We start from the raw sequence: 57,671 nt of genomic DNA, 5'->3' as shown, positions 1-57,671 counted from the left end.
GAGCGCAAGATCGGTGACGACGCGCTGATCCGCCAGCGCGCACGAATCCGACCGATCGCAAGCCCGGAAGGCGCTTGTTGCGTAGAGCGACTGATGGAGCCTTATCCGTCGATGCTCGAGCGGCAACTGGCGCGGATGCATGAGCGTCGGGCGTAAGCCTTAGAAGCTACAACCAAGCCCGCAGATGATCACTCGTCTGCGGGCTTTTTTGTTGCCTGTCCCGACGCCTTCGCGAGCAGGCTCGCTCCCACAGGTAGTCTCGGCTACCCACACATCCACTGTGGGAGCGAGCCTGCTCGCGAAGAGGCCAGGAAAAGCACTAGAGAACTTCAACTGCAGAAACAACAAAGCCCGCATCAATGCGGGCTTTGCTCTTGGATCAATCCAGGCTTAGAACCTGAATACTTCCATATCGGTCCGGATTGGCGAAGCCATCGGGATCTTCGGTTGCTTATCCTGCTCTGCCGCTGGTGCCGCCGGCTTGGCAGCTGGTTTTTTTGGCGCTTCGGCGATCGGTGGCTGGTTAGCCAGCGGCTTGAGCGCCGTCGACAGTTGCTCGGCCAGACGCTGCAGCAATACACCCTGAGCCTGAACCTGAGCCGCCGTGCCACCGGCATGCTGTTCCTGCAGGTGAATGATGCGGTTATCACGAACCTGGCCACGACGGTCGATCAGACGCCATTGCGCATCAAGGATCGCCGGTTGCCCCTCACCCGAGTCCAGGCGAGTAATCGTCAGCAGAACCTGCACATCCGGCGTGAAGCCCAGTGTCGCTGGCGCCAGCACCACGCGCTGGCTGTCCAGATGACCGGCGACCTGACGCAGCAGCAGCTGATCAATATCAGACGACAGGCTACCCGCCCAACGACCATCAGCCGAAGCTTGCAGGCTGCCATCCGGCTGTCGCTGCAACAACGTTTCGCGTTGCAGGTAATCGGCTACCGTTACCGGACCCAGCAATACAGCCATGCCCGCGCTTTGCGCAGGCTGAGCCGGACTTCCGCTGTCCAGCTGATACAGCGACACCGGTTGGTGAACGCTGCAACCCGCCAGGCCAAAAACGCCAGCGAGCATCAAAATAAAAGGAAGGCGCAGAGCAGTCATCGTCCCATCCAGGTGGCTGCCACAAGGCTAACCACAGTGAAAATACTCAATAAATATGAAGAACGCTCGGCCACGCCGGCGCTTGAAAGGCCATATCATCCGTGAATATGCGTTCCGACTCCAGCGCCAAAGCGTCGATCTACGCGTTAAATCGTAGATCGAGCGCTCTAGGACGCTTAATTGAGGTTTTCGACGAGCAGCGCATCTACCCTCTGAAAGCCACGTGGAAGTTTGTTACCACGACGTCCACGCTCACCTTTGTAGTGTTCGAGGTCGTCCGCTTTCAGTGACAAGGTACGTTTTCCGGCCTGCAGCACCAATGTGGCGCCATCCGGCAGAACGGCGATGTCCGTAACATATTCTTCGCGGCTGGCAACACGCTCACCAGAAATCCCGATGATCTTATTACCTTTACCTTTACCTAATTGTGGCAGATCGCTGATCTTGAAGATCAGCAGGCGACCTTCGGTGGTCACCGAGGCCAGCCAGTTCTGCTCACGATCGGCCACCGGACGCGGCAGAATCACCTTGGCGTTGTTCGGCAGGCTCAACAGCGCCTTGCCCGCCTTGTTCTTGGCTTGCAGGTCTTCACCTTTTACCACGAAACCGTAACCGGCGTCGGACGCGATCACGTACAGCGAGTCGTCTTCCGGCATCAGCACGCATTCGAAGCTCGCCCCTGGCGGCGGCGTCAGACGGCCGGTCAGCGGTTCGCCCTGGCCACGGGCCGATGGCAGCGTGTGCGCGGCCACCGAATAGCTGCGACCGGTGGAGTCGATAAACACCGCAAACTGGTTGGAGCGCCCGGGCGCCAAGGCCTTGAAACCATCCCCGGCCTTGTAGGAAAGCCCGGTGGCGTCGATTTCGTGACCCTTGGCAGAACGAACCCAGCCTTTTTCCGACAGAACGACGGTCACTTTCTCGTTTGGCAGCAGATCGTGCTCGGTCAGGGCCTTGGCTTCGGCGCGCTCGACGATTGGCGAGCGACGGTCGTCGCCGTAAGTTTCGGCGTCCTTGATCAGTTCGGTACGCACCAGCTTTTTCAGCTTGGCTTCGCTGCCCAGCAGGGCTTGCAGCTTGGCCTGTTCCTTGAGCAGTTCATCCTGCTCGGCACGCAGCTTCATTTCCTCCAGTCGCGCCAACTGACGCAAACGGGTGTCGAGGATGTAGTCGGCCTGGATTTCGCTCAGGGCGAAACGCGCGATCAGCGCCGCTTTCGGGTGCTCCTCGGTACGAATGATGTGAATCACTTCATCCAGGTTGAGGTAGGCGATCAACAAACCGTCCAACAGGTGCAGGCGACGCTCGACCTTGTCCAGGCGGAATTGCAGGCGACGACGCACAGTCTGGACCCGGAATTCCAGCCACTCGACCAACAACGCGCGCAGATTTTTCAGCTGCGGCTTGCCGTCCAGACCGATGATGTTGATGTTGACCCGGTAGCTCGACTCCAGCTCGGTGCTGGCGAACAGGTGGGTCATCAATGCATCGTGGTCAAAGTTTTTGCGTGCGCCCGGAATAATCACGATCCGGCACGGGTTTTCGTGGTCGGATTCGTCTCGCAAGTCAGCGATCTGTGGGGCTTTCGACGGCTTGGCCTGCATCATGGCCGCGATCTGTTCCAGCACCTTCGCGCCGGATACCTGATGCGGCAGCGCGGTGACGATGATGTCGCCGTCTTCAATGTGGTAAACAGCGCGCATGCGCACCGAGCCCTTGCCGGTTTCGTACATTTTCAGCAGGTCGGCGCGCGGCGTGATGATTTCCGCTTCGGTCGGATAATCCGGGCCCTGGATGTGTTCGCAGAGCTGTTCGACCGTGGCTTTGGGCTCATCAAGCAAACGCACGCACGCCGTGGCGACTTCGCGCAGGTTGTGCGGCGGTACGTCGGTGGCCATGCCCACGGCGATGCCGGTGGTGCCGTTGAGCAGGATGTTCGGCAAACGCGCCGGCAACACCAGCGGTTCGTCGAGGGTGCCGTCGAAGTTCGGGCCCCAGTCCGCAGTGCCCTGGCCCAGTTCGCTGAGCAGCACTTCGGAATAACGCGACAGCCGCGCCTCGGTGTAACGCATGGCGGCGAAGGACTTGGGATCATCCGGCGCCCCCCAGTTACCCTGGCCGTCGACTAGCGTGTAGCGGTAGCTGAACGGCTGGGCCATCAGGACCATGGCTTCGTAGCAGGCCGAATCGCCGTGCGGGTGGAACTTGCCGAGCACGTCACCGACGGTACGCGCCGATTTCTTGTGCTTGGAATCAGCGTCCAGCCCCAACTCGCTCATCGCATAGATAATGCGCCGCTGTACCGGTTTCAGGCCGTCGCCGATATGCGGCAAGGCACGGTCCATGATCACGTACATGGAGTAGTTGAGGTAGGCATTTTCGGTGAAGTCAGCCAGTGACCGGCGTTCTACACCGTCCAGGCTGAGATCAAGGGAGTCGCTCATGCGGGCCTCATCGGTTCGTTGTCTGGCGCAGCAGCATGGTGCCACCGCGCTGGGTAAATTCAAGTTTGTTCAGCGCGCTCATACCGAGCAGCACTTGCTTGCCATCCAGGCCTGGCACGACGAGGGCGCGCACATCACGCAGCACAATGTCGCCCAGTTGCAGCCGGTCGATGCGGGTTCGGTAACCCTGGGTGCGGCCGTTGGCCGTGCTCAGGGTCACCCCAAAGCCTTTTTCCAGTTTTAGCCGTTCGGCCATTTCCGCCGGGATCGACACGTCCGTCGCCCCGGTATCTAGCATGAAATCCACCGGCTGACTGTTGATCTGGCCGCTGGCGACGAAGTGACCCTGTGTGTTGCTGGCCAGTTTCACTTCGATAAAACCTTCGCCCTGCTCAGAGCTGACGACGGTGTTGGGGTTCTGCTGACGCGATTCCCACTGACCGAAAAACCGCGTGGCCAGAAACAGCGCCGCGCACCAGGCCAGCACCATAAATACCCGACCGGCGCGTTTTCCCGGCGTTTGCTGGCTCACGGCTTGGCGCTCCAGCCGCCTTCAGGCGCGGCAAAGCGCCAGACGATCGGACGTTCCTCGCCATCGGCGCGGGCATCGTTGTTGTTGTCGGTGCCAATCCACGCGCCCTCGGCGTCAACAATCAACGCTTCGGTCAGGCCGTAAGGATTTGAATAGCGGCGATGCGGCTGCAGGGCTTCATCGGCAAACGACCAGCAGCGCTCGACCTTGGCCGTCACCGGATCACGGCGGCAGATCTGGTATGCGTTGCGCTCAAGGGTAAACAGCTTGCCGTTGAACAGCGACAGGTCGGCAAAGTCTCGGGACACTGCTTTGGCTCGGGGAAACTGCGCCGGCTGCATTTCTTTCCCGGCTTCGCTCAGCAACACACAGCCACCATCGCAATCCCATACCGTTTGTTTGCGCTTGATCAGCAACAATCCACGGCTTTGACGCTCGGCGGCGAGCCACAATTGATCACCCGCCGGATTGATCGCCAAGCCTTCAAACAACGCATTGAAGTGCAGCAGCATGCCGCTGGCCCGGGCTTCGCGAATCAAAATCGGTGAGATCTTCAGCCAGGACGATGGCCCAACGGGCGGCACTTGTAGAATCGCGGCATGGGATTCGCTGACGATATAGCGATTACCGGCGCTGTCGCAGGTGATGCCTTCAAAATCCAGATCCCCGCCCCGGACAAACGACGCCAGCCAGGTCCGCGAACGCAGGCCCCAGGGCAACCCGCTGTCTGGCACCGGTGGTACGCCGATGCCCACGGTTTCGGCTTGCCATACCCGGTCGCGGGTATCGAGCCGGTAAATCTGATCGTCGTCGCGATCCGATACCGTCCACAGATCCTTGCCGCACTGGGCCAACCCTGACAGGTTGCCGCCGCGCATACCGTCAACGGGATGCTCGGACAACAGGCGCAGTTTCGGCAGCGGTTCGGCAAACACCGAAACCGAGGTCAGAAGTAACGCACACGCCAGGGCAAAGCCAACCCGCATCAGCCAAGAACCTCGGCCAGGTTGCCTTTGGATTCCAGCCAGGATTTGCGGTCACCGGCGCGTTTCTTCGCCAGCAGCATGTCCATCATTTCCGAGGTCGCTTCGAAATCGTCCAGCGTCAGCTGCACCAGACGCCGAGTGTTCGGGTCCATGGTGGTTTCGCGCAGCTGCGGCGGGTTCATTTCACCCAGACCTTTGAATCGGGTGACCTGCGGCTTGCCGCGTTTCTTCTCGGCCACCAGACGATCGAGGATGCCATCGCGTTCGGCTTCGTCCAGGGCGTAGTAAATCTCTTTGCCCAGGTCGATACGGTACAACGGCGGCATCGCGACGTAGACATGACCGGCATCCACCAACGGGCGGAAATGCTGGACGAACAACGCGCACAGCAACGTGGCGATGTGCAGACCGTCGGAGTCGGCGTCGGCGAGGATGCAGATCTTGCCGTAACGCAGCTGAGCGATGTCCGCCGAGCCCGGATCGACGCCGATGGCGACGGCGATGTTGTGCACTTCCTGGCTGGCCAGCACTTCGCTGCCGTCGACTTCCCAGGTGTTCAGAATCTTGCCGCGCAACGGCAGGATCGCTTGAAATTCTTTGTCTCGCGCCTGCTTGGCCGAACCACCGGCGGAATCACCTTCCACCAGGAACAGCTCGGAGCGCATCGGGTCCTGCCCGGCGCAGTCGGCGAGTTTGCCCGGCAGTGCCGGCCCCGCCGTGATGCGCTTGCGCTCGACCTTCTTGCTGGCCTTCAGGCGACGGCCGGCGTTGTTGATCGCCAGTTCCGCCAGCAGCATGCCGGTTTCGGGGTTGGCGTTAAGCCACAGGCTGAAGGCATCTTTGACCACACCGGAAACGAACGCGGCCGCTTCACGGGACGACAGACGTTCTTTGGTCTGGCCGGAGAATTGCGGCTCTTGCATCTTCATCGACAGCACGAAAGCGATGCGTTCCCAGACGTCTTCCGGCGCCAGCTTCACGCCGCGTGGCAGCAGGCTGCGGAATTCGCAGAATTCGCGCATCGCATCGAGCAAGCCCTGACGCAGACCGTTGACGTGGGTACCGCCCTGCGCCGTCGGGATCAGGTTGACGTAGCTTTCCTGAACGCTGTCGCCACCTTCCGGTAACCACAGCAGCGCCCAATCGACCGCTTCTTTGTTACCGGCCAGGCTGCCGCAGAACGGTTCGTCCGGCAGACGCTCGAATCCGTTGACCGCGTCCACCAGATAGGAGCGCAGGCCGTCTTCGTAATGCCATTCGACTTTCTCGCCGGTGGCCTTGTCTTCAAAACTGACCAGCAGCCCCGGGCACAGAACGGCCTTGGCCTTGAGTACGTGCTTGAGGCGGCTGATGGAGAATTTCGGCGAATCGAAGTATTTCGGGTCCGGGGCGAAGAATACGCTGGTACCGGTGTTGCGCTTGCCGACGGTACCAATGATTTCCAGCTCGGTTTTCTTGTAACCGCCGGCGAAGGTCATCTGGTATTCGTTGCCGTCACGCTTTACGCGCACCCGGACTTCGTTCGACAAGGCGTTGACCACGGAAATACCCACCCCGTGCAGACCGCCGGAGAACTGGTAGTTCTTGTTGGAAAACTTGCCGCCCGCGTGGAGCTTGGTGAGGATCAGCTCAACGCCCGACACGCCTTCTTCGGCGTGGATATCCACCGGCATGCCGCGGCCGTCATCGCTGACTTCCAGGGAGTGATCGGCGTGCAGGATGACCTGCACCGAGGTCGCGTGCCCGGCCAAGGCTTCGTCGACGCTGTTGTCGATGACTTCCTGGGCAAGGTGGTTCGGCCGACTGGTGTCGGTGTACATGCCGGGGCGTTTGCGCACCGGGTCGAGGCCCGAGAGGACTTCGATGGCGTCTGCGTTATAAGAGCTAGCGCTGGGAGTGGCCATGGGGTCTCGTCGTCAGTGTTCATTGAAAATAGGGGCGAGGGTTCACAGTGCTGTGAAATCGATCGCCTGATACAAATCTGCGCCAATACCGGCAAAACTCAGCATTGCCGGAAGTTGCGTGGCAAAACCCTGGAAACTATGGTCGCCGCCGGCCTGAATGCGCAAGGCACAGGCCCGGTAGTACTGCTGGGCGAGGCGATAGTCCAGCGTTTCATCGCCGGTCTGCAACCACACCTGATACCGCTGCGGGTCCTGGGGTGCCGGCACTTCCAGCTCGGCCAAGGCCGTCACGTGGTCGCGGGTCAACTCCCAGGCCTCATCGGTATACAGGTTTTTCTGCGTTCCCAGATACCCGTCGAACATCCGGTGCGGACTGACGGCAGGGTTGATCAACAGGGCCTTGAGGCCATGGTGCTCGGCCAAGTGAGTCGCATAGTAGCCGCCGAGTGAGCTGCCGACCAGCAGTGGCCGCCCAAGCTCCTCAATCGCCTTGCTTAGCTGACCGATGGCCTCACGCGGATGGTGATGCAAGGCCGGGACGCGCAACTGATCGCTCAAACCCAGACGTTCCATTACTTGTACCAACTGCGTGGCCTTTTTAGACGAAGGTGCGCTGTTGAAACCGTGGATATAAAGGATCGAACCGGACATTTGAGCTCCCTGTGCGTCGGGTAAAGAGGCGCAGTTTACAGGGAGATGGGGAGATCGGGGATATCCGTGGGAATCAGGTCTTGGCGGACGCCATCGCGAGCAGGCTCGCTCCCACAGGGGTATGCATTCCAATGTGGGAGCGAGCCTGTTCGCGATGGCCGCGCCGCGGTCTTTCTGAGAGTTCAGTAACCGTTGGAGCCGTAATCGATCTGGAAGTCGAACCCGGTGACACGTTCCACGCCGGTTTCCAGCTGGCCATCCGGCAAAAGTCGCAACCAGCGATACCCCGGCGCCTGGTCACTGACCTTGAAATCATCACTGCCCGGTTCGAACTGAATACACGTGGAAGGCGAGGCAATCAGCCGCACACCCTTGCGATCCTGGTCGATCTCTTGATGCACATGCCCCCACAAAACAGCGCGCACCTGCGGAAACCGATCCAGCACGGCAAACAACGCGTCTGGATTGCGCAATCCAATGGGCTCCATCCACGCACACCCGATCGACACCGGATGATGGTGAAAGCACACCAGATGATGGCGCTCCGGCGCCTCACTCAACGAACGGGCCAGCAACTGTAGCTGCTCATCTTGCAAATACCCTGGCACCGAACCCGGCACAGCTGAATCAAGCAACGTGACACGCCAGTTACCGACATCCACCACCGGCTCCAGCAACGCACTCTGCACGGCGGCCTCCGCCATGATCTGCGGCTCATCATGATTACCGGGAATCCAGCGCGCCGGCGCATCGAGCTGTCGCGTCAGGTCGCGAAACTGCTGATAGGACTCCAGCGTCCCGTCCTGAGAAAGATCGCCACTGGCAATAATCAGGTCGATCTGCGGCTGCTGAAGCCGCACCAGTTCGATGACTTTTTGCAGGCTGTCACGGGTATTCATGCCCAACAACGTTCCGTCCGTCTCGGCAAACAGATGACTGTCGGAAAGTTGCACCAGCAACGCCGAATCGGCGGTGGTCAAAATGGATACGCTCGGCAAGGCGTTCTCCCAGGGCTGAATCACGGGATGGATGAGTGCCGCAATTATGCTGGGGGACGATCAAAAGGGGAAACCTGCGAAGCTGACGCAGTTCACATCTATCGAACGACGGCGTACTCGTGTCCGCAGGCCAGGCAATGGCTCAGCCATTCGCCCAGAAACATGTTCAGCTGGGCCTTTTCGTCCGGCTGATGCATTGAGGCATTCGGGTAAGGATAGATGCCGCGAAAGCGTCGCGCATGTTCGGCGCTGACGACTTCGGCCATGCACGCGTCGTGATAGACCTGAACTTCCAGTTGCGGCACCGGCAGCCACGGCAGGCTGTGTTCCTGGCGCACTTGCAAGGTTGTGGTGTACGGACAGACCTGCAGCACTTCGAGGGCCAGTACGCCGAGCATCTGGTCGCCGTGGGTCACGGCAATGCGCCGCGCCTCCGGCTCGTTGCGCATGTCCGGTAGCAGTCGCATCAGGCGCGCGTAGTTGGCCTCGCAGGAGGCTTGCAGCCCCACAAGGTCGACCCGATAGCGATCGCGCAGTTTGTTTACGACCATAACCCCCTCACTTCAGCGCGGTTCAAAGCTAGCCATTGCAAGGCAATGATGCTGGCCGCGTTGGCAATTCGTCCGTCGCGTACGGCCTGCAGGGCATCTTCGAACGCCCAGACCGTGACGCGGATATCTTCTGCTTCTTCCTCCAGCCCATGCAGGCCGCCGACGCCGGTGCTGTCGCAACGCCCCAGGTACAAATGCACGAATTCATTGCTGCCGCCCGGCGATGGAAAATATTTGGTCATCGGCCAGAGCGCCCCGAACACAAGCCCAGCTTCCTCCTGCGCTTCGCGGTGAGCAACTTCTTCCGGCACTTCATCCTTGTCGATCAGACCGGCGACCAGCTCGATCAGCCATGGATTGTCGATCTTGCCCATGGCGCCGACGCGAAACTGCTCGATCAACACCACTTCATCGCGTTGCGGATCGTAAGGCAGCACGCACACTGCATCGTGGCGAACAAACACTTCACGATTGATCTCGCGACTCATGCCACCGGCGAACAATTCGTGACGCAAGTGCACACGATCGAGCTTATAGAAGCCCACGTAGCACTTTTCGCGCCGGACGATATCAACGGCGGTCGGAATGGCGTTGGCAAAATCAGTCATGACAATCCTCTTTACTGCAAATCCGTTACGAGGCTCCTTTTTGTTACTTGCAACCTCGACTTCGCGCCATCCTAACGCGCCCGCGACCTTTGATGCAGCCCCTTTACAGTCAGCGGGATAGACGGTGAGGGCGAAACCAACTCTAATTAGCTTAGTGGCGAACTGACTGCTTCGTTGAGAGTCGAAGCGGATAACTTTTTGCCTTTCCCTGTTTTATGAAGGACGCCCATGTCGCTTTTTAAAATCGCCTCCGTGGCCGCAATCGCCCTGACCCTGGGCGCCTGCCAGAGTTTGTTCCAACCCAACTACCGGACGCCGCTGGAAACTACCCGCGATGCCTCCGAGCAGCTGAAACCGGGTTGCACAACACCTGACTGCCCGCTGGTGAACATCGATACGCTGCGCTTCCCTGCCGAACCGCAGTTGGACGGCATTATCGAAAAACGCCTGCTGCAAATGACCCGCACCTCGCCCGACGCCCAGGTAGCGCCGACGCTGGCAGCGTATCGCGAGCAATTTTTGAGCAGTGCCGGCCCGCGTAACAGCAGCTACCTGCAAGCCAAGGTACGTGAACAGCATGACGGCTTGGTGATCGTCGAATTTTCCAGCTACCTGGACACCGGGGGCGCCCATGGCACGCCGGGCCGCAGCTTCATCAACTATTCGCGCCAGCAACACAAAGTGCTGACACTGTCGGACATGTTGGTGCCGGGGCAGGAAGAGGCGTTCTGGAAAGCCGCGCAGGTGGCACACAACAGTTGGTTGATCAGCACCAAGCTCGATCAGGAGCCAGAATTCGTGAAGAGCTGGCCCTTCGTCAAAACCCAAAACGTTGCGCTGACGTACGGCGGGGTGATCCTCAAGTACGAGGTGAGCACCATCGCGCCTTACGCGCTAGGTCACGTCGAACTGAAGATCCCTTACCCACGCCTGAACGGCATTCTCAAGCCCGAGCTGTTTCCTGGCCGTAACTGAAGGCCCGACCCAGCACGAGTTGCAGCAGCCCTGCCAGAATCAGTGACGGCAGGGTTGCGCCGATGTCCGGATACAGATTAGCCAGCAAATGATAGGTGCTTACCCCGCCCAACCAGGCGAGCAACGCCGGCCAGCGCAATGCGGCTGACGCCACGCGAGCACCGCGTTTGCGCAGGATGAAGTGATCCACCAGCACCACGCCGAACAGCGGCGCAAACACCGAACCGATCAACAGCAGGAAGTTCTGGTACTGGGCCAATGGCGCCAGGCACGCGATCAGTGTGCAGATCACGCCAATCGCCAGCGCAAGATGCTCAACTTTCAAGCGCAGTAAAATCCCGCTGGAAACGGCTGCCGAGTGAATGTCGGCGAAGGCATTTTCCGACTCGTCCAACAGGATCAGCAGCAGCGGAATCCCGAGGCCAGCACCCGCCAATGCCAACAGCAAGGCATTCACTTCACCGCTCGGCGCAAACGCCAGGGTGTAGGCCACGCCCAGGCTCATCAGCCAGAAGTTACCGATAAAGAAGCCCAGTGCCGTGCCGCTGAACACGTTTTTGGCACGCTTGCCGAAACGCGAGTAGTCGGCAATCAGTGGCAGCCAGGACAGCGGCATGGCGATGGCAATGTCGAAGCCCACGGCGAACGGCATCGAACCATCACCGGCCTGCGCCCACAACGCCGCCAGATCGGCTTTGGCGAACAGGTTCCAGGTCAGCCAGATGCACGCGGCCAACAGCAACCAGATGCCCCACTTGCGCAAGATCTGTCGCACGAATGTCAGCGGACCACTGACGGCCAGCAAGGTCGCCAAACCACCAAAGAACACAGTCCAGAGCAATGGATTGGACAACAGACTGCCTTCGCTGAACGCACGCACGCCGAGCAGGCTGGCGGCATCGCGCATGACGATGATTTCGAACGAGCCCCAACCGATCAGTTGCAGCAGGTTCAATACGGCAGGCAGGCTCGCGCCTTTTGCACCGAGGCTGAGTTTGAGCGCGGCCATCGATGACAGGCCGGTGTCGCTGCCGATCACGCCGACGGCGGCCAGCAGCAGAACACCGACCAGCGTACCGAGGAAGATGGCCAGCAACGAGCCGGACAGACCCAGACCTGGCGCGAGCAATGCGCCGGTCTGCAGGACCATCAGGCCGATGCCGAGGGAGAACCACAGGGAAAACAGATCGCGGCCGCCGAAGACACGTTTGTCTTTGGGCACCGCGATATCAGGGGAATAAGTGCTGGGTTGAATGCTCAAGGGTGTTATCTCAGAGGGACATTTGTTGTTCTTTTGATCGCCATCGCGAGCAAGCTCGCTCCCACAGGGGACTTGCAGCGCTCACAAATCCCTTGTGGGAGCGAGCTTGCTCGCGAAAGCGGCGGTGCAAGCACCGCCGACCTCAGGTCAGATCAAACCTTCTTGTACAGCTGACTGCCTTCCTGTTTGAACCGCTCCGCCTGTTCCGCCAGTCCCTTGGCGACTTCGGCGTCGACGGTTTCGATGCGCTGGTTGGCCGCGTATTCACGGACTTCCTGGGTGATCTTCATCGAACAGAATTTCGGCCCGCACATGGAGCAGAAGTGCGCGACCTTGGCCGAATCCTTCGGCAGGGTCTCATCGTGATACGAACGAGCAGTGTCCGGATCAAGGCCCAGGTTGAACTGGTCTTCCCAACGGAATTCGAAACGCGCCTTGCTCAACGCATTGTCGCGGATCTGCGCCCCCGGATGCCCTTTTGCCAGATCGGCGGCATGCGCGGCGATCTTGTAGGTGATGATCCCGGTCTTCACGTCATCCTTGTTCGGCAGACCCAAGTGTTCCTTCGGCGTCACGTAGCAGAGCATGGCGCAACCGAACCAGCCGATCATCGCCGCACCGATCCCCGAGGTGATGTGGTCGTAGCCTGGCGCGATGTCCGTGGTCAGCGGGCCGAGGGTGTAGAACGGCGCCTCGTCGCAGCACTCAAGCTGCTTGTCCATGTTCTCTTTGATCAACTGCATCGGCACGTGGCCCGGGCCTTCGATCATGCATTGCACGTCGTGTTTCCAGGCGATTTTGGTCAGCTCGCCCAGCGTTTCCAGCTCACCGAATTGTGCGGCGTCGTTGGCGTCGGCAATCGAGCCCGGACGCAGGCCATCGCCCAGCGAGAAGCTGACGTCGTAGGCCTTCATGATTTCGCAGATGTCTTCGAAATGGGTGTAGAGGAAGTTCTCTTTGTGGTGCGCCAGGCACCACTTGGCCATGATCGAACCACCACGGGAAACGATGCCGGTGACGCGCTTGGCGGTCAGTGGCACGTAGCGCAGCAATACGCCGGCGTGGATGGTGAAGTAGTCGACGCCCTGCTCGGCCTGTTCGATCAGCGTGTCGCGGAACAGCTCCCAGGTCAGGTCTTCGGCAGCGCCGCCGACTTTTTCCAGGGCCTGATAAATCGGCACCGTACCGATCGGCACCGGCGAGTTACGGATGATCCACTCGCGGGTTTCGTGAATGTGTTTGCCGGTGGACAAGTCCATGACCGTGTCCGAACCCCAGCGAATGCCCCAGGTCAGTTTCGCCACTTCTTCTTCGATGGACGAACCCAGTGCGCTGTTGCCGATGTTGCCGTTGATCTTCACCAGGAAGTTACGGCCGATGATCATCGGTTCCAGTTCGGTGTGGTTGATGTTGGCCGGAATGATCGCGCGACCGCGGGCGATCTCTTCACGGACGAATTCGGGGGTGATGATTTTCGGCACGCTGGCACCGAAGCTGTGACCGGCGTGTTGCTGGTCCAGCAGGCCAGCGGCGCGAGCCACTTCAAGCTTCATGTTTTCGCGGATGGCGACGTATTCCATCTCCGCGGTAATGATGCCTTGGCGGGCGTAGTGCATCTGGCTGACGTTGGCCCCGGCCTTGGCCCGGCGCGGATTGTTCACGTGAGCGAAACGCAGCTTGGTCAGCTCGGCATCGGCGAGGCGTTCCTGGCCGAAGTTGGAACTCAGACCTGGCAGGCGCTCGGTGTCGCCACGGGACTCGATCCACGGCGAACGCACATCGGCCAGGCCTTTGCGCACATCGATGATGACGTTGGGGTCGGTGTAAGGGCCCGAGGTGTCGTACACAACGACAGGCGCGTTGATCTCACCGCCGAAGTCGGTCGGGGTCACATCAAGGCTGATTTCGCGCATCGGCACGAGGATGTCCGGGCGAGAGCCCTGAACATAGATTTTTTGCGAGCGGGTAAACGGCTGAACCGATTGTTGATCGACCTTGGCCGAGTCACTCAGGTTGGTTGCGATTTTTGATTTTGTAGTCATCACGGGCTCTCCAGACACACATCCAGGCAGTGGATTTTTGTCGGAGCGAACCTGTAAACGAATGGACGCACATGCGCTGGGGAAACCAGCTGTGCTGTGCTCAGTGCTCGAGGGGTGTTCGATTGTCGAACAACATCCCGGACGAAGCACAAGAGGACTCGCCGGGTGACGAGAAATCTTGTTCCCTACGCAGGCGCTAACCTGATCAGGTTCAACGGGATCCGAAATTATTCGATCTCAGCCTCATAGCAAGGCACCCCGACAAGAACCCGGCCAGTCTAGACACAACTGCCAAAGAACGCCAACACCGCAGTAAACACCATGATGAATGGCGCAATTGCAGGATTGTTGCGGTCGTTGCGCACAACTACACTCGCTACGCCATACCGCGCCTTGACGCTGTATGAGCCGCGCCGTAGCCTTGGCGCTCAAATTATCAGCGTAATTTTTAGGGATGGCCTCATGCTGCGCAAACTCTCACTGGCCCTTGCCGTGTCTTGTGCGTCCAATGGAATGGCCTGGGCAGCAGAAGCGCCCTTATCGACCAAAAACGATCTGGTCAGCGTGTACCAGGAAGCGAAGGACAACAACGCCGACCTCGCCGCCGCCGTTGCCCAATATGGTGCGCAGAAAGAAGTCGTGCCTCAGGCCCGCGCTGGGCTGCTACCCAATCTCTCGGGCGGCGCCGAAATGGCCAGCGTGCGCACTGCGCTCGATCAGCCTTCGGCCACCGCTAACCGTAACGCGCATTCCTATCAGGCGACCCTGGCTCAACCACTGTTCCGTGCCGATCGCTGGTTTCAGTTCCAGGCCGCCAAGGACGTCAACGAACAAGCCGCGCTGCAACTCTCGGCGACCGAGCAAAACCTGATTCTGCAAACAGCCGTCAGCTACTTCAATGTCTTGCGAACCCAGGACAACCTGGCGTCAACCAAGGCCGAAGAAGCCGCGTTCAAACGCCAGCTCGATCAGTCCAACGAGCGCTTTGATGTCGGCCTGTCGGACAAGACCGACGTGCTGCAATCCCAGGCCAGTTACGACACCGCGCGGGCCAACCGGATCGTCGCGCAGCGCCAGGTAGATGATGCGTTCGAAGCCCTGATCACCCTGACCAACCGTCAGTACAACTCGATCTGGGGCATTTCCCATACCTTGCCGATCCTGCCGCCAGCACCGAACGACGCCAGGGCCTGGGTCGATACGGCAGCCAAACAGAACCTCAATCTGCTCGCGAGCAACTACGCCGTCAGCGCCGCCGAAGAAACCCTCAAGCAGCGCAAGGCCGGCCATGCGCCGACCCTCGACGCCGTGGCGAAGTACGAGAAAGGTGACAACGACGCTTTGGGCTTCAGCAACCCGAATGGCTTCCCCCAACCGTACGGTGGCAACGTCGAGCAAACGACGGTTGGCCTGCAACTGAACATCCCGATCTATAGCGGCGGCCTGATCAATTCCCAGGTGCGTCAATCGTATGCACAGCTGGATCAGTCCGAGCAGCAACGTGAATCCCTGCGCCGGCAAGTGGTGGAAAGCACCCGCAATCTGCACCGCGCGGTGAACACCGACGTCGAGCAGGTGCAGGCGCGCAAGCAGTCGATCATCTCCAACCAAAGCGCCGTGGAAGCGACCGAAATCGGTTATCAGGTGGGCACACGAAACATCGTCGACGTACTGGATGCCCAGCGTCAGCTGTACACCTCGGTGCGCGACTACAACAATACTCGCTACGACTACATCCTCGACAACCTGCGTTTGAAACAGGCCGCGGGCACTTTGAACCCGGGGGACTTGCAGGATCTGGCGCGTTATCTGAAGGCCGATTACAACCCGGACAAGGACTTCCTGCCGCCGGATCTGGCGAAGGCTGCGATCTTTTTATGTCAAGCGACTCGGTCTAACGCTCGATCAACCGCCCCAACCCATCCAGCAACCGCTGCAACGCGCCCTGATTGGTGCGCATGACTTTCAACCCCGCCTCCGCCATCCGCTGCGCATCGCTCGGCAACTCGAACAGCCGCTGCACCGCCAGCGCCAGACCTTCGGCATCCTCCACTTCCTGCAACGCCCCGGCGCTGCGCAACTGCGCGGCAATTTCGAGGAAGTTGAACAGGTGCGGCCCGCTCAACACCGGTTTGGCCAGAGCCGCCGGCTCCAGCAGGTTGTGCCCGCCGTTCGGCACCAGACTGCCGCCAACAAAAGCGCTGTCAGCCAAGGCATACAGAAACAGCAACTCGCCCATGGTATCGCCCAGCAGCACCGAAGTTTGCGCGGTGACCGGGTCGCCAGTGGACCGACGCACGGTGGCGAAACCCTGCTGCCGACACAACTCGAACACCGAATTAAAACGCTCCGGATGACGCGGCACCAGAATCAGCAAGGCATCGGGATGATTGGCGAGCAACTGACGATGAGCCGCCAGCACCACTTCGTCTTCACCTTCGTGAGTACTCGCGGCGATCCACACCGGACGCTCCTGCGCCTGCCATTGCGCACGCAACTGGGCGGCACGCTGAAGCAGTGCCGGGTCGATAGTCAGATCAAACTTGATAGAGCCGGTCACTTCCACGGTTTGCGAACGCGCACCCAAATCGCGGAAGCGCTGGGCCTCGGCCTCGGTTTGCACCGCGAACAGGCTCATCTCGGCGAGCATCGGCTGGGTCAGTTTGCCGAAGCGGCCATAGCCCTTGGCCGAACGCTCGGAGAGTCGCGCATTGGCGAGCGCCACTGGAATCCCACGTTTGGCGCATTGGTGAATGTGGTTCGGCCAGAGCTCGGTTTCCATGATAACCGCCAGTTTCGGCTGGACCCGATCAAGGAATCGCTCCGCTGCGCAAGGCAAGTCATAAGGCAAATAACAGTGCTGGATGCGCGGTTCATTGGCGAACAGCGCCTGGATGCGCTCCGAACCGGTCGGGGTCATACAGGTCACGGTAATGGGCAACTGTGGATAACGTTGCAGCAAGGCGCGAATCATCGGCGCCGCGGCAATGCTTTCGCCCACCGACACCGCATGCACCCAGATGCCGCCCGTTTTCATCATCGGCAGCCCGAGGGAGAAACGTTCGCCAATGCGCTTGGCGTACGCCGGCGCCTTGCGCGCCCGCAGCCAAAGCCGAATCGCTACCAATGGCAGCCCCAGGTAAAACAGCGCGGTGTAGAGAGTTCTATTCATGGCGGCGGAGTTTATCGGCTTTTGTCACCGATCGCCTGCAAGTGCACGGCAAAACGTTCCGCCAGCCAACGAGCCGCCGGCCCCAGAGGTTCATCGCGGCGCCAGACCAGCTCCACCACCAGCGCTGGCGGAGTCCATTCGCTGACCAGTTCGACCATCAGATCCTGATACGCCGGGTACTGCACCACGTGGCGCGGCAGCCAGGCCCAACCGAGGCCGCGCACCAGCCATTCAGCCATCACGTAAAAACTGTCGGCCCGCCAGACTTGCGGGCTGGCGGGTTCGCTGCCGGGATAGACGCTGGACTGTGTGGACATCAGCAACTGACGATGCTGCGCCAGTTGCTGACAATCGACCTGAGCCTGCTTCGCCAATGGATGCCCGACGCCGCACACCGTGACCATTTCGACACTGCCCAACACCCGCCGCTCGAGCGCTTCAGGAATCTGGTCGTGATAAAACAGCAACCCCAGATCGGCCCGACGCTCCACCAGTTTGCGCGCGACATCGCCTTGGGCGGCGCTGGTCAGCTGCACTTCAAGGCTGGGAAATTGTTGAGCCAGGGCTTCGAAGCTTTCGATGATCGGCTGATAGGGCATCGCCTCATCCTGGGCCACACGCAAACGCGCCTCCTGGCCGCGCATCATTGCTAGCGCCCGTCCATTAAGGCGTTCGCATTGGCGCAGCACTTCCCGCGCCTCGTCCAGCAATGCGTTACCGGCCTCGGTGAGTTTCGGCTGGCGGCCGCTGCTGCGGTCGAACAGGCTGACGCCCAGGTCCTCTTCCAGCAACGCAATCGAACTGCTGACCGCCGACTGCGCCTTGCGCTGATCCCGCGCCACCGCAGAAAACGAACGCTGCTCCGCTACGCTGACAAACAGCCGCAGCTGCTCCAGATTCCATTGCGTGTTCATGGCTCAACCCATCTTCATAACAGATAGGTAATGACTTTACCGCATCTGGAGAATCTCTAAAATGCCGACCTCAGACAGCAACACTTCACACGAGGATGCACCTATGACCGCTTACTACTACCTGGCCATTGCCATCTGCGCCGAAGTGATCGCCACCGTTTCGATGAAAGCGGTCAAAGGCTTCAGCACGCCACTGCCTCTGATTCTGGTGATTGTCGGCTATGGCATCGCCTTCTGGATGCTCACGCTGGTGGTGCGTAGCGTTCCGGTGGGAGTGGCTTACGCGGTGTGGGCCGGCATGGGGATCGTGATGGTTAGCGTTGCGGCGCTGTTTATCTACGGGCAGAAGCTGGATGTGCCGGCAATGCTGGGGATGGCGCTCATCGTACTGGGCGTCGTTGTCATCCAGCTCTTCTCCAAAACCGCGGGGCATTGACGAAAAAGATCGCAGCCTTCGGCAGCTCCTACACGGGTGTACACATAACCCTGTAGGAGCTGCCGAAGGCTGCGATCTTTTTTCACGCCTTAGCTCCGATCCATGAGTCTGTATACTGCGCCCTCGTCTTGAACACTGAGGTCGCTGCATGCCATCCGTTATTTCCACCGACGTTCTGATTGTCGGCGCTGGTGTCGCCGGCCTCTGGCTGAATGCGCGCCTGCGCCGCCAGGGTTTTTCGACCGTGCTGGTGGAAAGCGCCAGCCTCGGTGGCGGGCAAAGCGTGAAGTCCCAAGGCATCATCCATGGCGGCGCCAAGTACGCATTGCATGGCGCCTTGACCGGTGCCTCGGAAGCCATCTCTGACATGCCTCGGCGCTGGCGCGAAGCCCTGGCCGGTGACGGCGAACTGGACCTGACCGGCGTGCGCCTGCTGTCCGAAGCTCATTACCTCTGGTCCCCCGGCACGATCGCCGGCAATCTCACCAGTTTCTTCGCCAGCAAAGCGGTGCGCGGCCGTGTCGACCAGGTCAAGGGTGATCAACTGCCGCCTGCCCTGCAAGACAAGCGCTTCAAGGGCAAGGTCTATCGCCTGGCGGAACTGGTGATCGACGTGCCGAGCCTGATCCAGCGCCTGGCCGATCTGGCGGGTGATGGCCTGCTCGCCGGTCAGAACATCGAACCGTTGCTGGAGGGTGGAAAACTGGTCGGCCTGAAGGTCGACGAGCGCGAGATTCGCGCCCAGCGCATCGTCTTGAGCGCCGGTGCCGGTACGGCAGCGTTGCTCGATGCCCTGGGATTGAGTCAGCCCGCCATGCAACGCCGGCCGTTGCACATGATCATCGCCAAAGGTCCGGGTCTCAAACCACTGTATGCCCACTGCCTGGGCGGCGGCACCAAGCCGCGCATTACCGTGACCACCCATCCGGCCGCCGATGGTCAATGGGTCTGGTATCTGGGCGGCGATATCGCTGAAGCCGAAGGTGTCGCCCGCGAACCCGCCGAGCAAATTGCCACCGCGCAGAAAGAACTCGGCCAGTTGCTGCCATGGATCGACTTGAGCACAGCGCAATGGGCCACCCTCCGAGTGGATCGCGCCGAGCCGTTGCAATCGGGACTGACCCGTCCTGACAATGCATTCCTTGCCGAAGAAGGCCGGCTACTGGTCGGCTGGCCAACCAAACTGGCGCTGGCTCCGGACTTTGCTGATCGCGTCATCGCGTCCTTGCAGCGCGACGGCATCCAGCCAAGCCATCCGACGCCGCTGCCCGACCTGCCAAAACCGCCGATGGGCGTCCCTGCCTGGGAGCAACTGCTGCCATGAGCCAACCAACCTTGCACGATCTGCATCGCCCGTTGGGCAGCACCGGCCTGCTGGTTTCGCCACTGGGCTTGGGCACGGTAAAACTCGGCCGTGACCAAGGCGTGAAGTACCCCAACGGTTTTCAGATTCCCGATGATGACGAAGCGCGCATGCTGCTCAAACTCGCGCGCGACCTGGGCATCAACCTGATCGACACCGCCCCGGCCTATGGCCGCAGCGAAGAACGCCTCGGGCCATTGCTGCGTGGGCAGCGCCAGGATTGGGTGATCGTCAGCAAGGTCGGCGAAGAGTTTGCCGACGGCCAGTCGAGCCACGATTTCAGCGCCGCCCACACCCGGCTGTCGGTGGAACGTAGTCTGCAACGGCTGGAAACGGACTTCATCGATCTGGTGCTGGTGCACTCCGACGGCAACGACCTGACCATCCTCAACGACAGTGAAGTCTATGCAACCCTCGCCGAGCTGAAGAGCGAAGGCAAGATTCGCGGCTTCGGTTTTTCCGGCAAAACCGTCGAAGGCGGTTTGAAGGCTCTGGAACAAGGTGATTGCGCGATGGTCACCTACAATCTGAACGAGCAGAACGAGAAGCCGGTCATTGACTATGCTGCTGCTCACGGCAAAGCCATTCTGGTCAAAAAAGCCCTCGCCAGCGGTCATGTTTGCCTGAGCCCGGGCGTGGACCCCGTTCGCGCCAGCTTCGAGTTGTTGTTTGAACATCCGGGCGTTGCCAGTGCTATTGTCGGGACCATTAATCCGCTGCACCTCGCCCATAACGTCGCGACCGTTGCCCAGGTCCTACGTAGAAACTGATGCCGCCCACGCGGCCTTAAGCAGGAGCCGACATGCCGCGTACGCTCATAAGAAAGAACCCGAGCAACTTCAAGACCCTGCCGTTATTTGTCGAAGCGACTCCCGAAGGCCTGAGTTATCAAAGCGTCGGGATGCCGCTCAATTTCTCCCAGACGCTGCAACGTCGCCGCCCGGTGACGGTCGCCGACACTCAGCGGTTTTCGCTTGAGCTGGCCAACCTCGGGGTCTCGGTGCGCCTGACCCTGCATTGGCAGAACCGCGATTACTGGGTGTTGGTGCGTCAGCGTCGGCAAGACCGCGGCGACGTGGTGCTCAAACTGATCTCCGGCTACGTGCCCGCCCATGAGCTGAACCTGCCACTGCACACCGCGATTCAGGAAATTGCCGAAGAGTGTCTGCTGGAAACCCCGGAGGGCTGGCTCGGCGGGCGTTTCAACGACACGTGGCTGCCGGCGCCCTACTCGTCCGCGCTGCATTATCGCGAAGCCCTGCCGTTTCGCCTGACGCCGTTGTCCGGTTCGGCACGGCCGGTGCGTTGCGCCAAGATGCAGTTGATCGAACGCCCGCGGGCTTACGTGCATTTGCCGACGGCCTCGCTGCAATTGATCTATGACTTGCGCCTGGAGGTGCCCAAGGAAGCCAAATCCCTGAGCCTGTTCCATGTCGACGAACGACTGGAAGGCGATCAACTGGTGGCCCGGCTCGATCGAAAACGTCCCGATTTGTATCTGATGCCGCTGCAGGATGGCCAACCGATGGCCGAGCTCTATACCTTGAAAAAGGATCAGCTGTACCCGGCGAGCACTCGCGGGTTGTACCTGGCAGAGAGTTTTGCCCAGCAGGAAGGCTGGCTGGTGAGAGATGAGCGAATTCGCTGGAAGGATTGGGTGCGGCAACAGGGTTTGAGCCCGCCGGGGAAAGATTCCGGTTTGGCGCGGTTGCGTGGGAAGGCGAAGCAATTGCTGAAGAGAATCGTACCGCGTAAAAAAGTCAGCTCTTAAAGCAAAAGATCAAAAGATCGCAGCCTCGTTTCACTCGACAGCTCCTACATTGAAATGAGATTCCCTGTAGGAGCTGTCGAGTGAAACGAGGCTGCGATCTTTTAGGCTTCACTCGGATTTGCGGATCTTCTCGACAATCGCGGTAGTGGAGCTGTTTTCCACCAGCCCCAGCACTTTCACCGTCCCGCCGTAAGCGGTCACGATGTCCGCGCCGACAACTTGCTCGATCCCGTAGTCCCCACCCTTGACCAGCACATCCGGCTTGACCTCGCGCAGCAGGTTTTCCGGAGTGCCTTCAGCGAAGCTGATCACCCAATCCACGGCGCCCAGACCTGCCAGTACGGCCATGCGACGGTCGACGCTGTTGATCGGACGACCCGGCCCTTTCAGACGGCTGACCGACGCATCGTCGTTGACCGCCACGATCAAGCGATCGCCCTGAGCTCGCGCCTGCTCGAGGTAGGTCACGTGGCCGGCGTGCAAAATGTCGAAGCAGCCGTTGGTGAAGACGATCTTCTCTTTATGCGCACGCGCATCATCGACCGCCAGCAACAGCTGCTCAAGGCCGAGCACACCGCGCTCCGAACCTTCTTCACGCTGGATGGCGCGACGCAGTTCCGGCGCGCTGATGGCTGCCGTACCGAGTTTGCCGACCACGATGCCCGCCGCCAGGTTGGCCAGGGCCACCGCGTGAGGCAGTTCTTCGCCAGCGGCAATGGCGGCCGCCAGGGTAGAAATCACCGTGTCGCCGGCACCCGTCACATCGAACACTTCACGGGCACGGGCCGGCAGGTGCAGCGCCGGATGATCCGGACGCAACAGGGTCATGCCGTGTTCGCCGCGGGTCACCAGCAATGCGCCGAGGTCGAGGTCGTGCATCAGCTGCGCGCCCTTGCTCACCAGCTCGTGCTCATCGGCGCAACCGCCGACGATGGTTTCGAATTCGCTGAGGTTCGGGGTGATCAGGCTCGCACCACGGTAGATCGAGAAATCCTTGCCCTTGGGATCGGCCAGCACCGGAATGCCACGGGCACGGGCGGCCTGGATCAGCACCTGATGGTTTTTCAGCGCGCCTTTGCCGTAGTCGGACAGCACCAGCACCTTGATGCCTTCGAGCAATTCGTCGACCTGTTCGCCCAACGCCAATGCGTCGGTGGCGAACGGTTCTTCGAAGTCGATACGCAGCAGTTGCTGGTGACGGCTCATGACCCGCAGCTTGACGATGGTCGGCTGGTGCGCGATGCGCTGGAACAACGCCCGTACGCCAGCGCCTTTGAGGCTATTGGCCAGGCTGTCGGCGGCTTCATCGTCGCCGGTCACGCCGACCAGCGAGGCCGGTGCGCCGAGGGCGGCAATGTTCAACGCAACGTTGGCGGCACCGCCCGGGCGGTCCTCGATTTGCTCGACCTTGACTACCGGTACCGGCGCCTCAGGGGAAATCCGTGAGGTACCACCATGCCAGTAACGGTCGAGCATGACATCGCCGACCACCAAGACAGGGGCTTGATCGAATCGCGGCATGGACAACTTCATGGAGCAACCCACATACAAAATGAACAGGGGCGCGATATTAACACAGGGTTGGCGTGGGCTTGTGTGACGGCTGCAATGGGATGATTCAGAGGAGTTTTCTGCTCATTTATTGATCAGAAAAACCGACAATCGACAGGCTTGGTCAAAAAGGGTAAAGGTCTGGATACCAATCACCGGACGCGTTGCACGCCTGGTGTGCAAAAGGGGTGAGCGCCAGCTCACCCCTTTCATCGGATCAAGCGATTCCGGCAGTGACCGGCTCGTCCAGGCCCATCGCATGCAGGCGCGAGTAGTAGCCGTTTTGCGCCAGCAGTTGTGCGTGGGTACCACGCTCGACGATTTCACCATGATCCATGACCAGGATCAGGTCGGCTTTCTCGATGGTCGACAACCGGTGAGCAATCACCAGTGTGGTGCGACCTTTCATGACCTGATCCAGTGCCGCCTGAATGTGCCGTTCGGACTCGGTATCGAGCGCCGACGTTGCCTCGTCGAGAATCAGCAACGGTGCGTTCTTCAACAAGGCCCGGGCAATCGCCAGGCGCTGACGCTGGCCACCGGACAGCAACACGCCGTTTTCCCCGACCTGGGTGTCCAGGCCCTGCGGCATCTCCGAGATGAAGTCCATCGCGTAAGCATCCGTCGCGGCCTTTTCAATGTCGGCACGTGGTGCGCCGGCCAGGTCACCGTAAGCGATGTTATTGGCAATGGTGTCGTTGAACAGGGTCACATGCTGCGTCACCTGCGCCACATGGCGACGCAGATTGCGCAGACGATAGTCTTCGATTTCCACGTCATCGAGCATGATTTCGCCGGTTTCGTGGTGATAGAAACGCGGAATCAGGCTGGCCAGGGTCGACTTGCCGCTACCGGAGCGTCCGACCAGGGCGATCATTTGCCCCGGTGCCGCTGTGAAGCTGATGTTCTTCAGCACTTCACGCTCGGTCCCTGGATAGGTGAAGCTCAGGTTGCGCACTTCCAGGTGGCCGCTGACGCGATCGCGCTCGACGGTACCCTGGTCAATCTCTGGCTCGACGTCCAGTTGCTCGAAAATGCTCTCGGCACCGGCAACGCCTTTCTGGATTGTCGAGCTGACTTCCGACAGCTGCCGAATCGGCTTGGGCAACAGACCCGCCGCGGTGATGTAGGCCACCAGGTCACCGGCGGTGGCATCGCCGCGCAGGAACAGCACCAGGAACATCAGCACTGCCATGGCGGTGTAGATCACCAATTGCAGCATGGGCGTGTAAACCGCACCGGTCTTGGTCATGCGCAGTTGCTTGTCAGTATTGCCTTGACTGGCTTCGGCGAAACGACGCTCTTCATAGCTCTCGCCGCCGAAGCTGCGCACCACGCGATAACCCTGGATGGTTTCGGAGGCCACGTGAGTCACGTCGCCCATCGCCACCTGGATTTTCTTGCTCTGCTTGCGGAATTTTTTGCTGGTGCTGCTCACCATGATCGCGATGATTGGCAGGATCGCCAGCATCACCAGGGTCAGTTGCCAGTTCATCCACAACAGGTAAGCAAACAGGAACACCACGGTCAGGCCTTCACGAATGACCACTTTGATGGCGTCCGTGGCCGCACCGGTGACCATGGTCACGTTGAAGGTGATACGCGAAATCAGGTGTCCGGAGTTATGGGTGTCGAAATAACGGTTGGGCAATACCAGCAACTTGTTGAACAGCTCAACACGCAAGTCGTGGACCAGCCCCAACGATACTTTGGCCAGGTAGTAGTTGCCCAGGAAAGACCCCAGGCCTTGCCAGGCGGCGATCAGGATAATCAGCAGCGGCACGGCCATCAGCAACTGCAAGTCTTTCAGGTAGGGAACAGTCGGGAAGAGCACCGCTTCAGGGTTGCTCAGGCCATCGACGAAATATTTGAGAATCCCTGCGAGCATGGGCTGCGTCGAGGCAAAAATCACAAAGCCGACGATACTGATGGCAAACATGCCCCAGTACGGGCGCACATACGACAGCAGGCGCAGGTAAATCTTCAAGCTCGACGGCGCAGGCGAATCAGGGCTGGTCATGAGAACCCGTTGTATGAGAAAAGAGCCCGCGAGTGTAACACAGGCCATTTTAGTCGCTGAGCTGCGGTAACATGGCCGGCTATTCATGCCTCACGGCGCCCAACCCGGAGTATTGATGCAAGCGCTTGATCACACCCGATATCTCGCCCTGCGCGAGGGAGCACAAGTCCTTGAAGCGGATGGTTCGGGGGACAAGGTTCTGCGGTTGACGGACGGTTCAATACTCAAACTGTTTCGCCGCAAACGCCTGCTGACGTCGGCCGCGTGGTACCCGTACGCCAAACGCTTTGCCGACAACTGCGATGCGTTGCGTGAACGGCACATCCCCTGCCCGTCGATTCGTCAGGTTTACCGTATTGCGAGTATCGAGCGCGATGCGGTGCACTACGATCCACTGCCGGGCCAGACCCTGCGTCAGCTGCTGGACATTGAGGGCGATGCCGATCCGTTGCGCGGCCAATTGGGGGTCTTCATGGCCACTTTGCATGAGCGGGGGATTTATTTTCGCTCGGCGCACCTGGGCAACATCGTGCTCACACCCGAGCATCAGTTGGGCCTGATCGATATCGCCGACATGCGGGTGTATCGCCGTCCGCTGCGCAAGACTTTGCGGCTGCGCAACTTCAAGCATATGGTGCGTTACCCACAAGATCGGCAATGGTTGCTCGACGGTCGCGGCGAAGTTTTCATGCAGAATTATGGCCAGACCCAGAGCATCTGCTCCCCGGAGGAGCTGAGCGTCGCCCTGCAAAAATAATCTGATGGCCTTCGCCTCCGGGGAGGAGACGAAGGCCAGGCACTACGCCAGCGCGGGTTGCCGCGCCTTCAGTACGCGAGACAGGATCATCGCTGCGGGCAGCAGCACCAGTGGCCACAACTCGTCAGGGTTGCCAATCAGCAAACTGCCATCAAAGTTCAGCATCACCAGCGCACACGCCAGGTACACACCCCACACGTCTCGCAGACGCCAGGCCTGCCAAAGGGATGCGGCCATCAGCGCAACGAACAACACCAGTGCGACCCCGCCGCTGTACAGCCCCAGCGCTACGAAAATGTTGTGCGGATGCTGAATCGGCATCCAGCCATCGAGTACCTGGGCGGTGTGAAAGCTGATGCCACAGCCCAGTACCCAGCCGCAGTTGCGCCACTCGCCGACCATGATATGGAAAATCTCGATGCGGTACGAATCACCTCGGTTCCAGAGGGACTGGTACCAGGCTTCGTTGTGCACCACCAGGAACAGCAGGCCTAAAACAATTGCGCAAATTGCCACCGCACCACCTACCAGCCGCGGCCTGTGGTAAATGCCGTAAAGCACCCAGATACCAAACAGGAACACAGCCCCCACAAACGCAGTACGCGTCTGCAGGACGAAGGCTACCGCGAACACTGACAAAACGATGGCCAGGCCAGCTTCGATGTAGTTTCGCGTCCTGAGCCAGACTGGCAGCGCCAGCGCCAACGAACAGAACAGCCAAATGCTGGCGTAGATGACGTTCTCCAGGCGTGCCGGAAGCAGCGCCACCCGGCTGCCAACGGCGAATTCACCGGTTGCCCAACCGTAGAGCGAGCTGCTGAAGATGTACAACGTCAGAATCCAGAACTGAGCGCGGACAAACGCCGCACTGCGGAAGAACTGCGGATCGGTAAAGGCGCCGACCACCATGACGAACATCAGTACATAGAAAACGTGTTTGTAGAACTGCATCTGCCCTGCAATCGTCGCAGGTACCAGAAACCAAAGAATGAACGCCAGCCAACCCCAAGCCAGCGGTTCCTTGAGCAAGCCCGCACCGCGCTCCTTGATCAGGAACACCAGGCCCGGCAATGCCATCAGGGCGTAGAACAGGTTGTTGGTCCACTTCGACGACCAACCCACCACAAAGCTCAAAAGAAACAGACAGAGCACCGTTCCGAAATACGCCATGGTGTTTTTTCCTGACCGCATGCCGCTAAATTCCATGTAACACCCAACCTATTGCAAGACCCGAGATAAGAGCGGCCATCAGCTTCAGCCGTTCAAGACGTTTACGCCGTAGTTTGTTCACCCGCTCCTTGGGAACTACCACATGCTCACCGAAACCGGTGTGCAATACCGCGTCGTTTTCCAGAATCAACGCATAGCGGTTTTCGCCAGCATACCGACGCGACAACTCTTTTTCGCCGGAGAATGCGGAATACGGTGCATGCGTCAAGTAATCCGCGCGACGGCGCAGCCCTGGATTAAAGGAAAAACCTTGCCACTCGGCTTTTTGCGAGCCCAGTACGTAGAAAGGAATGCCATGGCTGACTTTGCGCTCGTTCAGGAACACGTAAGGACTGTGAACCATCAAGTCATGATTGAAGCTGCGCAGCCACACCTGCAGTGCCTGCGGATCTTCCTCCAGCAGGCATTGGGACTCTTCGATGAACCCTTCGCGGTAGAAGTCCCAATCGTCTTCACAGTGAAAAATCCACGATGTCTGCACCTGAGCATAAGCGGCATCGATGGATTGCAACTGCCCCAGGCGCGGCTTGTTGATGAAGAACTGGGTATGCGCCCTCCAGTGTTCAGGAATACAGGCCTCTACGGCGCTGTCGCCGGAGTCCTCTGTAATGAACACTTTACGGATGGGAGCTGTGTTGAACCGGTCGAACGTCTCGAGGGTACGCTTCAACAGATCGAAGCGACCGCAACTAGTGATTACTACCGAAATGTCGCTAGTCTCGCTGAACACCATTTATTTACACCGCACCATTGGTTGTTTAATCACCCGGCCTCAAAGCCCCAGCGACATGCGTAATTTTTCTTTCCAGCCCAGCGGGACATGCTCGCGCAGCGGCGCACGCAGGGCCTCGACAATCGCATGTCCGACAGCTTGGAACGTGTAACGCTGCTCTACCAACGCCTGACCGGCCAATGAAATGGTCTCGGTCAGCTGTGGGGACTCGCGCAACACCGCCAGTTTTCCCCTGAGTTCGTCGCGGGTTCGATAGAGCACGATGTTGTGCATATCGACAAACCCCAGCGCGCGATTCTCTGCTTCCCCTTGATCGTAAGCAAACAGCACACAACCACAGGCCATGGCCTCGAAATTCTTGATCATGTATTCGCCCATGCCAACGTCGGCACTCACGAAGTAACGGATCCGGCTCAACGTCTCGCAGTATTCCTCACCCGACTTGGTGCGGGTGATCAGCAGGTTTTCCACGTCGGCCACGGACTCGAGCATAGCCTTGCGTCCGGCATACGCCACGCTATTGAGACTGCCGACGAAACCCAGCTCGATATCACGTTCACGCTGGCAGTTTTGCAACAGCGCCTGATCGTAGCCCTTGGGCACGAAATGCGCGTCAAACCCTTCCTCACGCAAGCGCTGGCTGACCATGAAGCCCGAGCTGATCACCCGCGCCCAAGGCAGCTTGCGGTAATGGGCGCTGAACTTGCCGGTGTACTTGCACGGGATGTAGTTCTGGTACGCATCGTGTTCCAGAATAACCAGATTGGGCAGGGTTTGTATGAACCTCACCTGTCTGATTTCTTTTTTGAAGCGCAGGAAAAAAACAATGCGGTCGTAGCGGGTCACATCGACATGCTTGCGAAAGTATCCACGCAAGTCGTCCTGCTCCGCGCTGGTCAGCTCGCGCTTGTCGCAGTCGCAGTGCTCGGCGATACCGTCATACAGTCGATCGAGGATCGCTCGCTGCTCTTTCTGTACCAGAAACAGAACTTTCAATTGGTCTCTCTCTTTCCAGACAGCTCTTGGACCCAGAATAATTCGTGGCGTCGCACTGCTTTACGGAAGAACTCGTTTTCGCCGAAAGCCGGCCAGTGTCGGGCCGCCAGGCAACGTTGTATCGCCCGGCGAAGTAGACGCTTGAGGGGAAGTCGGGGCTGAAGGTCGTGCATCATGCCCAACGACATAGCCTTGTGCCACTGTTTTTCGGCCGACAGACAAAGCGCCCAAGGACGCAACGGTTCATGATTATTGATCTGTGGCGGCAGTGTTACACCGGTACCGGCATCACCCATTGGCCAGCGATCGTTGTCGTGTAGATGATTGGCGTAATGCAATAAGGTTTCGGGCTGCCAGGCTGTACCGTTGAGTGCCTGCATCACCGCCTGCTGTGAGCATAGATGGTCTGGGTGCGGGTCGAAACGCGGATGTGGCAAAACGATGACCTGAGGCTGGATGCGCTCGATCAACTCACTCAGGTCGGCCAGCAGATTGTTCCAGGACGGTATGCCATCGACGTCACTGCCCAGGGTAAACGGATTGAACCGTCGAAAATATCGGGTATCACCCAGTTGTGCCTCATGGGACACCACGGCCTCGGTCGGTGTGCTTTGCATAGCGGGCAATTGCAGGCAGAAATAGCCCAACTGAATGCAGCGTTCCTGAGGTACGCCGCCCCACAACGGCACGCTGAGACTGTCCCAGGCACGAAGTGAGCCTTTCAGCCGAGACGCTTCGACACCATTGAGCCCCATTTGCTGATAGTGCCCGGCCTCTATTTCACCGGCGGTCAGGGTCACGATCCAGCTTTGACTGGCGCTGCTGTACAAACCGAATGCGGCCAACTCGGCATCGTCGGCGTGGGGCGCGATCACCATCACCCGTTGACGGCTGTAATCCGGATGCTCGAACACCCTGAGCACCGGCTCACCCAGCAGTCGGCAGAAACGCCCGCGCAGTCGTAACTCACCTTGCGACAGAACGTGCGCCTGACCACTGAGGTTGAGGTAACGCAGGCCGTTCACACCACGCTCGAAAGTTTGTCGGTCCGGGTTATCCCCCCCCGACAACTCGACCACGGGATCGATAAAGCGTCCCAGCCAAGTGCTTTTTATCCGCAGCGCCAAGACCAGAGTGGCGTCGTCGACCAGCATGACACCGTCGTCCAGGCGCAAACGCTCACCGTCAAGGTGAACCTTGGGCTGCTGGGTGTACGGTGGAAAGCTGTACTGATAATCGTCTTTGGGCGAGTAAAACAAATGGTCGGCAAACCATGCCTCGTGAGCAATCCAGCCCAGAACCGCGAGCACCAGCGGCAGCCACCAGGTCACCAGCACACCCATGGCAATCAATAGCACCAGCGCGATGAGCAGACCGATGCGTTTGTTGCGCCGATGGCGCTTGAGCAATTGCTGTTTGCGGTTCATGGGCTGGCTCATACGGTGAACACCGGCACAGGATTGCACCAGCGATCCTTGTATTCACGGTCGGCGCGGCCGAAAGAAAAGCGCAAGGGTTTGTCCAACGCCCGGGCATGCTCCCAGGCGCTTTGCGTATTGAGAAAGCTCAGCACGCTGCCCGGGCTGAATTCGCGGGTTTCGGGATCGACGCCGCCATTGATGTACTCGACGCTGATCCACTGCGGTGTCTCGACACGGTAGACCAGTTGAATCGCTATTGGCGCATCGTTGAGGAAAATCACCGAGCCGATCAGCAAATCACGCAGCAACTCGATGACCTCAGCCATGCGCTCGGCCCCCGTCGCCGGGAAGCCCCAGCGACGCTGGAACAGGTCGCAATAGATCGCCGCCAGTTCACTGCTGGAAAACTCCGCGACCGGCCGGACCACTCCGCCCGCTTCCTCCAGCAATCGCAATTCACGGCGCTGGTTGTAGCGAAACTTCTTCGACAGTTCTTCGGGCGTGCGGGCCATCGCCAGCTGTTCAGCCTGCAACTTGATGCCGGTGAAGCGGCCTTCATTCAGCGCCGACAGATAGCGTCCACGATGACGCAGCGGCGCTTGTGCATCGGCAGCGGCCGGCAGGATGAACTCGGCGTTACCGAGGTCGAACAGACCTTTTTTACCGCAGCGCTTGAGCACATCCTTGGACAAGGCGAGGTCGCGTCCCCAGGTCGGGATCGCGGCTTTGACTTCACCGTTTTGCTCCCAGGCCAGGTAGCGCACAGGAATGTCAGCCAACTGCGCCAGTCGCTCGACCACCATGGGATGAGTGGCGACGCTGCCGCCATAACGTTGCCAGGCCTCGGCATATGTCGAGGCGTCGACTACCGCCCAGCCACGTTCGCGCCAGCCTTGAAATCGATTGAGCATCAGCCCCTCGGCGCCAGTTCGGTAACGTGCGGCAAACGCCAGAAAGCATCGCGCACCGCGAGGTCGGAGAAGCGCTCACGCAAACGATCGAGCATCAACTCGGCACACTGGTGACGTTGTTGCTCGTCCATCGCGGCCAGATGTTGCAGCCCTTGAGCCAAGTGTTCGGCATCGCCCAGCGGGAACAGAATACCGACGCCCTCGACCACTTCCTTCGCCCCGCCACACGCCGTGGCAAGCAACGGCACGCCGGCAGCCATGGCCTCCAGCAGCACCATGCCGAACGGTTCGTGGTCGGAACTCAGCGCAAACACATCGAAGGCACGGAAATAACGTCGGGCTTCAGGCACCTGACCGAGGAACAGCACGCGGTCGCCGATACCCAACTCACGGGCCAGGGCCTTGAGGTCCTGTTCCAGTCGACCGGCACCGAGAATCACCAATTGACTGCTGGCCGGCAAACCCGACAACGCCGCAGCAAAACCGTGCAGCAGCGTGGTTTGATCCTTGTCCGGATGCAGCCGCCCGACGTTGCCGACAACCCAGGCGTCCGGCGCCAGGCCGAGGGTTTCCCTGGCCTCGCGAACTGATACCTGGCTGTCCTGCAAGGTCTGCACATCGATACGGTTATAGAGCGTCTGAATCCGCGCCGCCGGCCACTTCGGCAGGCAATGACGCATGTCGTCGCGCACGGCATCGGAAACCCCGAGCAGGCTCAGGCGCTTGCGGAAAATATTCGCGAAGAGTTTGCGCGTGCCGCGTTTGTAATCGTCAAACGCGTGATGCACGCCAATCACCGGCAACGACGTGCCGAGCAAGGCGATATAAATAGGTTTGAAACGGTGAGCGATGCAAAAACTGAAATTGCGCGAGGCGGCGATCTTGCGCAGATCGCCGATGGCGCCCAGCTTCAGGCCACGAATGGCCTTGGAGCTGTATTCCATGAATAGCACTTCATCGGAAGCACAGCCCGCGGCGACTTCGGCATCGGCAGCCCCGGTCAGAAACACCGTGGTCACTCGATAACCGGTCCCCGCGAACAGGCTGGCGTACTGCCGGGCGCAGTCCAGAAACGGCCCGTCATAGCCGTGACAGAACTGCAGCACATGGCGTTCAGCCGAGCGTGTCATATGCGTCCGCGCCCTCTTTGACCACCAGGATGTCTTCCATGATCAGATACTGTAGATCGGAACCGAAGAACATGTTCAGGGCATCCGTCGGCGAGCAGATCATCGGTTCGCCACGACGGTTGAGCGAGGTGTTCAGCGACACGCCGTTACCGGTCAGCACTTCCAGCGCCTTCATCATGTCGTAGTAGCGCGGGTTGTATTCGCGCTTGAGCACCTGGGCCCGGGACGTACCGTCTTCGTGGACGACTTCCGGCACGCGGGTCTTCCATTCTTCCGCCACTTCAAAGGTGAAGGTCATGAACGGCGCCGGGTGATCGACCTTGATCATCTGCGGTGCAACGGTGTCGAGCATCGACGGGCAGAAAGGCCTCCAGCGCTCGCGGAACTTGATCTGGTGGTTGATGCGGTCAGCCACGCCAGTCGCACTCGGGCAACCAATGATCGAACGACCGCCCAAGGCGCGCGGACCGAATTCCATGCGGCCCTGGAACCAGGCGACCGGGTTGCCATCGACCATGATCTTGGCGATGTTTTCCGGCATGTTCTCAAGCTTGCGCCATACCGGCTTGCTCGGGTGACGGGCGCATGCAGCGAGGACGTCTTCGTTGGTGTACGACGGGCCAAGGTAGACGTGTTCCATCTTCTCGACCGGCACACCACGGGCGTGGGACACATAGGCCGCCGCGCCGACCGCGGTGCCGGCATCGCCGGACGCAGGCTGCACGAACAGTTCTTTAACGTCATCGCGGGCGATGATTTTCTGGTTCAGCTTGACGTTCAACGCACAGCCACCGGCGAAGGCCAGCTTGCCGGTTTCCTTGAGCACGTCGCCCAGGTAGTGGTCGATCATCTGCAGCGAGATTTTTTCGAACAGCGCTTGCATGCTCGCGGCGTAATGGATGTACGGCTCGTCGGCGATGTCGCCTTCGCGCTTGGGACCCAGCCACTCGATCAGCTTCGGCGAGAAGTAGAAACCTTTGCCCTTCTCTTTATAACGACGCAGGCCGATGACGTTGGCGTAGTCGGTGTTGATCACCAGCTCGCCGTTCTCGAACGAAGCCAGGCGCGAGAAATCGTATTTGCTGGCATCGCCATACGGCGCCATGCCCATGACCTTGAACTCACCGTCGAGCATCTCGAAACCGAGGAACTCGGTGATCGCGCCGTACAGGCCGCCGAGGGAGTCCGGATCGAAGAATTCCTTGATCTTGTGGATCTTGCCGTTTTCGCCGTAACCGAAAAAGGTCGTGGCGTACTCACCCTTGCCGTCGATCCCCAGGATCGCGGTTTTCTCTTTGAAACCGGAGCAGTGGTAAGCGCTGGAGGCGTGAGCCAGGTGATGCTCGACCGGCTCGATCTTGATTTTCTTCGGATCGAAACCCAATTGCTCGAGGCACCAGACAATCTTGTTGCGATAGCGCTTGTAGCGACGGTTACCCATCAGGATCGCGTCGAGCGCGCGGTCCGGGGCGTACCAGTAACGCTTGGCGTAATGCCAGCGAGCCTTGCCGAACAGGCTGATCGGCGCGAACGGAATCGCTACCACATCAACGTCGGACGGCTTGATGCCAGCCTGTTCGAGGCAAAACTTCGCCGACTCGTAAGGCATGCGGTTCTTTGCATGTTTATCGCGCACAAAGCGCTCTTCCTCAGCCGCCGCGACCAGCTTGCCGTCGATGTACAAAGCTGCGGAAGGATCATGGCTAAGGGCGCCGGACAGGCCAAGAATCGTCAATGCCACAGGGGTCTAGCCTCTTTAGTCTGCATGCAGGCGCAAGGCGCCTCAAAGATTAATGTGCCCTCGCAAAGGGCGAGTGGCAGCTAAAGGGCGGGATTATAGCGTAAACATGGCGGGAATGACCCAGCGCATATTACCCCCGTAAAGATGATCCGGGCGAAAGCAGGCGGCACTGCTTATCCGCGGCCTGACCTCCAGTAAATACTGAGATTGCCGTCGGTAGCTTGGCGGTAAACCGTATAGGGCAGGAGGACGGTATCGAAAACACCCGACAGGGTGAAATCCACCAATACGAACGGCAAAAGAATACCCGTGGGATCAGGCGCTGCGTTCAATACGCAAAAGTCGTAGGCCAGGCCGCTGTAGATGCGCGGGATGGACTGGCAGTAGGTCTTTTGCTTTCTAAGGCTACGAGCCGCGTCTTCGTCATCCTGCAGCACCGTAACGGCGGTCCCGCAGCCTGATAAAACCAGCGCAAAAGTGCTCAGTAACACCGTCATTTTTATCGTCAAAATCTGCCCTCCGTGAACGTCAGGCAAACTAGCATCGCGGCTATTCAGGGCACAGTTCACGGGTTCTGTAGATCATGTAGGACGTTTCATAAAAACCTGTCCCTTAATCTCGAGTGGCTGTTCTGGCCCCATCGCGAGCAGGCTCGCTCCCACAGGGGATCTTCGGCGTGACATAAATCCAGTGTGGGAGCGAGCCTGCTCGCGATGGGGATTCAGGCAGCGCTAGAGATATCTTTGGGAAGACGCTGATCAATGACCCGATACAGCGCACTGCTCTCAGGCCAGTTACGCATGAACCTTGCCCGATCCCGCGCGTAGGCCGGGGCGAAGCTGCTGAGCGAGGCATGCTGACACATCGAATCCAGATCAATCAGCGCCCAGCGATCGTGCTGCCAGAACAGATTATGCCCCTTGAAATCCCCGTGACTGATCCGCTCGCCAATCAGCTCGGCAAACAAATGATCCAGCGCCAGCAATTCGGCTTCCGGAGCCTCACCGCTTTCGACATAAGGTGCAAACCGCTCGATGATGTCCGGCCCCGGCAAATACTCGGTCACCAGATAAGCCCGACTGCGCAACCAGAAAAAACGCTTCTCCAGCAACGCCAACGGTTTGGGCGTGGCAATACCGAGAAACGCCAGGCGATTGCCTTCGCGCCAGGAGTGCCAGGCACGGCTCGGGCGCCAGAAGCGTTTGAGCCAGTGGGCAAAACCTTTGATGTTGTAGCGCTTGATCACCAGCGTACGACCAGCCACCTCGACCTTGCCGACGCTCGCCGCGCCGCCGGTCTTGTACAGATGGCCCTGATCGAGCAGCGCATCGGCCTGCGCCAGCACCGGCAGCATCGCCGCCTCTTCCTCGCGGCGAATCGCCCGCAAGCCGAACGCTCCGCGCTGGACACTGAACAGCGTGCATTCGCGACCGACCTTGATCAGGAAGTCCTTCAGGCGCCAGCCGCGCATCTTGCTGATCTGCTTCTGCAACGCTTCCATCGGCAAGGCATGCTCGCCGTTGCTCAGCAGGTAATACACCAGCAACTCTTCGGTGTAGGGCTCCAGCGACTTGGGCAACTGGGCGAAAAACACCCCGAGGTTTTCCAGGACTTTCTGCCGCGAGAGCGGTTGGCCCGGCGTCTCCGTGCGGATTCCGGCACCGTCGATCAAATACAGCCGACCACCCTGGCGCAGCAGGTTGTCCAGGTGCAGGTCTTCCTGCCAAAGGCCCTTGCGGTGCAATTGACCAATCGCACCCAGCGCATCGGCCAATACCGCCGATTGTTCATTCGCCAGCATCGGCAAGTGCTCGACCTGTTTCCAGGCATCCCCAAGGCTTTCGGCGCCTTCAAGGAAATCAAACAGCAGCCAACCACCCTCGCCGTCCTTCAGGCCATCAGCCAGCAGCAACGGCGTGGTCAACCCTTGAGCCGCCAGCAACCGCACGCCGTCCAGCTCACGCTGGAAATGCCGCGCCGCCTTGCTGCCGACCAACAACTTGGCCAGCACCGGCCGCCCACGCCAGACGCCGGCACCGACATAACGCTGCCCCGGCAATACCCGCAACAGACTCAGCAACTGCAGCTCAGCAGGGCCGGCGGCATCGGCCAGTGGAATGTTCAGCGGCAGGCGCGGGCTGCGGCCAGCGTTTTTCAGCTCGGACAAACGCATCAGCGCGCCTCCTTATGACTGCGCCGCGCGGTCAGTCGCGCAAGCCAGCTGTCGATCAGCGAACTGTCTTGCGATTGTTCCAGATAGGCGGCCAGCAGCTCGCGCAACTGCGCTTCGCTCCACTCAGGCGCCCGACGCAGCAACGGCTCCAGGTCTTTGGCCCGATCACGCAGACCAAACAGCAACGGCCGGGTCTTTTCCAGGTCGATCAGCTGGGCCAGGTAACCGTCGCCGGTGGCCTGGAGAAAAATGTGCTTGGGATAGAAGCAACCGTGAACCTGACGCGCGCCGTGCAGGCGCCGGGCCAGTTGCCCACAGGCCTTCAGAATGGCCGAATGCTGCGCCGAACTCAGGTCCGACCAGCGCTGCAACAGCGAATCCAAGTCATCCCAACCATCCAGGGCACGGGTCAGCAGAATCGCCCGGACTTCGCCGTTGACCTTGCGCTCTCCGAAGAATGCCGCCTTCAGCGCTGGAATACCGAACTTTTCATAGCGACTGATATTGCGAAATTCACGGGCAAAACTCGGCTCGCCAAAGGGCGCATGCAAGGTGCGCATCTGGTAGTTACTCTGGCGCTTGAGGTAGTAGCCATGACCTTCCAGATCCAGCCGAAACACGCTGCTCCAGCCACCGCGAGCGGTGTTGGGCTCGTCCACCGCTTCGAGCTGCTTGGCCCAGAGTGCGTCGAAGGTGCCGAGGCCGTGTCGCTCAAGCAGCGCACGGTCTTCAGCCGCCAGAAAATCAGTCATTCGCGTCCCTCAAAAAATCTCACCACGTGCCGGATCCGTTTTTTGTCGGCGGCATTCAGCCGATCACACTGGCGGTATTGCAGGTAAAAGCGCAGGCGCTGGGTAGCCGACAAGTGATACTTGGCGACCTTGTCCAGACACGCCAGGTCCTTGGTGATCCGGTACTTGAGCCAAAAGCCGCGCCAGAAATCGCCATTGGGGCAGTCGATCAAAAACAGCCGGGACTCATCGTTGATCAGCAGGTTGCGCCACTTCAAATCGTTATGGGTGAAGCGGTGGTCGTGCATGGTCCGGGTGTAAACCGCCAGCTGCCGGCTGACGTTGTCGACCCAGGCGCGGTCCGCGAGTTTAGGATCATGCCGCTCGGCCAGGGCCGACAAGTCTTCAGTGTGCGGCAGCTCACGGGTGATCATTGCCCCGCGATCGTACGCCGCACCGCGACGCTCCAGGCCCCAGGCCACCACTTCGGCGGTAGGAATGCCCCACTTGGCGAAGCGCTTGAGATTCTGCCACTCGGCTTTCACCCGAGGCTTGCCCAGGTAACGGCGCAGACCTTTGCCCGCACCCACGTAGCGTTTGACGTAATAGTTGACGCCATTGCGCTGGACGCGAATGACCTCGGACAACAGGTCGCGCGTCAGGCGCTCACCCTGAAGCGCAAACACAGCCTCAAGACTGCCGAAATCTTCTGCCAGATCGCTGTACCCAGGCTCCAGTTTCCAACCCGCCATCAGAGCGCATCCCCGTATCGCTGTTTACGGTCGTAGAGTTTGTTGGCCTTGCCTTCGAGCCAGGCGAGCAACCCGGCTTCTTCACCCAGAATCTGGCGCAGGGGCTGCTGGAAATAGCCCTTGAGGAAACGCAATTTGTCGCGACGGGTCAGGCCAATGTCCAGCGCCGAAAAATACAGCGCCGCCAGGTCCTTGTTGCGCCAGCGTTGGGTAATCGTCGGACGGGTCTGGGCGCGGTGCAGGTCGATCACCGAGAGCCTGAAATCGTCGGCCGTCACCGGCTTGTCGGTGTGCAACAGAAAGTGGCAGATGTAGCAGTCGCGATGGTTGACCCCGGCGCGGTGCATCATGCCGGTCATGCGCGCGACTTCGGCGATCAGCGCACGCTTGAGTTTGGGTTCTGGAGGCTGCTTGACCCAATCGATGCTGAAGTCTTCAAGGCTGACAGTGGGCGCCAGCTCTTCGGTGACGATGAACGAATGCTGGTCCGCCGGGTTGCTGCCCTTCTCGCCATAAGCCACGGCGGTCATGGTCGGCACGCCGACTTCTTGCAGGCGCTGGATGGCCTTCCATTCCTGGCCGGCACCGAGCACCGGCAACTTGGCAGTGAGCAGGTTCTTGAAGATCTCGCCCCAGCCAATGCCACGGTGGATCTTCACGAAAAAGCCATTGCCATTGACTTCGGTACGCAGGGTCCGACGCGCTTCAAGTTCGCGGTATACCTCGCCCTGGAGGCCCTCGACTTCAGCGAACGGATCGCGTCCGGCCCAGAGGCTCTTGAACGGTTCAGCCAGCATCAACTTCATTAAGCGTGCTCCGCCAGAATCACATCGGCCGCGTGCTGCGGCATGCTGTAGAGGTCGGCCGTCTCGGCGAACGCCAGACCATTGCGGCTCCAGGCCGCCCGTGCTTGAGCGTCGTTCAACATACCGGTCAGGTACTGAGTCAGCTGCGCCTGATCGAAAGGCTCGTCCAGCACCAGACCGGCGTCGGCCTCGGCGATGTAATGGGCGTAACCACACACCGCACTCACCAGCACCGGCAACCCGGCCACCAGGGCTTCGAGCAACACAGTCCCGGTGTTTTCGTTGTACGCCGGGTGAATCAACAGATCGGCGCCAAGCAGAAAACGCGGGATGTCGCTGCGGCCTTTAAGGAACGTCACGTTATCGCCGAGCCCCAGTGTGGCGCTCTGCATCTGGAATAATTTGGGGTCGTCCTGGCCAATTACAAACAGCCGGGTGCGTTTCTTCAGATCGGCGGGCAATGCGGCCAGCGCCTTGAGGCTGCGATCCACGCCCTTGGTCTTGAACCCGGAGCCGATTTGCACCAGCAGCAGCTCATCGTCTTTCAGGTTGAATTCGCGACGAAACTCGGCACGGATCTCGGCGGCATTGGCCGGCGCGCGACGATCCTGGGAAATGCCCGGGGGCAGCAAATGGAAGCGCGCAAGCGGCGTGTCGTAATGCTTGATGAACAGCGGCTGCTGGACCTCGGAAATCATCAGCACTTCGGTTTTGGCATCCTTGGCGAATACCGCGCGCTCGTACTCGGCGAAGTGCCGGTAGCGGCCCCAGCGTCGGTACAGCGAGTTACGCAGGTTTTGCGCCTTGTCTTCGAAGCAGCCGTCGGCGGCGTAGTAGACGTCCAGACCCGGCATTTTGTTGAAACCGATCAAACGGTCCACCGGACGCTTGGCCAGATCCGCTTCCATCCATTCGCTGAGCTTCTCGTTGCGTCGATGATTGAAGAACGCCTTGACCGGCGCCACCAACACTTCGAAGCCCGGTGGAATGTCGCCTTCCCAGATCAGCGTGTAGACCCGAATCTGATGGCCGCGCTTCTGACATTCCAGGGCGATGCGCATGAAATCGCGCTGCAAGCCCCCGAATGGAAAGTACTTGTACAAGACGAATGCCAATTGCATCAGCGCAGCTCCTCAGCCAGTAACAACGTGCTCAGTCGGGTCGCGACACGCTCGGGATTCAGACGCGTGAAGCACAAGGGCCACTCGCGCTTAAGGTCAAACTGACGGGCATCTTCGGCCGTCGGTTGATACGTACACTTCTTTTGCATACACGGCGCACAGGGGAAATCGCTGGCGATGTGAATCTGCGCTTTGCCGTAGGCACCGGTCAGACCCGGGTTGGTCGGGCCGAACAGCGACAACGTCGGCACGTCCAGCGCAGCGGCGAGGTGACCGAGCCCGGTGTCCACCGCCACGCAGGCTTGCGCGCCGGCCAGCACTTTGCCGACACCGGCCAGATTCAGCTTGGGCAGCACTTCGACGTGCCTCATGTCTTTGGCGATGCGCTCGGCCCGGGCTTTCTCGATCGGATTACCCCAAGGCAGCTTCACCGCGACACCGAGATAACCGACGCGCTCGGCCAACTCTCGCCAGTAGGCTTCAGGCCAGTGCTTGGTGTCCCACGTGGTGCCGTGCAGGAACACCACATAAGGATTTTTGCGCGGCAATTCCACCAGTCGTTCGACGTTCAGGCCGTAATCGCCCAAGCCTTTGGGCAGGTCATAACCCAGGGCCACGGCAAATAGCTGACGCACTCGCTCCACCGCGTGTTGCCCACGGGCCACGGCCAGACGCCGGGAATAGAAGCGTGCGGCAATCGGCTCGCGGGCCGAGTTTTTATCCAGCCCGGCCACCGGGGCTTTGGCGTATCGGGTCAGCAACGCACTTTTCAGCAGGCCCTGGGCATCGATCACCAGATCATATTTGTTGGCGCGAACGCTTTGCTTGAAGCGCTTCCACTCGCCACTCTTGATGGTCTGCCAGATGTTTTTGCGCCAGCGACGGATCGCCACCGGAATCACCTTGCCCACGGCCGGGTGCCAGGTCGGGATTTCGGCGAAGCCTTCTTCCACCACCCAGTCGAACTGGATGCCGGGGATCGCCCGTGCCGCGTCGGTCAGCGCCGGCAACGCGTGAATCACGTCGCCCAGCGAAGAAGTCTTGATCAGCAGTACCCGCAAACTATTTGACCTCGACCACAGTGCCCTGCAAACGCTGCAAGGCTTCGTTCACCGCTTGCGGCATGAGCTGGCGCAGGCAGTTGTAATGACCGAAACGGCACGTGCGATCGAAGCAGGGACTGCATTCGATGCCCAGGCGCACGATCTCGACGTGCTCGGCCAGTGGCGGCGTGAAACCCGGCGACGTCGAGCCGTAGACGGCCACCAACGGGCGATTCAACGCAGCGGCGACGTGCATCAGGCCGGAGTCGTTGGACACCACCGCGTCGGCGCAGGACATCAGGTCGATGGCTTCGGCCAGGGAGGTGCCGCCACTGAGGTTCACCGACTCTTCACGCAGACCGGGAATCAGCCGCGAGCGGATGTCTTCGCCGACGGCGTGATCGTTTTTCGAACCGAACAGCCAGACTTGCCAGCCTTCGCGGATCTTCGCCTCGGCAACCTTGGCATAGTGCTCGGACGGCCAGCGCTTGGACTCGCCAAACTCGGCACCGGGGCACAGCACCAACACCGGGCGGTCGAGGGCCAGGCCGAACTTGGCCATTGCCGCTTCGCGAGTGACCGGGTCAATCTGCAGGCTCGGCCGTGGATAAGGTGTCGGCAGCTCGGCGCCCGGCTCGTAAGCCAGGGCCATGAAGCGTTCGATCATCAGCGGGTAACGTTCTTTATCCAGCGTGCGCACGTCATTGAGCAGGCCGTAGCGGAATTCGCCACGCCAGCCGGTACGTTTCGGAATGCCGGCGAAGAACGGCACCAATGCCGACTTCAGGGAATTGGGCAGCAGGATCGCCTGGTCGTACTGGCCGGCCAGGGATTTGCCGATGCGCCGACGCGTCGCCAGCTCCAAAACACCGTGACCGAGCGGAAAGCTCAAGGCCTGGCGTACTTCGGGCATGCGCTCAAGAATCGGCCGGCTCCACTCGGGGGCCAGCACGTCGATTTCGCATTGCGGGTGGCGTTGCTTGAGACACTGAAACAGTGTCTGCGCCATCACCATGTCACCGACCCAACTGGGCCCAACGATCAGAATTTTCATGTGGTTTCCATAAACGAGCCGGGGAGGCATACGCCTCCCCGCCTCGAGAATTCTACAAATCACTGCAGATCTACTGTGGGAGCGAGCCTGCTCGCGAAGGCGGCGTGACAGTCAGCATACAGGCTGGATGTGACGGCCTCATCGCGAGCAGGCTCGCTCCCACAGGGTTTGTGCGGCATGCCTTAAATCTACAATCACCGCCAATCTACTGTAGGAGCAAGCCTGCTCGCGAAGGGGCCGTCACACTCAACATCAATGCCGACTGACACTCCGCTTTCGCGAGCAGGCTCGCTCCCACATTTGAATCTATTCGCATGAACAATCGTGTCTCAGCTTAGCCCTAGCTCGCGCCAGATCCGCACTACCTGCCGCCGTTCGTCCACGAACTGGTCGCCCGGTATCACCCCGGCGTCCTTCTGCAAGGCCTGCCGGTGAGCGGCGGAACGGTAGGCTTTATAGGCCTCGCGCAACAGGCTGGCGTCTTCGGCGGGCATCAGCCCTTCCTCCTCCAGCCCTTCCAGAATGCGGATATTGTCAGTCCAGCGCAGCAATGACGGGTGCGATTCGGACCACGCCAGGGCCGCGTATTGCACCATAAATTCAATATCGACGATACCTCCGGCGTCCTGCTTGAGATCGAACGGCGCCGTGGCCTCAAAGGCATTTGCTCCGGTGCCGGCCGCAGTGCTCTTGCTGCCAAGGTTATCGCGCATTTTGGCGCGCATCTCGCTGACCTCCTGGCGCAAGGTCGCCAGGTCCCGCGGTTTGCCCAATACCGCCGCGCGGACTTTCTCGAAAGCCTGCCCAACATCCCGACTGCCCACCAACACCCGCGCCCGCACCAACGCCTGATGCTCCCACGTCCAGGCTTCGTTTTCCTGATACCGGGCAAATGCCCCCACCGAACTCACCAGCAACCCCGACGCACCGGAAGGTCGCAGGCGCATATCGACTTCATACAGCTGACCGGAGTTGGTCTGGGTCGTAATCAAGTGAATGATCCGCTGCCCCAGCCGAGTAAAAAATTGCGCGCCGTCGATAGGCTTCGGCCCATCGGTTTCCGCCTGCGGGTCACCATCGTGGATGAACACCAGGTCCAGGTCCGAACCATGCCCCAGTTCCAGACCGCCGACTTTCCCGTAACCGACAATGATGAAGCCGGGATCGCACAAGGTGCCGTCGGTACGCAGCGGCGTACCGTATTTGGCCACGGTCTGGCGCCAGGCCAGGGCCAGCACTTGCTCCAGGATCGCTTCGGCGAGCCAGGTCAGGTAATCACTGACCTTCATCAACGGCAGGCTGCCGGCAATTTCCGAAGCGGCAACGCGCAAGCGGTGCGCCAGTTTGAAATGTCGCAGGGCTTCCATTTGCTGTTCGAGGTCGTCTTCGGGAATCCGCGTCAAACGCTCGCGCAACTCGGCAGCCAGTTCCGGCGCCAGCGGCGGCTTGAACAACCGACCTTCGTTGAGCAATTCGTCGAGCAGCAGCGGGAAGCGGGTGATCTGTTCAGCGATCCACGGACTCGCGGCGCACAAGGTCAACAAACGTCGCAACGCGCCAGGGTTTTCAGTCAGCAACACCAGATACGCAGAACGACGGGCCACAGCCTCCACCAGTGGCAAAACCCTTTCCAGCACCAAATCCGGATTGGCGTGCTCCACGGCCTGAGCCAGTAACCGCGGAATAAAGGCATCGAGGCGCTCGCGACCCAAGCGCTGCATCGCCCGCAACTGCGGGCTGCTGCGCAAACCGGCCAACGCTTTCAGGGCTTTGGTGGCATCAGCGAAACCGCCCTCCTCCAACTGACGGCAAGCGGCCTCTTCATCCTGCGCCTCTTCCCACAGCGGCAGCCATTCTCCGCCGACCACCACTTCGCTTTCGGTGCCTTCCTCTTCGTCGGGATCGGCGATCACCTGACCAAAGTGCCAGGCCACGCGACCGCGCCAATACATCAGCTGCTCATGGAAAGCCTCCCAGTCGGCGAAGCCCAACATAAAGGCGATGCGCGCCTGATCCTGAGCGCTGTCCGGCAGCATCTGGGTCTGGCGGTCGGCGATCGCCTGGATCGCGTGCTCGGTGTACCGCAGGAATTCGTAGCCTTCGCGCAGTTCGCTGATCACCGCCGGCGGCAGGTAACCCTGACCTTCCAGCGTGCTCAGTACTTTTAATAGAGGACGTTGCTGCAAGCTCAGGTCGCGGCCGCCGTGGATCAGCTGGAATGCCTGGGCGATAAATTCGACTTCACGAATGCCACCGGAGCCGAGTTTGATGTTGTCGGCCATGCCCTTGCGCCGGACTTCCTGCTGAATCAGCTGCTTCATGGTGCGCAGCGCTTCGATCGCCGAGAAGTCGAGGTAACGCCGGTAAACGAACGGCCGCAGCATCTCTTGCAATTGCGCACCGGCCACTTGATCGCCGGCCACCACCCGCGACTTGATCATCGCGTAGCGTTCCCAGTCGCGGCCCTGATCCTGGTAATACTGCTCCAGCGCGTTGAAGCTCAGCACCAATGCGCCGGCCGAACCATAAGGCCGCAGGCGCATGTCGACGCGGAACACGAAACCATCGACGGTCATCGGGTCCAACGCCTTGATCAGGCGCTGGCCGAGACGAATGAAGAACTCCTGGTTATCCAGCGAGCGTTTGACGCCGACGGTTTCGCCACCTTCGGGATAGGCGAAGATCAGGTCGATGTCCGACGACAGGTTGAGCTCCACCGCACCGAGCTTGCCCATGCCGAGAATGACCATTTGCTGCGGCTCGCCACTGCGCCGGCCAGTCGGCACGCCGAACTGCTGGCAGTGCCGCGAGTACAACCACTGATAGGCCTGATCGATGCTGGCATCGGCCATGTCCGAGAGATCGCGGCAGGTCTGGATCAGATCGCACTGACGCGTCAGGTCACGCCAGATGATCCGCACTTGATGACGGGTACGTTGACGACGCAGGGCACGCCCGAGCCCATCGTCGGTTTCTGCTGCATTCACCGCTGCCGCAATCTGTGCGCACAGCTCGCCGGGCGCAAAACTTCGGTCCAGCTCACCGGACTGCACCAGCTCCAGCAACATCAATGGGTCACGGACACTTTGTTCAATCACGAAGTCGCTGGCAGCGGTGACGCGGGCAAATTGTGCCCAGCGTTCAGGCGTCCAGCCGGCCAGGCCATGGTCGTCGGGAAGCACCGCGACGGCCGTGCGGAACGACTGCTCGGCGCGGGTGACAAACGGCAGGAGGATGCCAGGCAGTTCGGCAAGCGAAGGGAGGCTCATGGTCTATCCTTGATCGGCGTGTAGAGGGCTGCATGTAGTGATTCGCGAGAATGCACTACGTGATCGACTGTCGAACAAAGGTTAGAAATAGCTGAAATTTCTTTATTTTTGGCAGACAGCATCAAGCTTTCACCTTTTCTGGTTGGCAAAAGACCAACCTTAACGATTATTCTCACAACGCAGCTGGAGGCCACAAGCCGCTCATCTGTAGTTTTACTACTCGTATATACATTCGAAAGGCTGAAATGCCCGATGATTTGTAGTAAAACTACACGCCGCCGGAACAACCTCTCGGCAATCCAAGAATTTATATCGTCTGCCCACAAGGCCAGTCGCAAACTCAGGCAACCGATTCTGGAAGCCTTTCCGCCCTGGAGCAAGCCATGCAAGACCTCGATCCCGTCGAAACCCAGGAATGGCTGGACGCCCTGGAATCGGTTCTCGACAAAGAAGGCGAAGACCGCGCTCACTATCTGATGACCCGTATGGGCGAACTCGCAACCCGTAGCGGTTCGCAATTGCCTTACGCCATCACCACGCCATACCGCAACACCATTCCCGTTACCCACGAAGCACGCATGCCTGGCGACCTGTTCATGGAACGCCGCATTCGCTCGTTGGTACGCTGGAACGCGATGGCCATGGTGATGCGTACGAACCTGAAAGATTCTGACCTGGGCGGTCACATCTCCAGCTTCGCCTCCAGCGCAACCCTGTACGACATCGGCTTCAACTATTTCTTCCAGGCCCCGACCGACGAACACGGCGGCGACCTGATCTACTTCCAGGGTCACACCTCGCCAGGCGTTTACGCCCGTGCGTTCATGGAAGGCCGCATCACCGAAGACCAGATGAACAACTTCCGTCAGGAAGTGGACGGTCAGGGCCTGTCGTCCTACCCGCACCCGTGGCTGATGCCTGATTTCTGGCAGTTCCCGACTGTATCCATGGGTCTGGGCCCGATCCAGGCGATCTACCAGGCACGCTTCATGAAGTACCTGGAAGCCCGTGGCTTCATCCCTGAAGGCAAGCAAAAAGTCTGGTGCTTCCTGGGCGACGGCGAGTGCGACGAGCCAGAATCCCTGGGCGCGATCTCGCTGGCTGGCCGCGAGAAGCTCGACAACCTGATCTTCGTTATTAACTGCAACCTGCAGCGCCTTGATGGCCCGGTTCGCGGCAACGGCAAGATCATCCAGGAACTCGAAGGCGTGTTCCGCGGTGCTCAGTGGAACGTGACCAAAGTCATCTGGGGCCGTTTCTGGGACCCACTGCTGGCCAAAGACGTCGACGGTATCCTGCAACGTCGTATGGACGAAGTCATCGACGGCGAGTACCAGAACTACAAAGCCAAAGACGGCGCGTTCGTGCGTGAACACTTCTTCAACTCGCCAGAACTCAAGGCGATGGTTGAAGACTTGTCCGACGACGAGATCTGGAAACTCAACCGTGGCGGCCACGACCCGTACAAGGTCTACGCGGCGTACCACGAAGCGGTCAACCACAAAGAACAACCGACCGTCATCCTGGCCAAGACCATCAAAGGTTATGGCACCGGTGCCGGCGAAGCGAAGAACACCGCGCACAACACCAAGAAGGTTGATGTTGAAAGCCTGAAACTGTTCCGCGATCGTTTCGACATTCCGGTCAAAGACGAAGAGCTGGAAAACCTGCCGTTCTTCAAACCAGAACCCAACAGCGCCGAAGCCCGCTACCTGAGCGAGCGCCGCACTGCACTGGGCGGTTTCGTGCCACAGCGCCGCGCCAAGAGCTTCGACATCCCGACGCCACCACTGGATACCCTCAAGGCTATTCTGGACGGCTCGGGTGACCGTGAGATTTCCACCACCATGGCGTTCGTGCGGATCCTCGCGCAACTGGTCAAGGACAAGGAAATCGGCTCGCGCATCGTTCCGATCATCCCGGACGAAGCCCGCACCTTCGGTATGGAAGGCATGTTCCGTCAGTTGGGCATCTACTCGTCCGTCGGCCAGCTCTACGAGCCAGTCGATAAAGACCAGGTGATGTTCTACAAAGAAGACAAGAAGGGCCAGATCCTCGAAGAAGGCATCAACGAAGCGGGCGCCATGAGCTCCTTCATCGCTGCCGGTACTTCGTACTCCAGCCACAACCAGCCAATGCTGCCGTTCTACATCTTCTACTCGATGTTCGGCTTCCAGCGTATCGGCGACCTCGCCTGGGCCGCTGGCGACAGCCGTACCCGTGGCTTCCTGATCGGCGGCACCGCCGGCCGGACCACGCTGAACGGCGAAGGCCTGCAACACGAAGACGGTCACAGCCACATCCTGGCTGCCACCATCCCGAACTGCCGCACCTTTGATCCAACCTACGGCTATGAGCTGGCGGTGATCATTCAGGACGGCATGAAGAAGATGACCGAACAGCAGCAGGACGTTTTCTACTACATCACCGTGATGAACGAGTCTTACCAGCAACCAGCCATGCCGGCCGGTGTCGAGGAAGGCATCATCAAGGGCATGTACCTGCTCGAGGAAGACACCCGCGAAGCAGCGCACCACGTTCAGCTGATGGGCTCCGGCACCATCCTGCGCGAAGTTCGCGAAGCGGCGAAAATCCTGCGTGAACAGTTCAACGTCGGCGCTGACGTGTGGAGCGTTACCAGCTTCAACGAACTGCGTCGCGACGGCCTGGCCGTAGAGCGCAGCAACCGTCTGCACCCGGGCCAGAAGCCTAAACTGAGCTATGTCGAAGAGTGCCTGAACGGCCGTCAAGGTCCGGTCATCGCGTCTACCGACTACATGAAGCTGTTCGCTGAGCAAATTCGTCAGTGGGTCCCGTCCAAGGAATTCAAAGTCCTGGGCACCGACGGTTTCGGCCGCAGTGACAGCCGCAAGAAGCTGCGTCACTTCTTCGAAGTCGACCGTCATTTCGTGGTGTTGGCAGCCCTGGAAGCCTTGGCTGACCGTGGTGATATCGAACCTAAAGTGGTGGCTGAAGCCATCGCCAAGTTCGGGATCAACCCGGAAAAACGCAACCCACTGGACTGCTGAGGAGACACTCTGTGAGCGAACTCATTCGCGTACCTGACATCGGCAGCGGTGAAGGTGAAGTAATCGAACTATTTGTGAAGGTCGGCGACCGTGTGGAAGCCGACCAGAGCATCCTGACGCTTGAGTCGGACAAGGCGAGCATGGAAATTCCTGCGCCCAAGGCCGGCATCGTCAAGAGCATTAAAGTGAAGCTGGGCGATCGCCTGAAAGAAGGCGACGAACTGCTGGAGCTGGAAGTCGAAGGTGCCGCTGCTGCGGCCCCTGCGGCTGCCGCTGCGCAGGCGCCAAAGGCTGAAGCGAAACCGGCTGCTGCTCCTGCTCCGGCAGCAGCTGCACCGGCCGCAGCTCCAGCTGCCGCCAGCGTCCAGCAAGTGCACGTGCCGGACATCGGTTCGTCGGGCAAGGCCCAGATCATCGAGATCCAGGTCAAGGTCGGCGACACCGTCGAGGCTGATCAATCGCTGATCACCCTGGAATCCGACAAGGCCAGCATGGAAATCCCATCGCCTGCCGCTGGCGTGGTCAAGAGCATCAGCGTCAAGCTCAACGACGAAGTCGGCACTGGCGACCTGATTCTGGATCTGGAAGTGGCGGGTGCTGCGGCCCCTGCTGCTGCCGCGCCAGCCCAGGCTGCTGCGCCTGCTGCCGCTGCTCCAGCGCCAGCCGCTGCGGCTCCAGCTGCACCGGTTGCTGACAGCGTTCAGGACATTCACGTCCCGGACATCGGCTCGGCAGGCAAGGCCAAGATCATCGAAGTCCTGGTCAAGGCCGGCGACACCGTTGAAGCCGACCAGTCGCTGATCACCCTGGAATCCGACAAGGCGAGCATGGAAATTCCATCGCCTGCCGCTGGCGTGGTGGAAAGCGTTTCCGTCAAGCTGGATGACGAAGTCGGTACCGGCGACCTGATCCTGAAGCTGAAAGTCAAAGGCGCTGCGCCTGCTGCTGCCAAGGCTCCGGCCGCTGCTGCACCAGCACCTGCGGCTGCCAAGGCTGAAGCTGCTCCTGCAGCCGCCGCTCCGGCACCGGCCGCACCGGCTGCTGCACCGGCCAAGCCGGGCGCCAAGGTTCATGCTGGCCCGGCTGTACGCCAACTGGCTCGCGAGTTCGGCGTCGAGCTGAACGCCGTCGGCGCCAGTGGTCCGCACGGTCGCATCCTGAAAGAAGACGTGCAGGTTTACGTCAAAGCCATGATGCAGAAGGCCAAGGAAGCACCGGCCGCTGCTGCTGGCGCAACTGGCGGCGCGGGCATCCCGCCGATTCCGGTTGTGGACTTCAGCCGCTTCGGTGAAACCGAAGAAGTGCCGATGACCCGCCTGATGCAAATCGGCGCGTCGAGTCTGCACCGCAGCTGGTTGAACATTCCGCACGTGACTCAGTTCGATTCGGCTGATATCACCGACCTGGAAGCGTTCCGTATCGCTCAGAAAGCCGTTGCAGAGAAGGCTGGCGTCAAGCTGACCATCCTGCCGCTGCTGCTCAAATCCTGCGCGCACCTGCTCAAGGAACTGCCGGACTTCAACAGTTCGCTGGCACCCAGCGGCAAGGCGATCATCCGCAAGAAATACGTGAACATCGGCTTCGCCGTCGACACCCCTGAAGGCCTGCTGGTACCGGTCATCAAGAACGTCGACCAGAAGAGCCTGTTGCAACTGGCAGCCGAAGCCGCCGTACTGGCCGCCAAAGCCCGTGACAAAAAGCTCACCGCTGACGACATGCAAGGCGCCTGCTTCACCATTTCCAGCCTCGGCCACATTGGCGGCACCGGCTTCACGCCGATCGTCAACGCGCCGGAAGTGGCGATTCTCGGTGTTTCCAAGGCAACCATTCAGCCAGTCTGGGACGGCAAAGCCTTCCAGCCGAAGCTGATGCTGCCACTGTCGCTGTCCTACGATCACCGTGTGATCAACGGCGCCGCTGCTGCACGCTTCACCAAGCGTCTGAGCGATCTGCTGGCGGACATCCGCACCATCCTGCTGTAACACCGATCGGCCCTCCTTCACCGGAGGGCCCGTCGCGTTCCACGTTTTCCGAGCGCCACGCTCGTACCTCAACCCCGCCAGTTTGGCGGGGCTTTTTTTGCCTGGAAGAAAGTCACCCAACGCCCCTTTCCTACATTCTCGGCTTACGTCGCCCACAACCCCAGTCCACTTCTTCTCGATATTTTTTGCGAACCAATAACTAAGCTTAGTTCAACTAATTATCACCAGAACCCTCATCAACTTATTTTGCTTAGTTAGCATTACTTCGAATGGATTCGAACATGTTCAAACCGACTGTCGGCCCTATTATTGGCCACACAACAACTAACCACGCACGCATCTTCTTGCGCGGCAAACTTCAAAACAATGCACCCGTATTTGCAGGCATTCGTTATCGCCGGCTCGGCGAAGAGCGATGGTCCCAAGGTGTATTTGCAAAGTTGACGATCTTGCATGATATGTCCGATGTCATCGCACTCAACAACCTTGCCGCCGATACCGAGTACGAATACCAGGCGGGCTGGTTCAGCCCCATGAGCCCGGTGCACACCGTGGAAACGGTTCAGGAACTGCCGCTGCAATGGCCGCGCGATATCTACCGGTTTCGCACACAGTCCAGCAAAGCCAAGATTCCACGGGCCTATATCGTCGGTTCATGTCGTTACCTGCGCATGACCGCTGGCGTCCCGTCTGCACCGCATCTGGGGGACCGGATTTTCGCCTCGATCACGAATCTGGCGCAGCAGGCCGAACCGCCCATCAGCGCCATGTTGATGACCGGTGATCAAATCTATGTCGATGACCTGAACATCATTGCTCCCGACCGGGAATACAAGGCGATACTCAGTAAGTACCGCGCAGCTTTTTCCCAACCCAATATTGCAAAGTTAATGTCCGGCGTGCCGACTTACATGATCCTCGATGATCACGAAATTGAAGACAACTGGCCCGCCAAAAAAAGTAAGGCCGACGCCTACTTATACAAAAACGCCATCACGGCATATGAGTTGTATCAAGCCAGTCATAGCCCGGCGCATGAACTTCTTGCCAGCGGGCAAATAAATAGAAAACTGGAACACTATTGGTATCAATTCGCCGAAGGCGATATCGAATGGTTTGTCACTGACAGTCGAACCCGACGCAACCTGTCGGCCAATGATCGACGCATCCTCGACGAAGAGCAGGAACAGGCCTTGTGCAAATGGCTGATTCACAGCCGGGCCAGGGTCAAATTCGTGGTCACCAGCGTGATGTTCTACCCCGACCGCAAAGCCCATGGCGATGACGCGTGGAAGGCCTTTCCCGAACAACGTCTGCGGCTGCTGGAGACCATTCGTACACACCGTATCAACAACGTCTTCTTCGTTTCCGGCGATGTCCATGGCTCCCTGACCAGCCGCCTGACTCATAGCGCGGACCCGGACTTCGAGGTTCACACCATCGTTTCTTCACCGCTGTGCAACAGCAAGCTGCTGCCGTACGCCAAGGCATCCACCTTCATCCTCGATAAACCGTTGGCGCGAACAGCCGTCGGCGACTATCAGCATGGACTGACCAGCAAGGTGGTCAGCGAGGACAACTTTGCTCATCTGACTGTCGATAACGAACAGATTCGCATCAATTTTCACGATCGCGATGGCAAGCTTTTGCAGTCCACCAGTATCCCCTTGCGTTAAAAAAGCAAAAGATCGTCCGAACGCGGCCCGAGCCTTCGGCAGCTCCTACAGGGTGTACACCATTTCCTTGTAGGAGCTGCCGCAGGCTGCGATCTTTTCGGTCAAAAACATTACTTTCGGCCGTTAGCTGGAGAAATCTTCGCGCCTGCCGACATATTCTTATAGCACTTGGCCTTCATGTCTCTTGTCAGTCAGTGTCGCAATGATGCAACCTTGCCGCAGGTAACAGTAAAGAGGGCGAGAGCCCGGCGCGATCAGCCTATTCGAAGCGAGTTTCCCTCCATATGAAGAGCCAACCCGATGCCGCCAGCCGTATGGTGGCCGAGGTAGTGACGCAGTTGCCTGTGCCCTCGCGGCTCGGCATGCTGCGTTTCGAACGGCTGAATGAAGCGAGCTGGGCGCTGCTATTTCTCGATCCCAATTGCGAACGACAGTTCGGCCTGCCGGCGGTGGAGCTCTGCGCTCTGGTCGGCTCGCCCTACGCCAGCCTGATGGAGCCCGAAGCGCGCTATCAGCTGCATGACACGGTTCAGCAACAACTCAGCGAAAGCCCGCATTACCTGATCCGCTACACCCTGCACACCGCCGCAGGCTCCTTGAACCTGCTGGAACTGGGCGAAGCCTACAAACAACACAATCGACACCTGCTGCGCGGCTATCTGCTGGTGGTCGACGGCCTGTTCGAGGGCGAGCAACTGCTGCCGGCGTTGGACCTCGAAACCCAGAACTCTCGCCTGCAAATCGCCCTGGAACTCAATCAGCGCGCCCAGCAGGAACAGCTTCTGCACCTGGACCGGGTGCGCGCCCAGCAAGACTTGATCCTGCTGCTGACCCGCCAGCGCTACAGCAGCAACAACTCCCTGAAAGAAGCCGCTGAACTGATCACTCGCAGCGCCTGTGACATTTACGAAATCGACTGCGCCAGCCTGTGGAACCTCGAAGGTTCACTGCTCGTGCCGATTTCGGCCTATCACCGCGCCAGCCAGGAATACCTGCTGCCAGAGCCGATCAACGTCAGTCTCTTCCCTGATTACCTGGACGCCTTGCACACCGGCCGCGCCATCGACGCCCACAACGCCATGCGCGACCCACGCACCCGGGAAATGGCCGAACACCTGCGCCCGCGCGATGTGAATGCGATGCTCGACGCCAGCATCCGCGTCGACGGCCAAGTGGTCGGCGTACTCTGCCTGGAGCAGACCGGTACGCCCCGCGCCTGGCAATCGGACGAAATTGCTTTCGCCGGTGAGTTGGCGGATCAGTTTGCCCAAGTCATCAACAACCACAACCGCCGCACCGCCACCAGCGCCCTGCACCTGTTCCAGCGTGCGGTCGAGCAAAGCGCCAACGCCTTTTTGCTGGTCAATTGCGATGGCGTGGTGGAATACGTCAACCCGAGCTTCACGGCGATCACCCAGTACACCACCGAAGAAGTCCACGGCCAGCGGCTGTCGGAACTGCCGGCACTGGAAAACCTCAGCGAGCTGCTGTTCGACGCGCCCTCAGCACTGGCCAAGAGCAACAGCTGGCAGGGTGAGTTCAAAAGCCGCCGTAAAAACCTCGAACCCTACTGGGGACAGTTGTCGATTTCCAAGGTTTACGGCGACAACCGCGAGCTGACGCATTACATCGGCATCTACGAAGACATCACCCAGACCAAGCTCGCTCAGCAGCGCATCGAGCGCCTGGCTTATACCGATAACCTGACCAACCTCGGCAACCGCCCGGCCTTCATCCGCAACCTCGATGAACGTTTCGCCCGAGACAGCGATACCCCGATCAGCCTGTTGCTGGTGGACATCGACAACTTCAAGCGGATCAACGACAGCCTCGGCCACCAGACCGGTGACAAACTGCTGATCAGCCTGGCCCGACGCCTGCGCAACAGCCTGAGCCCGAGTGGCAGCCTGGCACGGTTCGCCAGTAACGAATTCGCCGTACTGCTGGACGACACCGATCTGCGTGCAGGCCAACAGATTGCCAATCAATTGTTGGCGACCCTCGACAAGCCGATGTTCGTCGACAACCAGCTGATCAGCGTCACCGGCTCCGTGGGCCTGGCCTGCGCGCCGTTGCACGGTCGCGATCCGCAAACCCTGATGCGCAACGCCGGCCTCGCCCTGCACAAGGCCAAGGCCAACGGCAAACATCAGGTCCAGGTGTTCACCGAAGCGCTGAACGCCGAAGCCAGCTACAAACTGTTCGTCGAAAACAACCTGCGCCGCGCCCTGGCCCAGAACGAGCTGGACGTGTTCTACCAGCCCAAGCTCTGCCTGCGCAGCGGTCGCCTGTTGGGGATGGAAGCGCTGCTACGCTGGAACCATCCGGAAAAAGGCATGATCCGCCCGGACCAGTTCATCAGCGTCGCCGAAGAAACCGGCCTGATCATTCCCATCGGCAAATGGGTCGCCCGCCAGGCCTGCCGCATGAGCAAAGACCTGACCGCCGCTGGCCTGGGCAATCTTCAGGTGGCAATCAACCTGTCGCCCAAGCAGTTCTCCGATCCGGACCTGGTGTCGTCCATCGCCAACATCCTCAAAGAAGAAGCGCTGCCGGCAAACCTGCTGGAACTCGAACTCACCGAAGGCCTGCTGCTGGAAGCCACCGAAGACACCCACTTGCAGCTCGATCAGCTCAAGCGCCTGGGCCTGACCCTGGCCATGGATGACTTCGGCACCGGTTACTCGTCGCTCAGTTACTTGAAAAAATTCCCGATCGACATCATCAAGATTGATCGAAGCTTCATCCACGAAATCCCCGACAACCAGGACGACATGGAAATCACCTCCGCGGTGATTGCCATGGCCCACAACCTGAAACTCAAGGTCGTGGCTGAAGGCATCGAAACTGCCGAGCAGTTGGCTTTCCTGCGCCGTCACCGCTGCGACGTCGGCCAGGGTTACCTGTTCGACCGTCCGATCCCCGGCGTAGAGCTGATCGAAAAGCTCAAGCGCTATCCGCGTGGCCCGATCGCCTGACGTTCTTCAGTCATTGCACAAAACCCTGTGGGAACGAGCCTGCTCGCGAAATCGGTGTGTCAGGCAACAATGATGTCGACTGTCACGCCGCTTCGCGAGCAGGCTCGCTCCCACAGGGATAATTGGGCAAACTGGCGGTCTGACTTTCTACATTCAAACCTGACTGAGAGGACTGATCATGGTCTTGCGCTCGGAAATTCTGGTGAACAAAAACGTGCTCCCTACAAAAGAACAAGCTCTGCCTGGCCGTGAAACCCCAATGACCATGCCGGAAAAACACTTCGTCCACGACGCCCCACTGCTGGGCCCGTTCGCGATGGACGTGGATTTCGCAATCTTCGGCCTCGGCTGCTTCTGGGGCGCAGAGCGCAAGTTCTGGCAGCGCGAAGGCGTGGTCAGTACGGTGGTAGGTTACGCCGGCGGCTTTACGCCGAACCCGACGTATGAAGAAGTCTGCTCGGGCCTGACCGGCCACAGCGAAGTGGTGCTGGTGGTCTACGAGCCGGCGAAAGTCAGCTACGAAGAACTGCTGAAGATGTTCTGGGAACTGCACAACCCGACTCAGGGCATGCGCCAGGGCAACGACATCGGCACCCAATACCGCTCGGTGATCTACGCCACCAACCCGACTCAATTGGCAGCCGCCAAGCACAGCGAGCAAGTGTTCCAGGCCGAGTTGACCAAGGCTGGCAAAGGCACCATCACCACTGAAATCGACGAAGCGCCGACGGTCTACTTCGCCGAGGCCTATCACCAGCAGTACCTGGCGAAAAACCCTGAAGGGTATTGCGGGATTGGCGGTACGGGCGTGACTTGCCCGATCTAACCGCTTAAAGCAAAAGATCGCAGCCTTCGGCAGCTCCTACACGGTTTTGCATTCACCCTGTAGGAGCTGCCGAAGGCTGCGATCTTTTGATCTTGCCGTTGATTTACCTTATTCAGCGATCAACCAATCCATCTGCCACCCACCCTGAGTCTGCCCCAGTTTCTTGGACAACCACGGCAGCAACTCACGCAATTCCTCTTCCAGCCCCCACGGCGGATTCGCAATCGCCAGCCCCGAACCATTCAGGCTGTTCGGCGTATCCAGCGGATGCACCAGCAACTCGACCCGCAACAACTTCGGCGCGCCCGTTCCCGCCAGGTCCTGATAAAAACGGCGCAACATGCGCTGGTCCTTCACCGGGTACCAGATCGCCGCCACGGTCTGCCGCATCCGGCCAATCGCCTCTTTCAGCGACGCCGCGCAGCGCTGCATCTCATCCAGCTGCTCGAACGGCGGATCAATCAACATCACCGCCCGCTTCTCCTGCACCGGCAACATCGCACGCGGCACATGCCAGCCTTCACCCAGATGCACCTTCACCCGACGGTCGCCGGCCATATTGTCCTTCAGCAGCAAGCCGTCCTCGGGGTGCTTCTCGTTGAGCATCACCCGATCCTGCGGCCGCGTCAGCCGCCGCGCCAACTCCGGCGACCCCGGGTAATAGCGCAACTGGCCATCCGGGTTCATGTCGTGCAGCACCTTCATGTAATCAGCGGTCAACGTCGGCAGATCCGGCTGATCCCACAAACGCGCAATACCTTCCAGGTACTCACCGGTACGGCTCGCCTGATCACCCTGCAGGTCATACAGACCAATGCCGGCGTGAGTGTCGAGATAGGCAAACGGCTGCTCCTTGCGCGACATCAAAGCGATGATGCGGGTCAAAGTCAGGTGTTTGAACACATCGGCGTGATTGCCGGCATGGAAGGCGTGACGATAATTCATGGCTGCTCCTGCGAAGGGCGGGAAGTTTACCTTGTACGGCGGCGAACGTCAGGGCCTCGCAGCCGAGCGGACATTCTGCGCTGCAATCGCAATCCTACCGTCCGTGTAGGAGTTGCCGAAGGCAGCGATCTTTTGATCTTGCTCTCGCGGTAGCAACATCACGTCACATATTGCCAAAGACGAGCCATCGTGGCGCGTACACATGAGTGCGAAGATCGAGCCGACCTGACGCCCGTAAAATGGAGATTTACATGGGAAGGAAAATGATTGGTATCGGCGCGCCCACATCGACTGGCGGTTCCGTACTGGAGGGAAATGTCGGTATCAACATCGATTGCGCGGTGAGCACATCATCCATCGGTCATATCGCAAGTTGTCCTGCCTGCAGCAAAGGACAAGGCCCCATCGTCGCGGTCGGTCCCCGAACCATTACGCTACCTGCCGGATTAGTTGCCCTGGAAGGTGATTACGTCGCCTGTGGATGCCCTCCACAATCCAACACCGTGATGTTCGCTCAGTCATCTGTATATGGCGGAGCCGAACACAACAACGCAGATTTTTCAGGCATTACCGCCCTGCTCAATCGTCCGAAGACCATCACCAGCATTTCCTTATCTTATGGCGATGCGCAGGTGCCTGTTGAGTCAGTTTCCCGGTTTTACACCGACTTGAATATTCATGTGAAAACCTCGGGTTATTTGCCTGGCGAGACGGTTACGGTCAACATTAGCGGCCCCACCGAAAAAGCGTTGACCGGGATTGTAGGGGGCAAAGGTGTAGCCATCATTTCAAACGCATTTGGAAGCGAAATCATTGACATGGAAGGGGAAGCATAATGGCTCAAGTTGTCATCAATTCCGGCGGTGTATCCTCCAGCATCTCAGTTAAAAGGCCTCGCTTTAGCACCTTATGGAACGCCTATGCAGAAGTCGGCCATAAAGGTTCAATTGAAGTATATGGACTTGTCGGAGGCGGGGTCGAAGCGGCAAGAGCGGAAAAGCCTGATGCCTATGCGAATGCCTGCGCTTTGAGAATAAGCAGAGCATTCAATTACGGTGGGTATAAAATCCCCAAAGGCACAATC

General features: G+C 59.7%; 47 protein-coding genes and 1 riboswitch (2 of these 48 cut by a window edge). Of the genes, 15 read left to right on the top strand and 32 right to left on the bottom strand.

Annotated features, from left to right (window positions below; translation table 11 throughout):
- Window positions 1-156, top strand: the end of a protein-coding gene (locus EAH74_RS06660; RefSeq protein ID WP_140677179.1) for an AhpA/YtjB family protein. It extends 1,377 nt beyond the left edge of the window; the window shows 156 of its 1,533 coding nt (coding positions 1,378-1,533); its start codon lies off the left edge, out of view; it ends in the stop codon at window positions 154-156.
- Window positions 157-390: 234 nt separating this feature from the next.
- Here EAH74_RS06660 and EAH74_RS06655 read toward each other — a convergent pair whose 3' ends face one another.
- From EAH74_RS06655 to EAH74_RS06615, 9 genes are all read right to left on the bottom strand, one after another.
- The gene (locus tag EAH74_RS06655) at window positions 391-1,104 is read right to left on the bottom strand and encodes a PqiC family protein (RefSeq protein WP_140677177.1); all 714 of its coding nucleotides are present in this window, start codon (window positions 1,102-1,104) and stop codon (window positions 391-393) included.
- A gap of 176 nt (window positions 1,105-1,280) precedes the next feature.
- Entirely contained in the window at window positions 1,281-3,548 is a 2,268-nt protein-coding gene (gene parC, locus EAH74_RS06650; RefSeq protein ID WP_123369049.1) for a DNA topoisomerase IV subunit A, read from the bottom strand.
- A 7-nt stretch (window positions 3,549-3,555) separates the two neighbouring features.
- Window positions 3,556-4,080, bottom strand: coding sequence for a retropepsin-like aspartic protease family protein (locus EAH74_RS06645; protein ID WP_140677175.1), 525 nt, complete (start codon window positions 4,078-4,080; stop codon window positions 3,556-3,558).
- On the bottom strand, window positions 4,077-5,066 hold the full coding sequence (locus EAH74_RS06640) for an esterase-like activity of phytase family protein (RefSeq protein WP_140677173.1): 990 nt from the start codon (window positions 5,064-5,066) through the stop codon (window positions 4,077-4,079). Before EAH74_RS06640 ends, EAH74_RS06645 begins: the two co-directional genes overlap by 4 nt.
- On the bottom strand, window positions 5,066-6,970 hold the full coding sequence (parE, locus tag EAH74_RS06635) for a DNA topoisomerase IV subunit B (protein WP_140677171.1): 1,905 nt from the start codon (window positions 6,968-6,970) through the stop codon (window positions 5,066-5,068). Before parE ends, EAH74_RS06640 begins: the two co-directional genes overlap by 1 nt.
- 42 nt (window positions 6,971-7,012) lie before the next feature.
- Window positions 7,013-7,621: a YqiA/YcfP family alpha/beta fold hydrolase gene (locus tag EAH74_RS06630; protein WP_140677169.1), complete on the bottom strand. Its 609-nt coding sequence runs from the start codon at window positions 7,619-7,621 to the stop codon at window positions 7,013-7,015.
- A gap of 182 nt (window positions 7,622-7,803) precedes the next feature.
- Window positions 7,804-8,619 (bottom strand): 3',5'-cyclic-AMP phosphodiesterase, encoded by an 816-nt coding sequence (gene cpdA / locus EAH74_RS06625; protein ID WP_140677167.1) that lies wholly within the window; start codon window positions 8,617-8,619, stop codon window positions 7,804-7,806.
- 98 nt (window positions 8,620-8,717) lie between these two features.
- Window positions 8,718-9,170 (bottom strand): DUF1249 domain-containing protein, encoded by a 453-nt coding sequence (locus EAH74_RS06620; protein ID WP_008153350.1) that lies wholly within the window; start codon window positions 9,168-9,170, stop codon window positions 8,718-8,720.
- Window positions 9,161-9,778, bottom strand: a complete 618-nt coding sequence (locus EAH74_RS06615) for an NUDIX domain-containing protein (RefSeq protein WP_140677165.1) — start codon at window positions 9,776-9,778, stop codon at window positions 9,161-9,163. The genes EAH74_RS06620 and EAH74_RS06615 overlap by 10 nt, the downstream gene beginning before the upstream one ends.
- A 228-nt stretch (window positions 9,779-10,006) precedes the next feature.
- Between EAH74_RS06615 and EAH74_RS06610 the strand changes: the two genes are divergently transcribed.
- Window positions 10,007-10,753: an RsiV family protein gene (locus tag EAH74_RS06610; RefSeq protein ID WP_140677163.1), complete on the top strand. Its 747-nt coding sequence runs from the start codon at window positions 10,007-10,009 to the stop codon at window positions 10,751-10,753.
- Here the strand turns inward: EAH74_RS06610 and cytX are convergent.
- Window positions 10,722-12,014, bottom strand: coding sequence for a putative hydroxymethylpyrimidine transporter CytX (gene cytX / locus EAH74_RS06605; protein WP_140677161.1), 1,293 nt, complete (start codon window positions 12,012-12,014; stop codon window positions 10,722-10,724). The two genes, EAH74_RS06610 and cytX, sit on opposite strands and share 32 nt — an antisense overlap.
- Before the next feature lie 152 nt (window positions 12,015-12,166).
- The gene (gene thiC, locus EAH74_RS06595; RefSeq protein WP_140677157.1) at window positions 12,167-14,056 is read right to left on the bottom strand and encodes a phosphomethylpyrimidine synthase ThiC; all 1,890 of its coding nucleotides are present in this window, start codon (window positions 14,054-14,056) and stop codon (window positions 12,167-12,169) included.
- A 165-nt stretch (window positions 14,057-14,221) separates the two neighbouring features.
- A riboswitch (TPP riboswitch) is annotated at window positions 14,222-14,327 on the bottom strand.
- Window positions 14,328-14,518: 191 nt separating this feature from the next.
- Between thiC and EAH74_RS06590 the strand changes: the two genes are divergently transcribed.
- Complete coding sequence (locus tag EAH74_RS06590; protein WP_240050482.1) at window positions 14,519-16,018, top strand: TolC family outer membrane protein; 1,500 nt, start codon at window positions 14,519-14,521, stop codon at window positions 16,016-16,018.
- Here EAH74_RS06590 and waaA read toward each other — a convergent pair.
- Window positions 15,951-17,228 carry a lipid IV(A) 3-deoxy-D-manno-octulosonic acid transferase gene (waaA, locus tag EAH74_RS06585; RefSeq protein WP_140677155.1) on the bottom strand — a complete coding sequence of 426 codons (1,278 nt, stop codon included), beginning with the start codon at window positions 17,226-17,228 and terminating at the stop codon, window positions 15,951-15,953. The two genes, EAH74_RS06590 and waaA, sit on opposite strands and share 68 nt — an antisense overlap.
- 11 nt (window positions 17,229-17,239) lie before the next feature.
- Window positions 17,240-18,142, bottom strand: a complete 903-nt coding sequence (locus tag EAH74_RS06580; RefSeq protein WP_140677153.1) for a LysR family transcriptional regulator — start codon at window positions 18,140-18,142, stop codon at window positions 17,240-17,242.
- Between the two features lie 103 nt (window positions 18,143-18,245).
- Here EAH74_RS06580 and EAH74_RS06575 point away from each other — a divergent pair, with 103 nt between their 5' ends.
- From EAH74_RS06575 to EAH74_RS06560, 4 genes are all read left to right on the top strand, one after another.
- A complete protein-coding gene (locus EAH74_RS06575) occupies window positions 18,246-18,578 on the top strand; it encodes a DMT family transporter (protein ID WP_008027887.1) in 333 nt (110 codons plus the stop codon).
- A 148-nt stretch (window positions 18,579-18,726) separates the two neighbouring features.
- Window positions 18,727-19,902, top strand: coding sequence for an NAD(P)/FAD-dependent oxidoreductase (locus tag EAH74_RS06570; protein WP_140677151.1), 1,176 nt, complete (start codon window positions 18,727-18,729; stop codon window positions 19,900-19,902).
- A complete protein-coding gene (locus EAH74_RS06565) occupies window positions 19,899-20,711 on the top strand; it encodes an aldo/keto reductase (RefSeq protein WP_140677149.1) in 813 nt (270 codons plus the stop codon). The genes EAH74_RS06570 and EAH74_RS06565 overlap by 4 nt, the downstream gene beginning before the upstream one ends.
- Window positions 20,712-20,743: 32 nt before the next feature.
- Complete coding sequence (locus tag EAH74_RS06560; protein WP_123369031.1) at window positions 20,744-21,712, top strand: metal ABC transporter ATPase; 969 nt, start codon at window positions 20,744-20,746, stop codon at window positions 21,710-21,712.
- A gap of 108 nt (window positions 21,713-21,820) precedes the next feature.
- Here EAH74_RS06560 and hldE read toward each other — a convergent pair whose 3' ends face one another.
- Window positions 21,821-23,245 (bottom strand): bifunctional D-glycero-beta-D-manno-heptose-7-phosphate kinase/D-glycero-beta-D-manno-heptose 1-phosphate adenylyltransferase HldE, encoded by a 1,425-nt coding sequence (hldE, locus tag EAH74_RS06555; protein WP_033055483.1) that lies wholly within the window; start codon window positions 23,243-23,245, stop codon window positions 21,821-21,823.
- A gap of 235 nt (window positions 23,246-23,480) precedes the next feature.
- Window positions 23,481-25,283, bottom strand: coding sequence for a lipid A export permease/ATP-binding protein MsbA (gene msbA, locus EAH74_RS06550; protein WP_161990880.1), 1,803 nt, complete (start codon window positions 25,281-25,283; stop codon window positions 23,481-23,483).
- Between the two features lie 115 nt (window positions 25,284-25,398).
- On the opposite strand from msbA, the gene EAH74_RS06545 reads away from it, so the two are divergent.
- Window positions 25,399-26,040, top strand: coding sequence for a toluene tolerance protein (locus EAH74_RS06545; protein WP_123369028.1), 642 nt, complete (start codon window positions 25,399-25,401; stop codon window positions 26,038-26,040).
- 42 nt (window positions 26,041-26,082) lie between these two features.
- On the opposite strand, the gene EAH74_RS06540 is transcribed toward EAH74_RS06545, so the two are convergent.
- The 16 genes from EAH74_RS06540 to glnE all read right to left on the bottom strand — a co-directional run bounded on the left by EAH74_RS06540 (window position 26,083) and on the right by glnE (window position 45,151).
- Window positions 26,083-27,210 carry an O-antigen ligase domain-containing protein gene (locus tag EAH74_RS06540; protein WP_140677145.1) on the bottom strand — a complete coding sequence of 376 codons (1,128 nt, stop codon included), beginning with the start codon at window positions 27,208-27,210 and terminating at the stop codon, window positions 26,083-26,085.
- 25 nt (window positions 27,211-27,235) lie between these two features.
- Entirely contained in the window at window positions 27,236-28,003 is a 768-nt protein-coding gene (locus tag EAH74_RS06535) for a glycosyltransferase family 2 protein (protein ID WP_140677143.1), read from the bottom strand.
- A gap of 39 nt (window positions 28,004-28,042) precedes the next feature.
- Window positions 28,043-28,999 carry a glycosyltransferase family protein gene (locus tag EAH74_RS06530; protein ID WP_140677141.1) on the bottom strand — a complete coding sequence of 319 codons (957 nt, stop codon included), beginning with the start codon at window positions 28,997-28,999 and terminating at the stop codon, window positions 28,043-28,045.
- Complete coding sequence (locus EAH74_RS06525; protein WP_140677139.1) at window positions 28,996-30,426, bottom strand: PIG-L deacetylase family protein; 1,431 nt, start codon at window positions 30,424-30,426, stop codon at window positions 28,996-28,998. The genes EAH74_RS06530 and EAH74_RS06525 overlap by 4 nt, the downstream gene beginning before the upstream one ends.
- Before the next feature lie 8 nt (window positions 30,427-30,434).
- The gene (locus EAH74_RS06520) at window positions 30,435-31,331 is read right to left on the bottom strand and encodes an antimicrobial resistance protein Mig-14 (RefSeq protein WP_056746444.1); all 897 of its coding nucleotides are present in this window, start codon (window positions 31,329-31,331) and stop codon (window positions 30,435-30,437) included.
- Window positions 31,331-32,461 carry a glycosyltransferase gene (locus EAH74_RS06515; RefSeq protein WP_140677137.1) on the bottom strand — a complete coding sequence of 377 codons (1,131 nt, stop codon included), beginning with the start codon at window positions 32,459-32,461 and terminating at the stop codon, window positions 31,331-31,333. Before EAH74_RS06515 ends, EAH74_RS06520 begins: the two co-directional genes overlap by 1 nt.
- Window positions 32,445-34,202 (bottom strand): carbamoyltransferase family protein, encoded by a 1,758-nt coding sequence (locus EAH74_RS06510; RefSeq protein ID WP_111449307.1) that lies wholly within the window; start codon window positions 34,200-34,202, stop codon window positions 32,445-32,447. Before EAH74_RS06510 ends, EAH74_RS06515 begins: the two co-directional genes overlap by 17 nt.
- Window positions 34,203-34,375: 173 nt before the next feature.
- On the bottom strand, window positions 34,376-34,711 hold the full coding sequence (locus EAH74_RS06505) for a YceK/YidQ family lipoprotein (protein WP_140677135.1): 336 nt from the start codon (window positions 34,709-34,711) through the stop codon (window positions 34,376-34,378).
- A 212-nt stretch (window positions 34,712-34,923) separates the two neighbouring features.
- A complete protein-coding gene (locus EAH74_RS06500; RefSeq protein WP_140677133.1) occupies window positions 34,924-36,375 on the bottom strand; it encodes a lipopolysaccharide kinase InaA family protein in 1,452 nt (483 codons plus the stop codon).
- Complete coding sequence (locus EAH74_RS06495) at window positions 36,375-37,127, bottom strand: lipopolysaccharide kinase InaA family protein (protein ID WP_140677131.1); 753 nt, start codon at window positions 37,125-37,127, stop codon at window positions 36,375-36,377. The genes EAH74_RS06500 and EAH74_RS06495 overlap by 1 nt, the downstream gene beginning before the upstream one ends.
- The gene (locus tag EAH74_RS06490; protein ID WP_140677129.1) at window positions 37,124-37,858 is read right to left on the bottom strand and encodes a lipopolysaccharide kinase InaA family protein; all 735 of its coding nucleotides are present in this window, start codon (window positions 37,856-37,858) and stop codon (window positions 37,124-37,126) included. Before EAH74_RS06490 ends, EAH74_RS06495 begins: the two co-directional genes overlap by 4 nt.
- Window positions 37,858-38,664, bottom strand: a complete 807-nt coding sequence (rfaP, locus tag EAH74_RS06485) for a lipopolysaccharide core heptose(I) kinase RfaP (RefSeq protein ID WP_123369017.1) — start codon at window positions 38,662-38,664, stop codon at window positions 37,858-37,860. Before rfaP ends, EAH74_RS06490 begins: the two co-directional genes overlap by 1 nt.
- Window positions 38,664-39,785: a glycosyltransferase family 4 protein gene (locus EAH74_RS06480; RefSeq protein ID WP_140677127.1), complete on the bottom strand. Its 1,122-nt coding sequence runs from the start codon at window positions 39,783-39,785 to the stop codon at window positions 38,664-38,666. Before EAH74_RS06480 ends, rfaP begins: the two co-directional genes overlap by 1 nt.
- Window positions 39,785-40,846, bottom strand: coding sequence for a lipopolysaccharide heptosyltransferase RfaC (gene rfaC / locus EAH74_RS06475; RefSeq protein WP_140677125.1), 1,062 nt, complete (start codon window positions 40,844-40,846; stop codon window positions 39,785-39,787). Before rfaC ends, EAH74_RS06480 begins: the two co-directional genes overlap by 1 nt.
- Before the next feature lies 1 nt (window position 40,847).
- A complete protein-coding gene (waaF, locus tag EAH74_RS06470) occupies window positions 40,848-41,882 on the bottom strand; it encodes a lipopolysaccharide heptosyltransferase II (RefSeq protein WP_123369014.1) in 1,035 nt (344 codons plus the stop codon).
- Window positions 41,883-42,211: 329 nt separating this feature from the next.
- Entirely contained in the window at window positions 42,212-45,151 is a 2,940-nt protein-coding gene (gene glnE / locus EAH74_RS06465; RefSeq protein ID WP_140677123.1) for a bifunctional [glutamate--ammonia ligase]-adenylyl-L-tyrosine phosphorylase/[glutamate--ammonia-ligase] adenylyltransferase, read from the bottom strand.
- A gap of 383 nt (window positions 45,152-45,534) precedes the next feature.
- On the opposite strand from glnE, the gene aceE reads away from it, so the two are divergent.
- The 5 genes from aceE (at window position 45,535) to msrA (ending at window position 55,642) form a co-directional block, all read left to right on the top strand.
- Window positions 45,535-48,180 carry a pyruvate dehydrogenase (acetyl-transferring), homodimeric type gene (aceE, locus tag EAH74_RS06455; RefSeq protein ID WP_140677121.1) on the top strand — a complete coding sequence of 882 codons (2,646 nt, stop codon included), beginning with the start codon at window positions 45,535-45,537 and terminating at the stop codon, window positions 48,178-48,180.
- 11 nt (window positions 48,181-48,191) lie between these two features.
- Window positions 48,192-50,162, top strand: coding sequence for a dihydrolipoyllysine-residue acetyltransferase (aceF, locus tag EAH74_RS06450; protein ID WP_140677119.1), 1,971 nt, complete (start codon window positions 48,192-48,194; stop codon window positions 50,160-50,162).
- Between the two features lie 281 nt (window positions 50,163-50,443).
- Window positions 50,444-51,838, top strand: a complete 1,395-nt coding sequence (locus EAH74_RS06445; protein WP_140677117.1) for an alkaline phosphatase D family protein — start codon at window positions 50,444-50,446, stop codon at window positions 51,836-51,838.
- Window positions 51,839-52,122: 284 nt separating this feature from the next.
- Entirely contained in the window at window positions 52,123-54,816 is a 2,694-nt protein-coding gene (locus tag EAH74_RS06440) for a putative bifunctional diguanylate cyclase/phosphodiesterase (protein WP_140677115.1), read from the top strand.
- A gap of 178 nt (window positions 54,817-54,994) precedes the next feature.
- Window positions 54,995-55,642, top strand: a complete 648-nt coding sequence (gene msrA, locus EAH74_RS06435) for a peptide-methionine (S)-S-oxide reductase MsrA (protein WP_140677113.1) — start codon at window positions 54,995-54,997, stop codon at window positions 55,640-55,642.
- Between the two features lie 108 nt (window positions 55,643-55,750).
- Here the strand turns inward: msrA and EAH74_RS06430 are convergent, their stop codons facing one another.
- Window positions 55,751-56,587 (bottom strand): 23S rRNA (adenine(2030)-N(6))-methyltransferase RlmJ, encoded by an 837-nt coding sequence (locus tag EAH74_RS06430; protein WP_140677111.1) that lies wholly within the window; start codon window positions 56,585-56,587, stop codon window positions 55,751-55,753.
- Between the two features lie 251 nt (window positions 56,588-56,838).
- Here EAH74_RS06430 and EAH74_RS06425 point away from each other — a divergent pair, with 251 nt between their 5' ends.
- Together EAH74_RS06425 and EAH74_RS06420 are read left to right on the top strand one after the other, a co-directional pair.
- Entirely contained in the window at window positions 56,839-57,423 is a 585-nt protein-coding gene (locus EAH74_RS06425; RefSeq protein ID WP_140677109.1) for a PAAR domain-containing protein, read from the top strand.
- Window positions 57,423-57,671 carry the start of a type VI secretion system amidase effector protein Tae4 gene (locus tag EAH74_RS06420; RefSeq protein WP_140677107.1) on the top strand. 324 nt of this gene lie beyond the right edge of the window, so the window shows 249 of its 573 coding nt (coding positions 1-249); it begins with the start codon at window positions 57,423-57,425; the stop codon falls past the right edge of the window. The genes EAH74_RS06425 and EAH74_RS06420 overlap by 1 nt, the downstream gene beginning before the upstream one ends.

It is taken from the genome of Pseudomonas mandelii (genome assembly GCF_006438925.1).
Taxonomy (GTDB): Bacteria; Pseudomonadota; Gammaproteobacteria; order Pseudomonadales; family Pseudomonadaceae; genus Aquipseudomonas; species Aquipseudomonas mandelii_C.
Note: the sequence above shows the minus strand (reverse complement) of the source record. Positions and strands in the feature narration are given on the sequence as shown.

Bases quoted from the DNA above. Each gene is read 5' to 3' on its own strand.
- EAH74_RS06480 (WP_140677127.1), bottom strand. From the start codon at position 39,785: ATGCAATTGGCATTCGTCTTGTACAAGTACTTTCCATTCGGGGGCTTG.
- EAH74_RS06515 (WP_140677137.1), bottom strand. From the start codon at position 32,461: ATGACACGCTCGGCTGAACGCCATGTGCTGCAGTTCTGTCACGGCTAT.
- EAH74_RS06570 (WP_140677151.1), top strand. From the start codon at position 18,727: ATGCCATCCGTTATTTCCACCGACGTTCTGATTGTCGGCGCTGGTGTC.
- EAH74_RS06540 (WP_140677145.1), bottom strand. From the start codon at position 27,210: ATGGCGTATTTCGGAACGGTGCTCTGTCTGTTTCTTTTGAGCTTTGTG.
- msrA (WP_140677113.1), top strand. From the start codon at position 54,995: ATGGTCTTGCGCTCGGAAATTCTGGTGAACAAAAACGTGCTCCCTACA.
- glnE (WP_140677123.1), bottom strand. From the start codon at position 45,151: ATGAGCCTCCCTTCGCTTGCCGAACTGCCTGGCATCCTCCTGCCGTTT.
- EAH74_RS06440 (WP_140677115.1), top strand. From the start codon at position 52,123: ATGAAGAGCCAACCCGATGCCGCCAGCCGTATGGTGGCCGAGGTAGTG.
- EAH74_RS06545 (WP_123369028.1), top strand. From the start codon at position 25,399: ATGCAAGCGCTTGATCACACCCGATATCTCGCCCTGCGCGAGGGAGCA.
- EAH74_RS06430 (WP_140677111.1), bottom strand. From the start codon at position 56,587: ATGAATTATCGTCACGCCTTCCATGCCGGCAATCACGCCGATGTGTTC.
- EAH74_RS06525 (WP_140677139.1), bottom strand. From the start codon at position 30,426: ATGAACCGCAAACAGCAATTGCTCAAGCGCCATCGGCGCAACAAACGC.
- aceE (WP_140677121.1), top strand. From the start codon at position 45,535: ATGCAAGACCTCGATCCCGTCGAAACCCAGGAATGGCTGGACGCCCTG.
- EAH74_RS06490 (WP_140677129.1), bottom strand. From the start codon at position 37,858: ATGGCGGGTTGGAAACTGGAGCCTGGGTACAGCGATCTGGCAGAAGAT.
- EAH74_RS06630 (WP_140677169.1), bottom strand. From the start codon at position 7,621: ATGTCCGGTTCGATCCTTTATATCCACGGTTTCAACAGCGCACCTTCG.
- EAH74_RS06610 (WP_140677163.1), top strand. From the start codon at position 10,007: ATGTCGCTTTTTAAAATCGCCTCCGTGGCCGCAATCGCCCTGACCCTG.
- EAH74_RS06580 (WP_140677153.1), bottom strand. From the start codon at position 18,142: ATGAACACGCAATGGAATCTGGAGCAGCTGCGGCTGTTTGTCAGCGTA.
- thiC (WP_140677157.1), bottom strand. From the start codon at position 14,056: ATGACTACAAAATCAAAAATCGCAACCAACCTGAGTGACTCGGCCAAG.
- EAH74_RS06565 (WP_140677149.1), top strand. From the start codon at position 19,899: ATGAGCCAACCAACCTTGCACGATCTGCATCGCCCGTTGGGCAGCACC.
- EAH74_RS06425 (WP_140677109.1), top strand. From the start codon at position 56,839: ATGGGAAGGAAAATGATTGGTATCGGCGCGCCCACATCGACTGGCGGT.
- rfaP (WP_123369017.1), bottom strand. From the start codon at position 38,664: ATGAAGTTGATGCTGGCTGAACCGTTCAAGAGCCTCTGGGCCGGACGC.
- parE (WP_140677171.1), bottom strand. From the start codon at position 6,970: ATGGCCACTCCCAGCGCTAGCTCTTATAACGCAGACGCCATCGAAGTC.
- EAH74_RS06575 (WP_008027887.1), top strand. From the start codon at position 18,246: ATGACCGCTTACTACTACCTGGCCATTGCCATCTGCGCCGAAGTGATC.
- waaF (WP_123369014.1), bottom strand. From the start codon at position 41,882: ATGAAAATTCTGATCGTTGGGCCCAGTTGGGTCGGTGACATGGTGATG.
- msbA (WP_161990880.1), bottom strand. From the start codon at position 25,283: ATGACCAGCCCTGATTCGCCTGCGCCGTCGAGCTTGAAGATTTACCTG.
- waaA (WP_140677155.1), bottom strand. From the start codon at position 17,228: ATGAATAGAACTCTCTACACCGCGCTGTTTTACCTGGGGCTGCCATTG.
- EAH74_RS06495 (WP_140677131.1), bottom strand. From the start codon at position 37,127: ATGACTGATTTTCTGGCGGCTGAAGACCGTGCGCTGCTTGAGCGACAC.
- EAH74_RS06590 (WP_240050482.1), top strand. From the start codon at position 14,519: ATGCTGCGCAAACTCTCACTGGCCCTTGCCGTGTCTTGTGCGTCCAAT.
- hldE (WP_033055483.1), bottom strand. From the start codon at position 23,245: ATGAAGTTGTCCATGCCGCGATTCGATCAAGCCCCTGTCTTGGTGGTC.
- EAH74_RS06640 (WP_140677173.1), bottom strand. From the start codon at position 5,066: ATGCGGGTTGGCTTTGCCCTGGCGTGTGCGTTACTTCTGACCTCGGTT.
- EAH74_RS06560 (WP_123369031.1), top strand. From the start codon at position 20,744: ATGCCGCGTACGCTCATAAGAAAGAACCCGAGCAACTTCAAGACCCTG.
- parC (WP_123369049.1), bottom strand. From the start codon at position 3,548: ATGAGCGACTCCCTTGATCTCAGCCTGGACGGTGTAGAACGCCGGTCA.
- EAH74_RS06500 (WP_140677133.1), bottom strand. From the start codon at position 36,375: ATGCGTTTGTCCGAGCTGAAAAACGCTGGCCGCAGCCCGCGCCTGCCG.
- EAH74_RS06620 (WP_008153350.1), bottom strand. From the start codon at position 9,170: ATGGTCGTAAACAAACTGCGCGATCGCTATCGGGTCGACCTTGTGGGG.
- EAH74_RS06655 (WP_140677177.1), bottom strand. From the start codon at position 1,104: ATGACTGCTCTGCGCCTTCCTTTTATTTTGATGCTCGCTGGCGTTTTT.
- EAH74_RS06535 (WP_140677143.1), bottom strand. From the start codon at position 28,003: ATGGTGTTCAGCGAGACTAGCGACATTTCGGTAGTAATCACTAGTTGC.
- EAH74_RS06445 (WP_140677117.1), top strand. From the start codon at position 50,444: ATGTTCAAACCGACTGTCGGCCCTATTATTGGCCACACAACAACTAAC.
- EAH74_RS06615 (WP_140677165.1), bottom strand. From the start codon at position 9,778: ATGACTGATTTTGCCAACGCCATTCCGACCGCCGTTGATATCGTCCGG.
- EAH74_RS06520 (WP_056746444.1), bottom strand. From the start codon at position 31,331: ATGCTCAATCGATTTCAAGGCTGGCGCGAACGTGGCTGGGCGGTAGTC.